Origin of the sequence: Candidimonas nitroreducens (assembly GCF_002209565.1) — a bacterium.
Classification (GTDB): domain Bacteria; phylum Pseudomonadota; class Gammaproteobacteria; order Burkholderiales; family Burkholderiaceae_B; genus Candidimonas; species Candidimonas nitroreducens.
Map to the genome: position 1 here is coordinate 57672 of NZ_NJIH01000003.1, position 57671 is coordinate 115342.

Sequence of the window (57671 nt, forward strand, 5' to 3'; positions counted from 1 at the left end):
GCGGCCACCCCAGCGACATTCTCGGCGCGCTCATCGCGGTGGCCGGCTCACGCCGGCTGCCCGGGCGCACCTTGCTGAGCGGCATCGCGGTCGCCTACGAGGTGTTCCACCGCATCTCGCTGCGGCACAGATCCTACCGCAAAGACCACGGGGCGCTGGTCGACTATCTTTCGATCGACCAGGGTTTCGCCGTCGCGATCGCGACGGCGGCCGGCATTGCGCACACGCTCGGCTACGACCGCAACCAGACCCGCACGGCGGTATCCCTGGCTGCCACCAACGGGCTGCCGCTGCGGGCCAGCCGCGCCGGCGAACTTTCGCACTTCAAGGGCGTGGCGACCGCGGTAAGCACCCGGCAGGCCGTCTTTGCCTGCCAGCTCGCCGAGCACGGCCTGACCGGCCCTTCGGATCCTTTCGAAGGCAGGCATGGATTCATCGAAGTCATGGAGGGCCAGGCCGGCCCGATGAACCTCGAGCCATTCGGCGAGTGGGCCGTGCTGCGCTCGGGCCTGAAGTATTTCCCGGCGACGGCCAACTGCCAGATCGGCATATGGGCCGCCCTGCAGCTAAGAGCAGAGCTCGATCCCGCGCAGATTCGCGAGGTGGTGCTGCACACCTCGCGCTTCCTGCGGCACGAGTCCGGCAGCGAACCGGCCAAATGGGCGCCCACGACCCGCGAGACCGCCGACCACAGCCTTCCCTACGTGGTCGCGGTCGCGCTGCTGAACGGAGAAGTCACGCTGGCCGCGTATACCGACGAGATGCTGTCCAGCCCCGAGGTACGTGCACTGATGCAGAAGATCACGGTCGTGGTCGACGAAAAAATAGAAGCCGAATGGCCGGGCACGATCCAGATCCGCGCGGCAGTGACGCTGGCCGACGGCACCCGCCGGGAGGTGCATGCCCGCGACCCCAAAGGAACCTACCGCAACCCGATGAATCGCGAAGACATCAGGGTCAAGTTCCGGCACCTGGTCGGCCCGGCCCTGGGGCAGGACACGGACAGCGTCTTCGATCTTGCCTGGGCCATCGCCGACAGCAAGGACTGCACCCAGGTATTCGAGAAACTGATAACCGGCTAAGCGATGCCCTACGACCACAACCTACCCATTACACGCGGCTTCGCGGAATACATCGCCGCAGCCGACTTCAAGGCGCTGCCGTCCGAGGCCGTCGAAGCCGCCAAGGTCGCGATACTCGACGGGCTGGGCTGCCTGGCAGCCGGAAGCCGCGAGCCGGCGCCCAGCATCGCCCGCGCCGCACTGGGCGGCGAACCATCCGGATCCTGCACGGTAATCGGCACCGCTGTCCCGGGCAGTCCCGCTACGGCGGCCCTGCTGAACGGGATAGCGCTGCACGCGCTGGACTTCGAAGTCCAGGGCATGCCGCCGGCCCACGGAACCTCGTCGATACTGCCGGGCGTATTGGCTCTCTCCGAACGCTACGCCGTCGCCCCCGAGCGGGCCGTCCTGGCATTCATCATCGGCTGGCAGATCCAGCAGCGCGTGCGCACGGCGGCGCGCGACAGCGCCTTCCGCGGCTTCCACCCGCCGGGCGTCGTCGGCCCCCTCGGCGCAGTGGCCGCATGCTCGGTGATCCTGGGCCTGTCGGCCGAACAGGTGGCGGGCGCGATCGGCCTGGCGGCTTCGCGCACCGGCGGCCTGTTCGCCAACAACGGCAGCATGGCCAAGCCGACCCACCCCGGCAACAGTGCACGCTCGGGGGTCGAGTCGGCCCTGCTGGCCGCCGGCGGCATGTCCGGAAACAAGCAGATCCTCGAAATGCCCGGCGGCCACTTCGAAACCTTCTTCGACGAACGCTTCCGCCCCGCCGAGGTTCTGGGCGGACTGGAAAACTACGCGATCGTCGAGCCAGGGTTCACGATCAAGCGCTACCCGGCCGAGATCTACATGCAGTGGGTCATCGAGGCCTGCCAACAGCTGCGCCTGGCCCCCGAATTCGACCTGGACGCCGTAGCCGAAGTCGTCGTCGAGCCCCCCGTATTCCGGACTACGCTGTCGCGGCCCCGCCCGGTCTCGGGCCTGGACGGCAAGTTCAGCTACGAATACGCCGCGGCGGTCGGCCTCAGCCAGAACGAGGTGATTATTGCGACTTTCGACGACGCGACCGCATTCAGCGCCCCCGTTCAGCGCCTGCTGCCGCGAGTGCGGCTGGTGCACAACCGCGACATCCCGCAGACGCTCGACGCGATGTGGGCGCGGGTGACCGTGAAACTCGCGGACGGCACCGAGCTGGTCGAGCGCTGCGAGCGCTTTCCCGGCTGCCCCGAGCGGCCGATGAATCGCCAGCAGCGCCATCGCAAGGTCGTCGACTGCCTGACGACCGGCGGTCTGGCGGCCGAAGAGGCGCATCGCCTGATTGCTCTGGTGGAGCGTCTCGAGACCCTGCCGTCGTGGGATCCGATTCTGGAGCTGCTCGCCCACCTCGCCCCTCCCGCGCCACGCTCTCCTGTCGCCGGCGCATGAAATGCACCCGCTCAGCGCTGACGCAAATCACCAGCCGCAAGACAGACGGATTTCAACCTCGGAGACACTCATGAAACTATTTTGCTCCCTTATTCTCGCCCTGGGCTGCCTTGCCAGCGGTGGCACCGCCGCCGCACAGGGCTACCCGGACAAGCCGATACGCATGATCATTCCCGCGGCACCTGGCGGCGGGGTGGATTCGGCGGGCCGCATCCTCGCCATGCGCTTGTCCGACACCCTGGGCGTGCCGGTGGTGGCCGAGAACATGGCCGGCGCCGGAACCATGCTGGCATCGGAAGCGCTGGCCCGCTCGCAGCCGGACGGCTACACCATCCTCATGGCAACCAGCAGCCACATCGTCAATGCGGCCGTGCGCAAGATCCGGCGCTACGATGCGATCCGCGATTTCGCCGCCGTGTCCCTGGTCGGCTCCACCCCCGACCTGCTGGTGGTGAACTCGCAGTCCAGCATCAAGTCGGTGGCCGACCTGATTGCCGCCGCCAAGAAGGCGCCCGGCAAGATCACCTTCGGCTCATCGGGCCTGGGCTCGCTCTCCCAGCTGGAACCCGAACTGCTCAAGGACGCGGCCGGCATCGACATGCTGGGCGTGCCCTACCGGGGCGGCGTACCAGCCGTCATGGCATTGATAGGAAATCAGGTAAACACCTTGTTCCTGGGAGTGGTGGCGCTCGCGCCCCAGATCGCGGCCAACAAGCTGCGGCCGATCGCCGTTACCAGCAAGACCCGCCTGGCCCGGTTCCCGAACGTGCCCACCATGGCCGAGTCGGGCTTCCCCGACTGGGACACGGGCACCTGGTATGGCGTGCTGGTGCCGGCCAAGACGCCGCCGGCCATCGTCGCGCTGCTCAACAAGCAGATCAACGACGCGCTCAAGCAGCCCGAAGTCCGCAACAAGCTGTCAGCCGCGGGCATCGAGCCGCAGGCGACGACCGCCGAGCAATTTTCCTCGCTCATGAAGTCGGATCTCGCGCACTGGCAGAAGGTGGTGAAGAAGCTGCCGCAGTTGAAGATCAATTAGATCGATTGGCAATCTCGGCAGGCAGCCCGTCCTGCCCCGGCCGTAGCGGCTCTCACGCGGCCGCTATACGCCGTTCGATATGTTCCAGCGCCTCTTCGACCTGGTCGATCAGCACCAGGCACAGCTCGCCTTCCCGCAGGCGATCCAGCGCCGCGTCTATGGCCAGGAACTCGCCGTGGATCTCGCTGACCTCGGTGGTGCGGCGGGCCTGCTGCAGGCCCTGGCGCAGCAAGGCCAGCACCTCGCCGTCGGCGCGGCCGCGCTGGCACATGTCCTGGTACAGCACCACCTGGTCGAAGGCGTCGCCTAGAATCTCGGTCTGGCGCCGGATGTCGATGTCGCGGCGATCGCCGGCGCCGCTGATCACTACGCTGCGCCGCGTGGCGGGCATGGTCTCCACGGCCTGCACCAATGCGGAGATCGCGTCGGGGTTGTGGCCGTAGTCGGCGACGATGGTGGCGCCGCGATAAGAAAACACATTGAAGCGGCCCGGCGCGGTGGCGGCATCGTTGACGAAGGAAGCCAGGCCAAGACGGATATCGGTTTCAGACAAGCCCACGGCCCAGGCCGCCGCGGCGGCCGCCATGGCATTGTCGACCTGGAAGCCGATGGTGCCGTTGCGCGTCAGCGGAATGCCGGCCAGGGCGAAACGCCATTCGGCCGCGCCTTCGGCCAGCACGACATGGCCGTCGGCAACGTAGGCGACACGCCGGCCCTGGGCGCGGTGCGCGGCCAGTATCGGGTGCTGCCGGTCGCGGGCGAAGAAAGTGATGGCGCCCGGGCAGTTCTCGGCCATGGCCGCCACGATGGAGTCGGCGGCATTGAGCACCGCCATGCCATCGGGCGCGACGTTCTCGACGATGACGCGCTTGACGATGGCCAGGTCTTCGACAGTGCTGATGAAGTTCAGCCCGAGGTGATCGCCGGTGCCGACGTTGGTCACCACCGCGACGTCGCAGCGGTCGAAGCCCAGGCCCTCGCGCAATATGCCGCCGCGCGCCGTCTCCAGCACCGCGGCGTCGACGTCCGGATGCATGAGCACGTTGCGCGCGCTGCGCGGGCCGCTGCAGTCGCCGCTGTCGATGCGCTCGCCGCCTATGTAGACGCCGTCGGAATTGGTCATGCCGACCCGCAGGCCGGTGCCCGCCAGCAGGTGCGCGGCCAGGCGCACGGTGGTGGTCTTGCCGTTGGTGCCGGCCACCGCGACCAGCGGGATGCGGCCATTTTCGCCGGGGCTGTACATGCTGTCGATGATGGCCTCGCCCACGTCGCGGCCCTTGCCGAACGAAGGGCTCAGGTGCATGCGCAGGCCCGGAGCCGCGTTGACCTCGACGATGCAGGCCTGCTGCCGGCTCAGCGGCTCGTAGACGTTCTGCCCCACCAGGTCGATGCCGCAGACGTCCAGGCCGACCATCTGCGCGGCGGCCACGGCGTTGGCCGCCACGTCAGGATGCACGTGGTCGGTGACGTCGGTGGCGGTGCCGCCGGTGCTGAGGTTGGCATTGTTGCGCAACACCACCAGCGCGCCCTTTTCAGGCACCGAGTCGGGGGTATAGCCCTGGGCGGCCAGGGTGTTCAGGGCGATGCCGTCCAGGCGTATGCGCGTCAGCGACGTGCCGTGGCCGTCGCCGCGCAGCGGGTCGGCGTTGACCGCAACGACCAGTTCGCCGATGCGGCGCACACCGTCGCCCACTACCTGGGGCGGGTCGCGGCGCGCCGCCGCAACCAGGCGGTCGCCCACCACCAGCAGGCGGAAATCGCGCCCGGGGCAATAGCGCTCCACGATCACGCCCGAACCGCGCGTCGCGGCCACTTCATAGGCGGCCCTGATCTGCTCGAGGCCCTGGATGTTGACGGCCACGCCCTTGCCTTGGTTGCCGTCGCGCGGCTTGACCACCACCGGGCCGCCCAGTTCGGCCGCGGCCTCGCAGGCGGCCTCGGCATCGTCGACGCAGCGTCCTTGCGGAACCGGCACGCCGGCGGCGGCCAGCAGCGATTTGGTCAGTTCCTTGTCCTGGGCGATGGCCTCGGCGATGGCGCTGCTGTTGTCGGTCTCGGCGGCCTGGATGCGCCGCTGCCGGCTGCCCCAGCCGAACTGCACCAGGCTGCCCTCGGTCAGGCGGCGATAGGGAATGTTGCGCTTGAGCGCCGCCTGCACGATGGAGCCGGTGCTGGGCCCCAGGCGCAGATCCTCATTCAGCTCCGACAGCCGCGCCAGGGCGCCGGCCAGGTCGAAAGGCCGGTCGTGCATCGCGGCCGCGCACAATTCCTGCGCCAGGTCGAAGGCCAGGCGACCGACTTCTTCTTCGCTGTATTCGACCACTACCTGGTAGACGCCGGGCTCGACGGTCGGCGAGCTGCGGCTGAACGCCACGGGGCAGCCGGCATGCGTCTGCAGGCGCAGCGCCGCGTAGGCCAGGGCCTGCGCCATGGAATCGGCGTGAGCCAGGGCGGCGGGTTCCAGCACGTCGACATCGGGCAGGCGCGCCCGCAGCCGCACCGCGAAGGCATCCATCTGGGCCGAGCTCAACTCAGCCCCCGAACAGGACACTATGGCTTCGATGACGGTCTGCCGGCACCACAGATTGGGGCCGCGCAGCGCCCGGACTCGCGATACTTCCATCAGATGGCTCTCATATCAGGTATCAGGCCCGACGGGCCGCCCCCTTGGGAGATAGCGTACGCAGAGCGCACGGGGGCTGTTTCATATCAGGCCCGCGCCTCGGCCAGCGCCGGTGTCGCGGCGATGGGCTCGGCGCCTTGCGCGCCGTAAGTTTCGATCCCCGCGCACATCAATTCCGGCGATACACCCAGCGACCAGGCCGCCCCCGTGGCGGCCAGAATCTCATACAAGCGCGCGGCCGACTCGGCCTCGGGCACCGCGCCTGCCGCCGCCAGAGGCGCCAGCTCGGTCACTTCCGCACCCTGGGCCAGCACGATATGGCCATCGCGCAGCGACACGGCCCGACCGCCGGCAACCAGATGCGCGGCCACGGCCGGCGCCGCCAGGCTCATGCCGAAGAACACCACGGTGCCGTCGCACAACGGCGCCATTTCGCATACCAGCGGGTCGTCGGCATTCAGCACCGCCACGCCGTCGGGCAGCACCACGTCGACCTGGGTGCGCAGCACGTTCGTCAGCTGCTCGGGCGTTTCTATGTAGTATTGCGGCAGCAGCGCGCCGGCATCCAGGTTCGTAACCACGCCAACCGCACAGCGGTCGTAGGCCAGGCCTTCGGTGACGATGGCGCGCAGGCTGTTTTCTATTACCGCGGCCTGCACCGCGCGGTTCAGCAGTATGCGCTGGCCCGACTGCCAGTTGGCGCAATCGCCGGTTTCCACATAGCGGCGGCCCAGCATCAGCCCGGCGCTGCTGGCCGCGCCGACATAGCGGCCCGCCAGCTGCAGCATGTGCGCCACGCGCAGCGCCACCGCGGTCTTGCCGCGGCTGCCGCTGACCCCGACCACGGGAATGCGGCCGCTGTCGCCGGGCGGAAACAGATGATCGACAATGGCCTGGCCGACCGGCTGCGGCGTGCCGCCGGCCGGCTTCAGGTGCATGAGCAGCCCGGGGCCGGCATTGACCTCCACCACGGCGCCGCGCTGTTCGGCGAGCGGCGCCGAGATGTCGCGCGCCACCAGGTCGACCCCGGCGATGTCCAGCCCGACCACCTTGGCCGCCAGCGCCACCGTGCGGGCGATGCTGGGATGCACTGCGGCGGTGACGTCGATCGACACATTGCCGTTGCGCTGGATCAGCACGGTTTTGCCGGCGGGCGGCACCGAGTCCCCTTCCAGACCCTGGCGCGCCAGTTCGAGCCGCGCGGCCGAATCCAGGCGGATGGGGTTCAGCGGCGATTCTTCGTCGCGGCCGCGGCGCGGATCGGAATTGATCTGGCTCTCGACCAGTTCGCGCACCGTGCTCGCGCCGTCTCCCACCACCGCGGCGATGTCGCCGCGGGCGGCGGCGACCATACGCCCGCCCACCACCAGCAGGCGGTGCTCGTCGCCCTCGACGAAGCGCTCGACCATGACGCCGCTGCCCTCGTCCACGGCGATGCCGTAGGCGGTTTCCACTTCCGTTTGCGTGAGCAGGTTGGTGAACACGCCGCGGCCGTGATTGCCGTCGCAGGGCTTGACCACCACCGGCAGGCCGATGGACTGCGCCGCGTCCCAGGCGTCTTCGGCGCTGTCGACCAGACGGCCCTCGGGCACCGGCACGCCGCAGTCTTCCAGCAGGCGCTTGGTCAGATCCTTGTCGCGCGATACGCCTTCGGCGATGGCGCTGGTACGGTTGGTCTCGGCCGTCCAGATGCGGCGCTGGTTGGCGCCATAGCCCAGTTGCACCAGATTGGCGTCGTTCAGGCGTATGGCCGGAATATCACGGTCGTCGGCGGCATCGACGATGCAGGCGGTGCTCGGCCCCAGGCTGAGACGCTCGGCCAGCTCGCGCAGCCGCTCCACGGCGGCCGGCACGTCGTAGGGCTGGTCTTCAATGGCGGCCATGACCAGGTCGCGCGCAGTGTGCAGCGCGGCACGCGTCAGCGGCTCGTGCCAGGCGCGCACGATGACCTTGTACACACCGCGCACCGAGGTTTCGCGGGCGCGGCCCAGGCCGCCGGGCATGCCGGCCAGGCTCTGCAGCTCGAGCGTCACGTGCTCCAGGATGTGGCCGGGCCAGGTGCCTTCGCGCAAACGCAGCAGGAAGCCGCCGCGCTCGCCGACACTGCAGCGATGCTCCACCAGCGTGGGCAGCCACTGGCTGAGCCGCTCGTAGAGCCCCGGAATGGTATTGGAAGGATAGTCTTCGAGTTCGCCTATATCGACCCAGGCTTCGATGACCGGGCGATACGCCCAAACGTTCGGCCCACGCAAATACAGCATGGAGACGAACTCAATGTTTTTCTTTTTCATCTTGGACGATGGAAGGCAGCGGCGGGCGCACGCAATGAAACGGCCGAAATTGTAGTGATTTACAAGCGTAAAAGGAAATCGCCCGCCGGTGTAGCCCGGCAGTTGCGTAGCTTACTAAAAGATATGAAAATTGTGCGCCATAACGCGAAAAAACCACACTCTTGGCCCCACAGGGGCGGCCGGCGGGGGATCGCTCTACTTTCCATGGAGCCCCATATCTGGGGACGGATCATACTTTGAAAACGGAACCCATCCATGCCGGCGTCGGCGGCGTCCCGGAGCCCTGGCGCGCGTCCGTACAGTCGCAACTGGGCGACGGGGAAACGCTGCAGGCATGGATGGAAACCGACCTGGACACGCAACTGCGCTTTGCGCGCGGGCTGCTGGTGCTGACGCAGCGGCGGCTGCTGGCCTGTACGGCGCCGGGCGCGCCTTGGCAGGCCTGGCCCCTGGCGCCCGACATGACGCTGCGCCATTACGACCACGCCGGCGTCGGCAGCCTGGAACTGCAAGATTCCCATGCGCGCCTGGCGCATTGGCGCTACACCATGGCGCAGCAAGGTGCCGCGCTGCGCCTGATCGGCCGCCATGACCAGCTGCGCGAGGGCCGCGGCAATGCGGACGAAGCCGCCGCGCGGCCCGCGCAAACGGGGCCGGCCGGTGCGTCCGAGCCGCACGCGCCGCCCTCCACCTGGGCCCTGCTGCGCCTGTGGCGCTTCGCACTGCCCTACCGCCGCCAGTTGCTGATCGGCTTCACGCTGACCTTGCTGTCGACCGCCGCATCGCTGGTGCCGCCCTACCTGACCATGCCGCTCATGGACAAGGTGCTGATCCCCTTCCAGAACGGCATACCCATCGACTACGAGCTTGTGCGCCTGTACCTGGGGGGCCTGCTGCTGTCCTCGCTGGCCGCGTGGCTGCTGACCTGGGGCCGCACCTACATACTGGCCTGGGTCAGCGAACGCATCGGCGCCGACCTGCGCACCAGCACCTACCAGCACCTGCAGCGGCTCTCGCTGCAATACTTCGGCGGCAAGCGCACCGGCGACCTGATCGCCCGCATAGGCTCGGAATCGGATCGCATCTGCCTGTTCCTGTCGCTGCACCTGCTGGATTTCGCCACCGACATGCTGATGATCGTGATGACCTCGGCGGTGCTGCTGAGCATCGACCCGTGGCTGGCGCTGGCGACCCTGATCCCCCTGCCCTTCATAGGCTGGCTCATCCAGCTGGTGCGCGGCCGGCTGCGCTATGGCTTCGAGAAAGTCGACCGCGTCTGGGCGGAAATCACCAACGTGCTGGCCGACACCATACCCGGCGTGCGCGTGGTCAAGGCCTTCGCCCAGGAACGCCGCGAGGTGCTGCGCTTTCGCGAGGCCAACAACCGCAACCTGGCGGTCAACGACCGGGTCAATGCCGTGTGGTCGCTGTTCTCGCCGACCGTCACCCTGCTCACCGAGGCCGGCCTGCTGGTGGTGTGGGCCTTCGGCATCTGGATGGTGTCGCGCCAGCAGATCACCGTGGGCGTGCTCACCGCATTCCTGGCCTATATCAGCCGCTTCTACACGCGGCTGGACTCCATGAGCCGCATCGTCTCCTTCACCCAGCAGGCGGCGGCCGGCGCCAAGCGCATCTTCGACATCCTGGATCACGTCTCCAGCGTGCCCGAGCCGCGCCAGCCCGTTCACCTGCAGCAGGTGCAGGGCCGCATCGCCCTGCGCCAGGTGGGCTTCCGCTACGGCAACCGCATGGTGCTGCAGGGCATAGACCTGGACATCGCGCCCGGCGAGATGATCGGTCTGGTCGGCCACAGCGGCTCCGGCAAGAGCACGCTGGCCAACCTGATCTGCCGCTTCTACGATGCCTCGCAGGGTTCCATCAGCCTGGACGGGGTGGACATACGCTCGCTGCCGATTGCGGAATACCGCCGCAACATCGGCGTGGTGCTGCAGGAACCCTTCCTGTTCTTCGGCACCATTGCCGACAACATCGCCTACGGCAAGCCCGACGCCAGCCGCGCCGAGATCGTCGCCGCGGCGCGGGCCGCCCATGCCCATGAATTCATCCTGCGCCTGCCGCAAGGCTACGACTCCCTGGTCGGCGAGCGCGGCCAGGCGCTGTCCGGCGGCGAACGCCAGCGCATCTCCATCGCGCGGGCGCTGTTGATCGACCCGCGCATCCTGATCCTGGACGAAGCCACCTCGTCCGTCGACACCGCCACCGAGAACGAGATCCAGAAGGCGCTGGACAACCTGGTGCGCGGCCGCACCACAATTTCCATCGCGCACCGCCTGAGCACCCTGCGCCAGGCCGACCGGCTGGTGGTGCTGGATCGCGGCCGCATCGTCGAAGTCGGGCGCCACGACCAGCTGCTGGCACGCAACGGCGCCTACGCCAGCCTGTACCAGGCGCAGGCGCGCGGCGAACCGCCCGAATCCAGCAACGAAGACTGGGACGAGGAAGACGAAGATGCCGAAATCGCCTGAGCCGCACGCGGATCATCCGCCCACCGGGCGCGCGCTGGCGCTGCGCCGCAACCCCTACGGCCGGCTGGAACTGGAGCTGGACGGGAACCGGTACGACGGCGTGGTGCCGGTGCGCAGCTTTCCCGTCTCGGCGCCCGAAGAAGGCATCGCACTGGTGGGCCCGCGCGGCAAAGAGCTTGCCTGGATAGACCGTCTCGGCGAACTCGAGCCCGCCACCCGCCGCTTGATCCAGGAAGAACTCGCAAGCCGCGACTTCATGCCCGAGATCCGCCGCATCCGCCACGTCTCGGGCTTTGCCACGCCCAGCAGATGGCAGATCGAGACCGACCGCGGCGATGCCGTGCTGCTGCTCAGGGCCGAAGACGACATCCGCAGGCTGTCGGCCAACACGCTGCTGATCGCCGACTACCACGGCGTCCAGTACCTGGTGCGCGACATGGCGGCGCTGGACAAGGCCAGCCGCCGCCTGCTCGATCGATTCCTGTAGGCGCCCCGCGCCGCAAGGCTTGCCCCTGCTGGCTCAGGCCGCTTCCATCGGCATGACGGCACCCGGGAACACCAGCTCCGCGGTGCCGGGGCACAGGCAGCGCACATATTCGCGCGAGGCGTCCACGCAGCCGCCGTCGCGATACACCCCGAAAGGCTCGCGCAGCCGCAACATGCGCTGCAGGATCGCCGCTACTTCCCGCGGATCGCGCAGCGATTGCGCCACCCTGGCATCGACGACGTCCTCATCGACCTTGAGCTTGCCGTCGGCTCCCATATAGGTAGCGTTGCGCCAATGGAAGATTTCCACGCACTTGTCGGTAAAAGTGTAGTGCTGGCGCGGCTTCCAGAAATTCGAGAACAGCCCCTCGCCCAAATAGACCACCCACGACCCCTCGTAGCCTTCGGCGTTCGATGAAGGTTCGTCGGGATTGCGGAACCACAGGCGGTCGCCCGGCACGTAGTACCTGAAAGGCAAAGGCTGCTCGAGCGTGCCGTACTCGCGCAAGAACAAATCCTGGAATTCGATTGCCAATATGGCGCGCGTCTCCCATTGCCGCTGCAGTTCCGCCAGCAGCGGCGGATTGAACTCGGCCAGGCCGCGCGCGATGCCCAGCAGCACTACATATTCGGTGGCGCGGTAGCACGAGAACGAATACAGCTTACCGCCCGAACACTCGGGCTGTGTGGTCTTTTCCAGTGCGGGAATCAAGGCCTGGCCAGGGCGCAGCGTGAAGCCGCGCTGCTCGGTATATTCCTGCCAGCAATCCATGGGCCGCTCGGCCTCTTCGGTATCGAAGGCAAGCAAGGTCTTGCGCGCCGCCTCGACGGTGTGGCGGCGCACCCGCACGCTGCAGCGCAGCTCTGCGCAGCTCGGGTAGGGAAACGCCTGGGGCCCCAGCAGCATCGCCAGCAGGATCTCGCGTTCCAGGTCGGCAGGCTTGCCGTGCGTGTCCAGGCCCAGTGCACCGGCCAGCCCAAAGGTGTCGAAATCCGGAGCCCATAGCCGGGCCTGGTCTTCGCGCAAGCGGAAAGCCACGAACTCGCGGCCGTCCCGCGCTTCGCGCTGCTCCGTCACATGGCGATCCAGGCCCATTTCCGCCAGGTATGCCCGCACGGCACCGCTTTCGGCGTCCAGATCGAGCCCGGCCCCCCCCTGTAAACGTATGCCGCCGGACAGAGCTCCGGCATGACCATGGGCTTCAGACATAGGGGTACCTCTGCGGCACGGGAACGGGGGAACGGATAAGATGCGCAATCTTATTCGATTTCCTTCCCGCCCCAGCGATTTCCCCGCGTTTGCCTGCGCCTTTTTGCGCCGACTGTTTCCATAGCGCCACGGCCGATGCGGCGCTTGCTCGCAGTTTCGCGTAGCATCGTCTTTCATGCAGCATCCACGGTCACACCGAGGCGTACGCCCACCTGCCTGGAGAACGACATGATCGACCTGCCCACACTGGGAACCTTTGTCGCCGTAGTACTGGGCCTGTTCCTGATCCCCGGCCCGGCGGTGCTGCTGGTGCTGACGCGCACGATGCAGGGCGGGCGCAAGGTCGGTGTACTCACGGGGCTCGGCGTCGCGACCGGCGACGCCATCCATACCCTGTGCGCCGCGGTCGGGCTGTCGGCCCTGCTCATGGCGTCGTCGCTGGCCTTTACCGCGGTCAAGCTGTGCGGCGCGGCCTACCTGGTCTACCTGGGGGTGCGTGCGCTGCTGGCCCGCCCCGCCGACCCCGCGCTGCCGCGCATGGCGACGGTCACGCCTGCGCAAGCCTATCTGCAGGCCATACCCGCCGAGGTGCTCAACCCCAAGACCGCGCTGTTCTTCCTGGCATTCCTGCCGCAGTTCGTGCATCCCGGCCACGGCTCGACCCTGGCCCAGTTCGCCGTGCTGGGGCTGGTGTTCGTATCGATGAGCGCGCTCTACACGACCCTGCTCGCAGTCGCGATGCGCCCTCTGGGCCGCATGGCCGGGCGCCTGCACTGGCTCGTGCGCTGGCAGGGCAAGATAGTGGGAACGATATTCCTGTGGCTGGGCCTGAAGGTGGCCGCCCAGCACCAGTGATACGGATCTGCGATCGACTCGGCAAGCGCGTTCGCACAATCGCGCTGTTCCGCTTTGCCGCGCGACTTGTACTGCCCGCAGTCTCGCGCACTGTTTGCCCGTCGATGGCAAACCCGTAAAGCCGGGCCGCGGCCTGTGGCGGCCGCAACCCGATCGGCGGGATCAAGCCTTCTTGGTGTAGGCGCTGCACCAGCCCTTCACAGACACCAGCTTGCCGCCGAAGATCGGACAGGGCCCCCAGTCTTCGCCGGCCTTGCCCTGGAACAACTGGCAATTGCCGCAGTGCTCACCAGCCGTGTACTTGGGCTGCTTGGCCTTGTCGACCAGCGACGCATCGTGCTTGTAGCCCAGCGACACCGCCGTGGGATCGCTTTCCTCGACCTTGGCCGGCTCGGCCAGCACGCGGCCCGACAAGGCCGCGGCGGAAGCCAGCCCTATGCCGGCCGCCAGGAAAGTACGTCGAGAAGATTTCATTGCAGACTCCTTGCATAGCCACCGCGCCGGCTCGCGGCCGGTAGCGTGATGGCCGGCCGCCGGCGCATGCAAGACACACGCCACCCGCCGGTCGGGTTAACTCCCAAGGCGGCATGTCTACATATGATTCCAGGTACTACAGGCCTGCCTGCTTCTTCTCCTTTTTTATAGTAGGAGTCCGGGAAGGTGAATACAAGTCGGGCCGCGGAGGTCGGGCTGCGGGGCGGGGCTGCGGCGGCCGGAAGCAAATAGTCAGGCTGGCTTTTTTATGACTCGCGAAATGTCCGCTTTGCTCGCAGCGTAGCGGCTACATGAGCTGGCCCACACGAGCCATACCTACCAACCCCACCCCACCACACCAGACCGATCTATGCCGCGGCATTGCGCCGCAGGCGCTCTTGCAACAGGGCCTGCACCTCGGGCCACTCCGCGTCGATGATGCTGAAGCGCACGGAGTTGCGCTTGCGGCCATCGGGCATGATGCGCTCGTTGCGCACGATGCCTTCCTGCCTGGCCCCGAGCCGCAGAATGGCCGCGCGCGAGCGCTCATTGAGCTCGTCGGTGGTGAACTGGACGCGCACGCACTGCATGGCATCGAAGGCATGCTCCAGCATCAGGTACTTGGCCTCGACATTGATGCCGGTACGCTGGGCCGAGGCCGACAGCCAGGTCGACCCGATCTCGAGCTTGCGATTGGCCGTATCGACCTTCCAGAAGCGCGTACTGCCCACGATACGGCCAGTGTCCTTGCGCACGGTGACGTAGGGCATGACACTGCCTTCCGACTTGCGCGCCAGCGCCGCCGCGATGTACTGGCGCACCGTCTGCGGCCCCGGCACGACCGTCACCTTCAGGTTCCACAGCTCGCCATCGGCCGCCGCCTCCAGCAGGGCGCCTTCGTGCTCGGGGCCCAAGGGCCTGAGCTCGACCAAGCGGCCGCTCAGGGTAGGTTGGAAAATACCGTTGCTCATAATGCCCTTGCCCGTGGTTTGACGTAAATGGCGTAAGTTTTCAAGGCGCCGAAACGCCGGGCGGCCGCGGTGCACGGGCGCTCGGCGGCGCTGCAGCCGAAGCCGCTGCCGCTGCCGCAAAGCATAGGCCTCTTCAACAAAACGCAACCCAGGAACACTAGGCGCAGCGGAAGCCCATGTCAACACGGCGGTGACAAGCGTAAAATTTGCCTGTATCGTCCCGACCGAGGCCTCAGCCATGAACGCACGCATTCCCCAGCAGGCACTGCTCGAACAGCTGGATCCGCAGGCCCTGCGCGACTTTGTCGACAGCAAGTGGGACGACGAGATCGTGCCGGCGCTGCAAGACTACATCGCCGTGCCCGCCAAGAGCCCGGCCTTCGACGCGCAGTGGGCCGAAAACGCCTATATCGACCGGGTGGTGCGCGACGCCGCCCAGTGGATCGAAAAACAGAAAATCCACGGCCTCGTCCTGGAAGTGCTGCGCCTGCCAGGGCGTACCCCCGTCATCTTTTTCGAGGCCCCGGCCACCCGCAGCGGCCTGGGCGACACTGTGCTGCTTTACGGGCACCTGGACAAGCAGCCCGAATTCACCGGCTGGCGCAGCGGCCTGGGCCCCTGGACGCCGAAATACGACGGCGACAAACTATACGGCCGCGGCGGCGCCGACGACGGCTATGCCGCATACGCCTCCATCACCGCCATCCAGGCGCTCGACCGCCAGGGCGTGCCGCGGCCGCGCTGCGTCGGCCTGATCGAAACCTGCGAAGAGTCCGGCAGCTACGACCTGCTGCCTTATGTAGACGCGCTGCGCGAACGCCTGGGTAATGTGGCGCTGGTGGTGTGCCTGGATTCCGGTGCCGGCAACTACGACCAGCTCTGGATGACGACCTCGCTGCGCGGCCTGGTGGCCGGCACGCTGGAAGTGCAGGTGCTCGACGAAGGCGTGCACTCGGGCGACTCCAGCGGAGTCGTGCCATCCAGCTTCCGCATCCTGCGCCACGTACTAGACCGTCTGGAAGACAGCGCCACCGGCCGCCTGCTGCCCCAGGGCTTTCACTGCGAAATCCCCGCAGACCGCCTCGACCAGGCCCAGGCCACCGCCCGCATCCTGGGCGACGAAGTCTGGCGCCGCTTTCCCTGGGCCTGCGGCGCCGACGGCGGCTTCGTGCTGCCCATGACCGCCGAGCCACAGCAGGCTCTGCTGAACCGCACCTGGCGCCCGACCTTGTCGGTAACAGGCGCCGAGGGGCTGCCGCCGCTTGCCAGCGCCGGCAACGTACTGCTCCCGCGCAGCGCCTTCAAACTGTCGCTGCGCCTGCCGCCGCTGGTCGACGCCGCCACGGCCGTGCAAGAACTGAAAACACTGCTGGAGGCCGACGCGCCCTACAACGCCAAGGTCGTCTTCAAGCCCGACCAGGGCGTCGCCACCGGCTGGAACGCGCCAAGCACCGAGCCCTGGCTGGAGCAGGCGCTGGACGCCGCCTCGCAACAGTATTACGGCGCGCCCTGCGGCTACATAGGCCAGGGCGGCACCATACCCCTGATGAGCCTGCTGCAGACCGGCTTTCCCCAGGCCCAGTTCATGGTCTGCGGCGTACTGGGCCCACAATCCAACGCACACGGCCCCAACGAATTCCTGCACGTGCCCTATGCCAGGAAGCTGACGGCGGCGGTGGCCCAGACCATCGCGGCAATGCCACAGTAGCGCAGCCCGGCTGCGCCGCACCGGCGCCGAAGCCACCACCTATCGCGCCGCGGCGAGCCGTATCGGCGCAGGGCACGGTGGGCGGGGTCGCCGCGGCCCGCCCGCCTCAACGGGACGGTGCCACTCCCTTCAGCAAGCCGTGGCTCTTGGAATATTCCTCCTTCATCACCTTCTTGAACTGCTCGCCGCTAAGGTACGCCGGTGCCGCCTGCAGGCTCTTCAGAGTCGACAAATAATGCGGCGAATTCACGCCCGCGGCGCAGGCCTTGCCGAGTACGGCCTGCGCCTTGGAATCCAGGCCCTTGGGCGCGATCAGCCCGCCCATGATGGACCACGTCACCTTGTAGCCCAGCTCGGTGAAGGTCGGGGTGGAGGGCGCCTCTTTCAAGCGCGAGGCCGAAGCCACCGCGAGCTGCTTCAGATGATGCGCCGCGGCCACCGCGCTGGTGCCAAAATACACGTCCACGTGCTTGCCCAGCAGATCTATCACGGCCTGCCCTTCCCCTTTGTAGGGAATATGGGTCATGGAGATATGCGCCTGCTTCATGAAGTCCAGCGCGGCAAGGTGGGGCAGCGTGCCGGGGCCCACGGTAGCGAAGTTCAGCTGGCCGGGATGGGCCTTGGCGTACTTCACCACGTCGGCCAGGGAATTGAAGGGCGAGTCGGGGCGCACCACCATCAGCACCGGCACCGCATAAATGCGGCAGATGTACTCGAACGAATTCAGGGTGTAAGGCACCTTGTGCAGGTGCGGCAGCGTGGTCAGCGCGGCATCGGCAATCGCGCCAATGGTATAGCCGTCAGGCGCCATGCGCGCGATCGAAGCCGTGCCTATGGTTCCGCCCGCCCCGCCGCGGTTGACGACGACGATGGGCTGGCCCAGGGACTTGGACATTTCGGTCGCCAGCACGCGCGACACGGTATCGGTCATGCCGCCGGCGGGAAACGAAACGATCATGTCCACCGATTTGGCCGGGTAGGACGCGGCCGCGGCTGACGCCGCCATGATTGCAGTCGCCATGCCGGCTGCAGCCGCCGCGTATGCGGATTTGCGCAAGCTCATCTGATGATCTCCTTTGGAATGAATTTTCCGGCATGCCGCTATCATCGACGGCCGCGCCGGCGATTTTGTCAAAGCGCGGCCTGCGCCACGAACTTCGTGACCAGGTAGGCCCCCAGGCCTTCGGTTCCGCCCTCCGATCCGTAGCCGCTTTCCTTGATGCCACCGAACGGGGCCTCGGCCAGGGAAACGGCAAAACTGTTGACCCCCACCATGCCGGCCTCCAGCCCGGCCGACACCGCCATCATCGTCGCGGCCGAAGCGCTGAAGGCATAGGCGGCCAGCCCGTAGGACAAGGCATTGGCACGCTGCAGGGCCTCTTCCAGCGTGTCGAAGCGGGCAATCGGCGCCACAGGCCCGAAGGTCTCTTCGCGCATGGCCTTGGCATCGTCCGGCAATTCCGCCAGCACGGTGGGCTGCCAGAAGAAGCCGGGGCCATCGGCGCGCGCCCCGCCCGCCAGCACGCGCCCGCCACGGCCGGCCGCGTCGTCGACGAAGCCGGCCATGGCTGCCACGCGCCGCTCGTTGGCCAGCGGCCCCATGGTAGTCGAGGCATCGATGCCCGCCCCCAGCCTCAAGTCGGCGGCGGCATGCGTGAAAGCGTCCAGGAAGCGCTCGTAGGCGCCGCGCTGCACATAGAAACGCGAAGGGGCGATGCATACTTGGCCGGCATTGCGGAATTTGAAGGCGGCGCAGGCCTGTGCCGCCTTTTCCACGGCGGCATCGTCGAACACCAGCACCGGCGCATGGCCACCCAGCTCCATGGTGCAGCGCTTCAGGCCGTGCATCGCGGCCAGCGCCGCCAGGTGTTTGCCGACCGCGATCGAGCCGGTGAACGTGATCTTGCGGATCTGCGGCGCGCGTATAAGGAATTCCGATATCTCGGACGGCACGCCGAACACTACGTTCAGGACGCCCGCCGGCAGCCCGGCGTCGACGCAGGCGCGCGCCAGCTCGATCGCCGTGCCGGGGGTTTCCTCGGCCGGCTTGATGATGCAAGAGCATCCGGCCGCCAGCGCCCCGGCGATCTTGCGTGCCGGCGTCAGCGCCGGGAAGTTCCATGGGGTGAATGCGGCCACCGGCCCCACCGGCTGCTGCACCACCAGCTGCTGGGAATTATTGTTGCGCGCCGGAATCACGCGACCGTACAGCCGGCGCGTTTCCTCGGCATACCATTCGAATATTTCCGCAGAACCGGCCACCTCGCCCCGGGCCTCGGCCAGGGGCTTGCCCTGTTCCAGCGTCAGCATGCAGGCAATCGATTCCTGCCGCTCGCGTATCAGCGCGGCGGTCTGCATGAGCACGCGGCGCCGTTCGATGGCCGGGGTGCGCGACCAGAGCGCATAGCCTTCTTCGGCCGCAGCCAGCGCGCACTGCAGGTCCGCCGCGCAGGCGTGCGGCAGCCGGCCCAGCGGCTGGCTGGTGGCGGGATCCAGCACTTCTTCAAACGCGCCTTCGCCGCCGTCGACCCATGTGCCGCCGATCAGCATCTTGAGCCGGGAAAATTGCAGCCTTGCGTATTCCACAGGGGTCATGTTGGTTCCTATTCCGTTTCTATCGATTCGATCAACAAACTCAAATATGCGCCGGCCGCGCGGCGCAAGGGCGGCGTCGGGCGGCAGCCGACCCAGTACATTGTTCAGGCGCTTCGCGCCACGACGAAATGCCGCTACCAAAGCGCTAGGCCCTAGGCCCTGGCCGTAGGCAGGGGGCTGTCGTCGGCATACTCTTCCATCGTCTGCACCAGCAGATGCAGCAGCCGCGCCTTCACATCACTGGACTGCGGGTCGTCCCAAAGGTTGTGCAGCTCCAGTGGATCGTCGCGCAGGTCGTAGAGTTCGCCCCATTGCACGCCGCGGTAGACCGACAGGCGCCAGCCGTCCGTGACCAGGGTGCGCAGCCGCACCGGCCTGTCGAAGCCCATGAACGAGCGCTGATTGTCTTCTTCGACCAGCACCGCCGGCCGGCCTTGCGCCTTGCCCAGCATGACGGGCATCAGATCCTGGCCCTGCATGCCCTGGAAAGGCTGCAGGCCGGCGCGTGCCAGTACCGTGGCGGCTATGTCCACAGTGCCGGCCAGCGCATCCGAAGAGGCACCGCGCGCGTCCAGCTCCGGGTCGCTCCAGATGAACGGCACTCGGATCAGGCCGTCGTAATGAATCGGCCCCTTGAACATCAGCTGGTGGTCTCCCATATAGTCGCCGTGGTCGCTGGTGAAGATCACCACGGTATTGTGGTTCAGGCCCAGCGCCTCGAGGCTGCGCAGCACCTCGCCCACCGCGTCGTCGATCATCGTGATCGACCCGTAGGTCAGCGCGATCGCTTCGCGCACGTCCTGTTCGGACACGGCTTGCAGCATCCACGATTCGCGGTTGGCACGCCCCTCGTCGCGCTCGGCAATCAAGTGCGCGAGCGGCGGCGGCAGGGTTCCCACATTGGGGCGATACGCGGCCGGCAAAGGCATCTGGTCGGGATCGTACATGTCCCAATAGTGGCCCGGCGGCGTGAAAGGATGATGCGGATCGTTGAACGACACCTGCAGGAAGAAGGGCTTGTGCGGCTCCTGCGCCGCGTGGCGCTGCAGAAAGCCGATCGCCTGCTCTTTGATATAGGAGGTGGAATACAGTTCTTCGGGCACGGCCGTGCGCCAGGCCTGCAGCGCCGAGATCCCGCCCTTGGGCAGCGCATTTTCCGGCCCCACCAACTGATCCGAGCCCGGATGGCGTTGCTCGAGCCAGCGGCCGTAGTGTCCGTGCGCGCCATCGGCGTGCATCATCGTCAGGTGCACCTCCTCGAAGCCGTAATAGGGCAGCGTCAAGTCATGCCCGGGGTCGCTGCGCCACTTGACGATGCTTTCCTGGTCGTAGGGGCCGTCGCCGGGCAGCGCGTGCCAGGCGTCGGACAGCTGCTGCGGCGGCGCCTTGCGGGTGCCTGCGGCGCGACCCAGTATCGGCACGTCGCCCGTCATGGGCTGCAGGTGGATCTTGCCGCTGCAGGCCGTCGCATATCCCCCCGCGCGCAGCAGTTCCACGAAAGTCGTGGCCTGCAGCGGCAACGCAATACCATTGGAGCGCACCTTGTGCACCGACGGCATGCGCCCGGTCATCAACGTGGCGCGATTCGGCATGCACACGGGGTTGGACACATAAAAGCGCTGCGATCGCCAGCCGCGGGCGGCGATGCGGTCGATGTTCGGCGTGCGCACGATGGGGTTGCCGTAGCAGCCCAGGTGGTCGGCGCGATGCTGGTCAGTGATGATGAACAGGAAATTCGGCTGCATTGAAAAAATCCGCAATATGACGATATGAAAATGGCTTGGCGCCAATAGGCCCTAGGCAATACGCACAGACCTTCGCGCGTTGTCCAGCGACAGGGGGCAATACATCGACTCCACCGTGGGCGCCGAACCGAAGCGCTGCCGGATCGCCTCGGCGAACTCCGCGCCCAGCACGGCCTTGGCCTGCGCTTCGTTTTCCCACAAGTACACGCCGCCCGCCTGACGCCCGGGCCCGACGAAGTAATGCTTGGCCAGCAGGCCCGGTATCTGTGCGTAGCGTTCCGTGCTCTGCTCGAACATGCTCACCACATCCGCCTCGGTCAAATGGGGCGAGACCTGGAATTTCGTTATCGTCAGATGCATCTATGCTGCTCCTGTGTATCGGGTGGCTTACCGCGCACACCATCGCCATAGCGGGCGAGCGCGCGGGCCGGCTATTCCGGATGGCTCCGGGGCGGGCCGAAAGCCCTGGACAAGGCCATGCCTATGGGAATCATCTTGCTGATCGTGACGTCGGCGAACTGGCGCAGGCGCGCCCCGTACTGGCTGTAGAAGGCGTCGACCAGCGGTGCCATGGCCAGCGGCTGTGCCTGTGCGCAGCGCGCCGCCGCTATGCAGGCGTCCTCCCTGGCACGATCCAGCAGGCCTCGCTCGTTCAAAGGGCCGAGCACCCGCTCCACCTCGCGCAGCACATCGGGCCAGGCCGCCAGATGGCGATACAGGCTCGCCACCATGGCTGGCGTGCCGGGCTCGGCATAGGCGTTGAGCCGATGGATGCGATCAAGCTCGCGCTGCTGCAGCTCCCGGAATTCGGGCAGGCGCGGGATGGCGGGGCGACCAGGCTTTTGCACCGTACTGCGCGTGAGATCTGCGGGCGCGTCGGCCTGCGCGGGATCCGCCTGCGGCGCCGCCTGTACGCCGCGCGGCCCCAGCAGATGCTGCAGCGCGACCCGGTTCAGGCTGTTCGCCTCGTTGTACATGCCCACCAGGCTGGCGGCGGCTGCGCGCGCTTCTCCCGGCACATCCTCCATGCACGCCACCGGCCAGCCTTCAACCTGGGCCGCGATCTCGCGGCGCAGCCGGGCAGCCTGCGCGGCCAGCTCGCCCGAGGCGAAGTGCGGCCTCAGTGCGGCCCATACGCAATCCAGGACGGCCGGTGTGGTGGCCAGGTGGCGATAGATCAGGTTGACGAAAGGCACGCCCAGCACTTGCCGGATGTCGGCGTAAAGTGCGGCGACCCGGCCCTCGGCCTGCGTCTCTGCGACTTCTGCGATCATGGCCACGATCAGTTGCTCCGGGCTTGCAGGCCGTGCTGGCGCAGGCGCCACAGCAGCAGCTCGACGCGATCCTGGCCGAAGAAGGGCTCGCCCCGGAAGACAAAAGTAGGCACGCCCCAGTGCCCCGCCGCTCGCAGCTCGGCCTCGTTGGTTTCGATCAGCCGGTCGCGCGCCTGGGGATCACGGGCAATCGCCGTCTCCATGTCCTGCAGGTCGAGCCCCGCAGCGGCCACCGCACGCGCTAGGTGATCGCCCTGGTTCCAGCCGTCCACGGATCCGTCCCACAGCATCGTGCCGACCGCGTCGACAAGTTCCAGCGCGCGGCCGCGCAGCATCGCCTCGGCGCCCAGCCGCGTCAGGCGGTGGATATGGGGCTGCTCGAGAGAGATCAGCAGCGTGCGGGGATCCTGCACGATGGGATCGGGAACGGGCCGCCTGAACGGCATGCCCAGGGACTCGGCGATGCGCTGCGTATCGATCAGCAGGTACGGGCGCCACATGTGATCCATGCGCTTGAAGAAATCCGGCGTGCGGATCGCCAGTGGATAGACCACCTTCACGTTCCAGCGCAGCGCATAGGCCTTGGCCAGCGCGCGCACGTGATGCAGCGCCAGATAGCTGTACGGACTACGGAAAGACCAGTACAAATCGACGCAGAGTTCCTGTTCCACTTCGTCCCCGTCATAGATCATGTTGATAGCAAGGTCATGATAGGTACCGGCAGGGGAAAAAGAAATTACATAATAATTATGCGAGACATAACTTATACTAATGGCTGGAATCTTGCTCTACCGCCACGCCCGCCCCACCCCGGCAGGCATCTCCGGCCCACTCATTGCAACGCCGCCGCGGCGCACCACACCCCATGGACAATCGGCAGCTACGATATTTCGTGTCAGTGGTCGAGCTGGCCAGCATGACCCATGCGGCCCAGGCCCTGCACGTCTCGCAGCCGGCGCTCAGCACCCACATGCGCCACCTGGAAGAAGAACTGGGCGTGCCGCTGCTGGTGCGCGGGCCGCGCGGCGTGACGCCCACGCCGCACGGCGAACTGCTGCTGGAACACGCCCGCAGCATCCTGTACCAGTTCCAGCAGGCCAGGCAGGAAGTCATGTCGCTGGGCAAAGAGCCGCGCGGCGAAGTCACCCTGGGCATACCGGCCACCGTCAGCCCGGTGCTGATCGCGCCGCTGCTGACCGCCGTGCGGGAACGCTATCCGCACATCGTGCCACGCGTCATAGAGGCCATGACCGGTTTCCTGCTGGAATGGCTGCACGCGGGCCGGCTGGACATCGCCATGCTGTTCGACGTGCAGTCGGCAGTCGGCCTCAAGCGCAGCGTCATCGGCACCGAAGAATTGTTCCTGGTCGGCCACCCCCACGCCTTTGCCGAGGGCACCGAGCTGTCATTTGGCGAGCTGTGCCAGTATCCCCTGATCCTGCCGGGCCGCATGCACGGTCTGAACCTGCTGGTGCGCGGCGCTGCGGCACGCGCCGGCGTGCCCCTGAACATCCAGATCGAAGTCGACGCCGTACCGGAAATGATCGGCCTGGTCGAACAAGGCATGGGCTACAGCCTGCTGGCCCGCCTGGGCTTCCACCGCGAGCTGGAGGCGGGCAAGGTATCGATCGCACGCATCGCCGGCCGGCCCCTGACGCGCACCCTGGTAAGCGCCACCGCGGCCATCCGGCCCGTCTCGCCCGCCACGCGTATCGTGCTAGATCTGTCTTGCGACATTATGAGCGGCTTCATCAATGCCGCGCCCGAACCCGCCGGGGGCTCTTCCGCCCGAGGCATTCCCGCCAGGGGTGGCGTGGCGGATCAATCAGCCGCCGTCTCACGCGTCAAATCGACCGCGAAAGCCAGCGCCTCCGAGGCCGGCCCCTCGCGCCAGGCCATGGCAAGGCCCGCCGCAAGCGGCCGGCCCTGCAGGGGCAGGTAGCGCACCCCCTCGACCTGCAATTGGCTCATGGTCGCCGGTACCACCGACACGCCCATGCCGGCCGCGACAAAAGTCACCACCGAAGTAAGCTGCGGAGCCTCGACATCGACGCTCAACGTAAATCCGGCCCGCTTGCAGGCACCGACCAAGACGTTGTAGAGACCTACGCCAACCTGGCGCGGATAAAAGATGAAGGGCTCCCGCGCCAGCTCGCGCAGGCGGATGGACGAACGCCCCGCCAAGGCATGCGTGGAAGGCACGACCGCGACCATGGGCTCGGAGAGAATCGCCTCAACATGCACGCCCGGCGTGGGCTGGGTAGGGGCGCGGACAAAGGCCAGATCCACGGTGCCATTGTGCACGCGCTCGATCAGCTGCAGCGTGGTCTGCTCCACCAGGCGCACCGCGACGCCGGGATAACGGCTGCGGTAGAGGCGGATCAGGCTCGGCACGAACGGATGCAGATTGGCCGATACCGTGAAGCCCAGCGTCAGCGTACCGACCTCGCCCCTGGCGATGCGACGCGCCGCCTCGGTGGCGCGTTCAGCACCCTCCAGCGCCAATTGAGCTTCCGCCATGAAGGCCTTGCCCGCTTCGGTAAGCGACACGCCGCGCCGATCGCGTACGAACAGCGGCGTGCCCACTTCTTGTTCCAATTGCTGGATCTGCTGGCTCAGCGGCGGCTGGCCAATGCCCAGCAGCTCGGCTGCACGCGTGAAATGCAGCTCTTTGGCCACCGCCATGAAGTATCGCAAATGGCGCAGTTCCATATTTATTAACTATTACAGAGTGGTTTTCATATATTGGACAGATAGTACTTCAAAGCCTACGATAGCGTCGCATCGAAGCACGACAACAACTACGTGAGGAAATACCGTGCCCACACTTGAACGCCCGGCGCTGCCCGACCTGCACTACTCGGTCATAGACTTCACCGACCCGTGGGCGGATGCGCCTTACCTGTTCCTGCAGCATGGCTATGGCCGCCGCGGACAGTTCTGGTATCAATGGGTGCCCACCTTGTCGCGCCGGTTCAAGGTGGTCTGCCCCGACCTGCGCGGCCATGGCGGCTCGGGCCGCGATTTCGACCTGGGCACGGGCTTCACGCTGGAAGCCCTGAGCGACGACGTGATCGCCATCGCCGATCATCTGGGCGCGGCAAGCTTCCACTACTGCGGGGAATCGATAGGCGGGCTGGTCGGCCTGGCAACGGCCGGCCGCTATCCGCAGCGCATTCGCACACTGACCAATGTATCGGGCCCGGTTTTCATCTCCGATAATGCCAAGCATGCCTATGCGTTGGGCGAATCGTCCTGGCCGGAGGCAGTGCGCAGGCTCGGCCCGCGAGCCTGGCTGGAGCGCACTAATGCAAGCACCCGGTTCCCACCCGGCACATCTCCCGAATTCCTGCGGTGGTACACCGATACAGTCGAAAAGACGGGAACCGACGTGCTGGCCGCATTGGCCCAGTTCGCCATAGACGCCGACGCACGTCCTTATCTGCCACAAATACAGGCCCCCGTGCTCAGCCTGTATCCGCGCCAGGGAGCCATCGCCAACAGCGAACAGCAGCAGGCGCTGGCCACGCTGGTGCCCAACATAGATTTGCAATACGTCAGCACCACTTACCACATGATCCAGCATATCGTGCCCGAGGAGTGCATGGCGTTGCTGGAACGGCACGTCGCCGCGCATCGCTGACAGGCGCGGCACCACCCAGGAGACGACTATGAAAATGAAAGAGCTTGCCCACACCCTGCTGCTGTCGGCGGCGTTGGCCTGCATCGTACCGGCCTCGGCAATCGCGGCCGCAAATGACCCCAGCGGCCCGATCAACATGATCGTGCCATTTTCCGCCGGCGGCTCCACCGACCTCCTGGCCCGGATAATCGGCAAGGGCATGGCCGATGATCTCGGCACCAGCGTCATCGTGGAAAACAAGCCGGGCGCCGAAGGCTTCATTGGCGCGCGCGCCTTGAAGCAGGCCAAGCCCGACGGTTCCACGCTGATGCTGGTCACCACCAGCGTCTATGCCATCAATCCGGCGATTTTCTCGAAGATTCCCTACGACTCGCACCGGGATTTCGTAACGATAGGCATGGTTGCTTCGTCCCCCAACGTGTTCCTGGTGAACTCGCAATCCAAATACCATTCCCTGCAGGACGTCATTCGCAAAGCCCGCAGCGCTCCGGGCACCATCAATTACGCGACGGGCGCCACCATGCACTTGCTCAACGCCAAATGGCTGGAAGCCCTGTCGGGCACCAAGATGGTCAGCGTTCCCTACAAGGGCAGCGCCGCGGCCTATCCCGACCTGGTTGCCGGCCGGGTCGACTTCATGGTCGACCAGCCGCTTTCGTCCATGCCGTTCATCAAGCAAGGCAAGCTCAGGGCCATTGCCGTCACTTCGGAAAAACGCTGGCCGCAGATGCCCGACGTTCCCACCGTCGCCGAACAGGGCTACCCCACGTTTTCCACGACTTCGTGGTGGGCCGTGCTGGCGCCCGCTGGCACGCCGCAAAAAGAAGTAGAACGCCTCAACGCTGCCCTGCGCACAAGTCTGGCCAAGCCGGACATCCAGAAAAAAATCCACCAGCTCGGTGCCGACATATCAGAGATGACCCTGGCCCAGTCGCAGCAATTCGCCGCGCAAGAACTCAAGAAATGGCAGAGCATCAACAAAATCGCCGGTGTGAAAATAAACTGAGGCCCGCAGGTACCCCATGCTCAAGCTCTCGGCGAATATTTCGCTGTTGTTCGCCGAACTGCCATTCCTGCAACGGTTCGAGGCCGCGGCGCGCGCTGGCTTCGCAGCGGTCGAGGCCATGTACCCCTACGACCAGGATCCCGCACAAATGGCCGAGCAACTGGAGGCCCACGACCTGGAAATGTCGGTCATCAACTTGCCGCCGGGCGATTATTCGGCGGGCGAGCGCGGCTTGGCCACGCTGCCGGGGCGCAGCGCCGACTTCGATCGGGCGCTGGAAACCGGCCTGGCCTATGCAAGCCAGCTGCGCTGCCGCCGCGTGCACTTGCTGACGGGCAATCTCGGCCGCGGGATGACATTCGAAGAAGTTCACCCGACCCTGCGGCGCAATATCGCGCGGGCCGCCGACTACTACGCCGGCCACGGTATCCTGGTGCTGCTCGAGCCCTTGACCCGGGAAATGCTGCCGCACTATTCGCTTACGCGGGTCGAGCAGGCCCTGGAGCTGATCCACGACATCGGCGCACCCAACCTGCGCCTTCAACTGGATCTCTACCACACCCAGCAAGAACAGGGCAACCTGGCCGCGCTCATCGAGCGCCATTTCGACGATATCGACTACATACAGATCGCCGGCGTGCCCGGCCGCCACGAACCCACCGTAGGCGAAATCAACTACGGGTACCTGCTCGACCTGCTGCAGGCGCGCGGCTTCGCCGGCTGGATAGGCTGCGAATACGTGCCCGCCGCCGGCACGCTGGACGGCCTGGCCTGGGCCAGGGAACGCAAACTGCTGCAGCCGCGCGGCGATCGGGGCAAATATCACATCTGAGGAATCCATACTGCCGGTGCGACACGGTGCTCGGAACCATGACATAGGCTTGGCAAGCTGCTGAACAAGTAGCAGCCCGAGTCTGTTTTTTTATGGCCAATGGTAGATACCGGCGTCACTGCCTGAACTGACAGGCTGCACTGTATGGATTTCAGCTCCCCGCATTGAAGCCGCCGCAGCGAAGTTACCGCAGGCACTGCACATCCAGGCTGACGTCGCCGCGAGCGCAGGACACCCAGGCATTGCGATCCGTAACGTTCACGCTTAGATCCATGCTGCGGTCGGCCAGGGCGGCCAGCGCCTTGGTCGCCTCGGCATCCAGGGCGTATACCTGCAGGTTGCCGGCCCGGGCGACCTTGTCCCGTATGCCCGACCACCACATGCCGACACCTCGTCCGTAGGCCAGCACTACGACATGCTCGGCCCGACCGCAGGCCTTCAGCAGGCGGCGATCATCGGGCAGGCCGATTTCCACCCATTGCTGGATGGCGCCGGTCAGATCCAGGTTCCATAGATCGGGTTCGTCGGTTTCGCTCAGGCCCCGGGTAAAGACCAGGCGCTCGTCGGCCTGCACCCAAAGCGCATAGGCCAGCAATCGCACCATGAGGCGTTCGTCCGTCTCGGACGGGTGCCGCGCCACGGTAACGGCATGACTGCCGTAATAGCCGCGGTCATTGTCGGCAACGTGGATGTCTGCTTTGTAGATGGTGGCGCGCAAGGCCATGTCAAAGTCCCGAAAGCGCACCCCGATCGCGCGGGGTCGAAAGGCGAAAGTCTAGCGCATGCGGCCTGGCAACATGGCACGACGCGTGCCGGCGAGGCATGCGACGTACGCACTGCACCGGCGGCCGCAGCCGGTTTGGAACGAGCCGCCGGACTCATTCGATGGCGCGCTGCCGGATCGAGTAGCTCGATTACGTGTAATAATGAGATTAATTCTTATTATGTTATTGCATTATTCAGACCCTCCCTGTCCCGTCCCCATGCCCGCCCAGGATCCACCTATTGCCGACGATTTGGCCGTGCTGTATGTCGAGCACAGCACATGGCTTCATGGCTGGCTGCGCAAGCGTGTAGGCGACACGTTCGCGGCAGCCGACCTGGCGCAGGACACTTTTCTAAGCCTGCTGGATGGCAAGGCTGCAACTGCCGAGATCCGGAAGCCGCGTCCGTTCCTGGCGACGGTCGCCGGCCGGCTCCTCGCACACCGGCGCCGCCGGCAGTTGCTCGAAACCGCCTACCTCGAAGCCCTCGCCTGCCTGCCGGAGGAAGTGGCTCCCTCGCCGGAAACACGGCTGATGGCCCTCGAAAGCCTGCAGCAGATCGATCGCGCGCTCGATGGCCTGCCGCCCAAAGTGCGAGAAGCTTTTCTGCTGGCTCACCTGGTCGAACTGAGCTACGCCGAGATCGCCGAGCGGCTGGGGACTTCGACCAGTTCGGTAAAGCAGTATCTGACCAAGGCCAATCGCGTATGCATGTTCGCGTTGACTGTCTGACGTCATGGCTCTCAATAAAGATACGCTGACCCTGCCCAGCGGCCGGGTCATCAGCCGGGCCACCGCGGATGCTGCTGCGGACTGGCTCACCCTGCTGATGTCCGGAGAGGCTAGCAATGAGCAACAACGTCAATGGCGCCAATGGCGCCAGGCACATGTCGACCATGAAGCCGCTTGGCAGCACGTCGAGTCCGTCACGGGCCGGATGAAATCACTGGAGAGCGCTCCGGCGTACGCGGCCCTATCGTCCTACGGCGCGAGCGACCGGCCGTCCTCCGCCGCCCGCCGACGGGCCACCCGAATGCTACTGTGGGGCGGCCTGGCCACCGGCGCCGGGCTGCTCGCCTCTCGCACCAACACTTGGCAGGCCAGTATGGCCGACTGCCGCAGCGGCACCGGTGAGCAACGCAACTTCACACTGGAGGACGGCACCCGGCTGACGCTCAACACGGACAGCGCGGTGAATCTGCGCTTCGATGCGAACCAGCGCAGCATCCTGCTGGTGGCGGGCGAGATCATGATCGCCACTCGCCATGGGCCGGGGCGAATCGATCCGCGGCCGCTGCTGGTGGCGACCGCCGAAGGCAGCGTCCGCTCGCTGGGCACGCGGTTCACCGTACGACAGCGCGTCGGACGAACCAGTGTGGCGGTTCTGGAGAGCGCAGTGGAAGTCTGTCCCTTGGCTGGATTCGGCAGTGCGCGTCTGCTGCACGCCGGCGAGCAGACCCAGTTCAGCCGCGACGCGGTCGAGGCGCCGCGCTTGGTCGATGAGAACGCGGGTGCGTGGGCACGGGGTCAGTTGGTGGCTGACGAGCAGCGGCTGGGCGACTTTCTGGCCGAATTGGGCCGTTACCGGCCTGGCCTGCTGCGCGTCGATCCGCGGATCGCGGGGCTGCGCCTTTCAGGTGTCTTCCCCTTGGCCGACACCGACCGCATCCTGGACACGCTGCCCAACGTATTGCCGGTACGCGTGCAGTGGCGCACCCGTTTCTGGGTGACGGTCGTACCAGCAGGTTAAGGCCGCGGCAAAAATTTTTTCGCATCGACTGCCCGATTGGCGTTTTCGCGGCACCTACCTTATGAGGGATCTAAATTTTCGGGGATCCCATCAAGAGGAAGAACATGCCGAACCCGCGCCGTGCCCAAGATTCGGGACACCCACATCCATCTCCTATTGCACTTGCTTCCCTGGCGCTGACCGTCGCCCTCGCGGTCGGCGCACCGGCCCCCGTGCGTGCTCAAGGCGCCGCTGCTGCTACCGGGACCGCTGTGGCCGACTTCAGGATTGCCGCCGGGCCGCTGGCTCCAGCGCTGCGTCAGTTAGCCAGCACGGCTGGCATCATGTTGACCTTCACCGCCGAGCAAACCGAGGGCAAACACACAGCCGGTGTGAACGGTCGACATCCAGCCTCCGGCGCGTTGGCCCTATTGCTCGCCGGCACCGGCCTTCGGGCCGTGCTGCTGGACAATGGCGCGTTCGTGCTGCGTATCGACAACACGCTCTCACCTGCGGCGTCCGACGCCACCACGCTATCCCCGATTACGGTGACCGGCACAGCCAGGCCCGACAGCACTACCGAAGGCACGCACTCGTACACCACCGATAGCATGAGCACGGCCACTCGGCTCAATTTGTCTATGCGCGAGACGCCACAGGCGGTCACTGTCATCACCCGGCAACGCATCCAGGATCAGGGCTTGGCGACGGTCAACGACGTAGTGGAGGCCGCTCCCGGCTTGACCTTCCGGCGCTTCGGGCCAGAGCGCGCCTCCTTCTATTCACGCGGCATGTACGTGGACAACATCATGTACGACGGCCTGCCCGTGAGCCTGGACAGCTCTAACCTGTCACAGGACTTGCTGACCACCGACATGGCTATCTACGACCGCGTAGAGATCGTGCGTGGCGCCACCGGACTGATGCAGGGCGCAGGCAACCCGTCGGCCGCCATCAACCTGGTGCGCAAGCGGCCTACCGATGTGCCGCAAGTGTCCGCCGGCGTGAGCGCCGGCAGTTGGGATCGCTATAGAGCAGAGTTGGACGCCTCTGGCCCATTATCGGAGGACGGCAGTCTGCGCGGTCGCGCGGTGCTCGCCACTCAGGACTACGGAAGCTACAAGCGCGGCGAAAGCAGTAAGGGCCAGACTTTCTACGGAATTCTGGAGAAGGATCTGAATGCCTCCACCACGCTCACGCTCAGCGCGCTGCATCAGGAGAATCGGCTGCACGGCAACGGCTTCACCGGCCTTCCTGTGGCCCGCGATGGCAGCGATCTGGGACTGCCTCGATCCACATCCTACGCCAATGACTGGGAGCATTGGAACAAGACCACCAACTCTGCGTTCATGGGCCTCGACCACCGATTCGACAACGGCTGGCGCATGCACCTCTCGGCCTATTACGCACAGGCAGATGTCGACATGCTGGGCCATTACATCAACTACAACATCACTACCGGCAAATACAGCCAATTGGGTGCACGCAACGCCCACCAGGAAAAACAGAGCAGCGTGGATCTGTACGCCAGCGGCCCCTTCGAGTTGCTGGGCCGCAAGCACGAGCTGGTACTGGGCACCAGCTACCGTAGCATCGATTTCGACGGCCGCAGCCGCCAAGGCGTGGTTCTCAACAGCAACCTCGACCTCTATAACTTCGACCCGAGCGCTGTCGCCAATCCCAACATCCCGCTACGGGACTGGATGGACGCCAGGATCACCCAGCAAAGCGTATACGCCACGACACGCCTGAATTTGGCCGACCGGCTGAAGCTAATACTGGGCGGGCGGCTGGACTGGTTCGACTACAACGACACCGTCAACACCTATCCGAACTTCACCTCCAACACACCATCCGTCAGCGCGCATAACCGCTACAGCGTCAACAGCCAACTGACACGATACGCCGGCCTGATCTACGACCTGAACGACCAACACTCGCTCTATGTCAGCTACACCGACATCTTCAAACCCCAGAACTACCTGGATGCCAGCAACAAGCTGCTGGATCCGGTGGTGGGCCGCAACTACGAAATCGGTATCAAGGGTGAATACTTCGATGGTGCCCTGAATGCCTCAGCAACAGTGTTCCGCATGGATCAGGAAAACCGTGCCTTCCGCAGCACCGACCAGACCCAGTGCGCCGGCTACCCGACCGTCACCTGCTATTCGGCCGCTGGCGAAGTACGCAGCCAGGGGATAGAGTTTGAGGTGCAGGGCGCCATCACGCCCAACTGGCAGCTGAGCGCCGGCTATACGGTGGCCATCGCGCGCTACCGCAAGGATGCGAATGCCAGCAATGTGGGCGCGCTGTTCGACACCGATACGCCAAGACATCTGTTCAAGCTGGCGACCGTGTACCGCCTGCCCGGTGCGCTGCAGGGCTGGCGCATCGGCGGCTCGATCTACTACCAGGACGCCATCTACAACGAGGGCACCACGAGCGGCGTGCCCTTCCGCATCTCCCAAGGCGCCTACACCGTGACCGATCTGATGGTGGGCTGGCAGGCGACACCGAAACTGGACGTACAGCTCAACATCAACAACGTCTTCGACAGGAAGTACTACAACGCGCTGTCCGGCAGCGTGAGCTTCCCGAGCAACGTCTATGGCGAACCGCGCAACGTGATGCTGTCGGCGCGCTATCAGTTCTGATGCGCGGCGGCATGCGTGGCGCACTGGTGGTGCTGCACCGCTGGTGCGGCCTGTTCATCGCCGGCTTCCTGTTCGTTGCCGGCTTGACCGGGGCGGTGATCGCCTGGGATCACGAACTCGACGAGTGGGTCAATCCCCAGCTGTTCCTGGCCGCCTCCGGTACGACGGACAGCCCGCTTCCGCCTCTGGAGCTGGCGCGCCGGGCCGAAGCGGCTGACCCGCGCCTGCGGGTCAGCTTCCTGCCGCTGACGCTGGAGCCTGGTCATACGGCGATGCTGGGTGTCGCCGCACGCATCGACCCCACCACCGGCGCGCCTTACTCCCTCGGCTTCAATCAACTGGCTATGGATCCGGCCACCGGCCAGATCCAGGGGCGGCGGCAGTGGGGCCAGATATCGCTGTCGCGCGAGAACCTGCTGCCCTTCCTCTACAAACTGCACTACACCATGCATATTCCCAAGGGCTGGGGAATCGACTTCGGAGTGTGGCTAATGGGAGCGGTGTCGGCGGTCTGGATTGTCGACTGCTTTCTGGCTCTGTATATCTCGTTTCCCAGCGCGCGCACTTGGCGTAAGTCGCTGAGATTCCGGCTGCGCCATGGCGGCGCCAAGTTCAACTTCGATGTCCACCGCTCCGGCGGCGTGTGGGTGTGGGGCCTGCTGCTGATGCTGGCCGTGACCTCGGTGTCGCTGAACCTGGGAACGCAAGTGATGCGGCCGCTGGTGTCGGTTTTCTCGCCCCTGACGCCCTCGCCATTCCAATCGCGCCACGGCAGTCGCGAGAGGGAACGGGCCGAACCGCTGCTAGACCGAGGGCAGGCCATCGCAGCAGCCGAGGCCGAGGGCCGCCACCGCGGCTGGATCACTCCCGCTGGATCCATCTTCTATGCCCAGCGCTTCGGGATCTATGGCGTGGCGTTCTTCACGCCGGAAGACGACCGGGACGACGACGGCATGGGGAATGAAGTTCTCTACCTGGACGGGGATACGGGTGCGATCGTCGGCGCAAAGGTGCCGGGTCAAGGCACCGCGGGCGACATCTTCATGCAGGCACAGTTGCCGCTGCACTCCGGCCGGCTGCTGGGCACGCCGGGGCGCGTGTTGATGTCACTTATGGGCATTTTTGTTGCGGCGCTGAGCATGACCGGTCTGGTGATCTGGGCACGCAAGCGTCGGGCACGGGCGACGCACAAGCTGCGGTTACAGGCGGCCTCTCGAACTAGCTCCGCTATATCCGACAGCCGCCCTTCATCCAAGCGTGCGTCCAGATTTTAGAACGGAATATCGTCGTCCATGTCGGCCAGATTGGCCGGGGCCGACTGCGGGGCGGCCGGGCGCTGACCTTGGGACTGACCCTGGGACTGCGCCGGGCGCGGGGCGCGCTGTTGCGGGGGCGCGGAATTGCTGTAGCCACCGCCGCCGCCCGAACCCATGCCGTCGCCTTCGCGGCTGCCCAGCATTTGCATCTGGTCGGCGACGATGTCGGTGCTGTAGCGGTCGGCGCCGGTTTCCTTGTCTTGCCACTTGCGGGTCTTGAGGCGGCCTTCGACGTAGACCGAGCGGCCCTTTTTGAGGTATTCGCCGGCGATTTCGGCCAGGCGGTTATAGAACACGACGCGGTGCCACTCGGTTTCTTCGCGGCGTTCGCCGGAGGCCTTGTCTTTCCATTGCGATGTGGTGGCAATGGACACATTGCAGATTGCCGCGCCGTCGGGGCTGTAGCGGACTTCGGGGTCGCGCCCCAGGTTGCCGACGAGGATGACTTTGTTGACCGATGCCATGGCGTATCTACCGTAAATAGTTTCGTATAGGGTCTATTATCGACGAAATCGGGGTGATCCGATAGGCCGGCTTATGCTACAAGTAGTAGTGTGGATGGATGAATGCCGCCGGCCGCGCCGGCTGCGGATCCGCCCGCTCGCGAGGCGCGGGATCCGCGGCATCCGACGGGCCGGCCATTCTAAATATTTCTGGAAAACTGTCCAGTGCAGCCCGGCCAGGGCCTCGGCAGGCAGCTTGAGCAATCGGGGTACCCGGCTCGCCAAGGCCCCCAACAACCCGTCGCCGCGTCGCCCCCGCCTCAGTCGTGCGAGTAATGCGCCTTGAAGCCCCTGGCCACCAAAAACCAGACGAAGCTCAGGGCTGCGCCCACCAGGAACACCTTCGAGGCATCGCCGAAGGATGCCATGATGCCGCCGACCGCGGCGCCGGCGAACACGCCCAGCGCCTGGGCGGTATTGTAGAAGCCCAGGGCCAGGCCCTTGAATTCGGGCGGCGCCACGCGCGACACCAGGGAAGGCTGCAGCGCCTCGAGGATGTTGAAGGCGATGAAAAAGCCGATGAACATCACCACCAGGGTCAGGAACATGTGGCTGGCCAGCGGCATCAGGGCCAATACCACGGCCAGGCCGGCCACCGAGACTTCCAGCGCCAGCTTGTGCGCATGGCGGGTCTCGGCGTAGAACACCGCCGGCACCATCAGCACGAACGACATAAGAATGACCGGCAGATAGACCTCCCAGAGGTGCGCCGAGTCGTAGCCCCCCAGGCGCGCGAGCAGGCCTGGCGCCACCACGAAGATGGACATCAGCACGAAGTGCAGGCAGAACACGCCGAAGTTCAGGCGCAGCAGGTCGCCGTGGCGCAGCACGTCGCGCGGGCGCGCCTGGACGATGGGCGACTTGGCGCGCGGCACCACCGGCACGACGAAGGTGGCGATGATCAGGCAGACGAAGCCCAGCAGGCTGATGGCCCAGAACAGCCCCGAAAGGCCGAATTCGCCCACCAGCAGGGGCGAAAGCACCAAAGAGGCGGCAAAAGAGATGCCGATCGAGCCGCCCACCATGGCCATGGCGCGGGTGCGCACTTCGGGGCGGGTGGCGTCGGCCACCCAGGCGGTGATGGCGGCCGAGATCGCCCCCAGGCCCTGGATGACGCGGCCGGCGATGATCCAGTCGATATTAGGAGCCAGGGCGCACATGACCCCGCCGGCGATGAACAGCAGCAGGCCGGCGGCGATCACCGGGCGGCGGCCGTAGCGGTCGGAGGCCATGCCCAGGGGTACCTGCAGGAAGGCCTGGGTCAGGCCGTAGGCGCCCAGCGCCAGGCCGACGCGGGCGGCATCGTTGCCGCCGGGAATGGTATGGGCCGCCACGGCGAACACCGGGGTCAGCAGGAACAGGCCCAGCATGCGGCAGGCGAACAGCAGGGCCAGCATGACGCTGGCGCGCCGCTCGGTAGGCGTGAGCTTGAGGCGGGCGCGTTCGGATCGGCCGGGATGGGCGGTATGGTGAGCCATAAAGGGGGACTCTTTCTGAAAAACGAGGGGTACGGCGCGGGCCTGCGGTCCGTTACGTACGGGATTGCAATGCAAAGCGGGCCCTGCGCGCGGCCGAAGGCCGCATACGGCACAAGCAGTATGGCAAGGCGAAGCAACGCCTATGTCTGTTCATTGCATACCGATACAGGCGCCTTCGGGATCAGACCTGCCACCCTCGATCGGGTTCCCCGGCCTGGGGCCGGCTCGGGGGTCGGCGGAGCCTGGAGCAAAGATCGGGCCTGCGCGCTATAGTAACAAGTTAGCCTTTGAATTACCTGAAAGATTTAATGGACGCGATACGCATCCGCGGTGCCCGCACGCACAACCTGAAGAATATTTCCGTCGACCTGCCGCGGCGCAAGCTGGTGGTGGTAACGGGCCTGTCCGGCTCGGGCAAGTCGTCGCTGGCCTTCGATACGCTTTATGCCGAGGGGCAGCGGCGCTATGTGGAAAGCCTGTCGGCCTACGCGCGGCAGTTCCTGCAATTGATGGACAAGCCCGATGTCGACCTGATAGAGGGGCTGTCGCCGGCCATCTCCATCGAGCAGAAGTCGGCCGGGCACAATCCGCGCTCGACGGTGGGCACGATCACCGAAATCCACGACTACCTGCGCCTGCTGTACGCGCGCGTGGGCACGCCCTATTGCCCCGAGCACGGCCTGCCGCTGCAGGCCCAGAACGTCAGCCAGATGGTCGACAAGGTGCTGGGCTGGGCCGCCGATACGCGCCTGGCCGTCCTGGCGCCGCTGGCGCGCTCGCGCAAGGGCAGCTTCGAGGATCAATGCGCGGAACTGCAGGCGCAGGGCTACGTGCGCGTGCGGGTCGACGGCGAGATGATGGCCCTGGATCAGCTCGGGCCGCTGAAAAAAACCGAAAAGCACGACATCGACGTGGTCATCGACCGCCTGCGCGTGCGCCCCGACAGCCAGCAGCGTCTGGCGGAAAGCTTCGAAACCGCGCTGGGTCTGGCCGACGGCCGCGCGCTGGCGCTGAACATGGACACGGGCGAAGAACAGGCCTTCTCCAGCCGCTACGCCTGTCCGCTGTGCCACCGCAGCCTCGCCGAGCTGGAGCCGCGCCTGTTCAGCTTCAACAACCCGGTGGGGGCCTGCCCCACCTGCGACGGCCTGGGCCACGTGGAATTCTTCGACCCCAAGCGGGTCGTGGCCTTTCCCGAGCTGAGCCTGGCCAGCGGCGCGATCCACGGCTGGGACAGGCGCAACGCCTTCACCCACACGCTGCTCACCAGCCTGGCGGCGCACTATGGCTTCGACATCGACACCCCCTTCGAGAGCCTGACGCCCGAAGTGCAGCAGCATGTGCTGTACGGCTCGGGCAAGGAAGAAATCCCCTTCCTGTACCTGAACGAGAAAGGGCGCTCTACGGTCAAGAAGCACGTCTTCGAAGGGATCATCCCCAATCTCGAGCGGCGCTGGCGCGAAACCGATTCCAATGCGGTGCGCGAAGAGCTGGGCAAGCTGCGCCACGTCAAGACCTGCCCCGCCTGCGGCGGCTCGCGCCTGCGCCCCGAGGCGCGCCACGTGCTGATCGGCAGCGAGCCCGGCGCCGGCGAGCGGCGCGGCCGCGCCATCTTCGAGGTCGAGGCCATGCCGCTGTCGGCCTGCCTGAACTGGTTCGTCGCCCTGGAACTGATCGGCGCCAAGAAGGAAATCGCCGAGCGCATCGTGCGCGAGATCAAGGCGCGCCTGGAATTCCTGAACAATGTGGGCCTGAGCTACCTGTCGCTGGATCGCAGCGCCGACACGATTTCCGGTGGCGAGGCCCAGCGCATCCGCCTGGCCAGCCAGATCGGCTCGGGGCTGACGGGCGTGATGTACGTGCTGGACGAACCGTCCATCGGGCTGCACCAGCGCGACAACGACCGCCTGATCGACACCTTGCGCCACCTGCGCGACCTGGGCAACAGCGTCATCGTGGTCGAGCACGACGAGGACATGATCCGCTCGGCCGACTTCGTGCTGGACATGGGCCCCGGCGCCGGCGAGCACGGCGGCTGCGTGGTCGCCAGCGGCACGCCGCAGGCGCTGATCCAGAATCCCGACTCGCTTACCGGCCAATACCTCAGCGGCGCGCGCAGCATAGGCGTGCCGGCGCGCCGGCCGGTGAACGACGAGCTGCCCTGGCTGCGCCTGAAGGGCTGTACCGGCAACAACCTGAAATCGGTCGACCTGGCCCTGCCGGCCGGGCGGCTGGTATGCGTCACCGGCGTCTCGGGTTCGGGCAAGTCCACCCTGATCAACGACACGCTGGTGGCAGCGGTGGCGCGCCAGCTGCACCGCGCCCAGGCCGAGCCCGCCCCCTACGAATCGCTGGAAGGCCTGGCGCACTACGACAAGATCATCAACGTCGACCAGAGCCCCATCGGCCGCACGCCGCGCAGCAACCCGGCCACCTACACCGGCATGTTCACGCCCATCCGCGAACTGTTCGCCGGCGTGCCCGAGTCGCGCACCCGCGGCTACGACCCGGGGCGCTTCTCGTTCAATGTAAAGGGCGGGCGCTGCGAGGCCTGCCAGGGCGACGGCGTGGTCAAGGTCGAAATGCACTTCCTGCCCGACATGTACGTGCCCTGCGACGTCTGCGGCGGGCGGCGCTACAACCGCGAGACCCTGGAAATCCGCTACCGCGGGCGCACCATCAGCGAAGTGCTGGACATGACCGTGGAACAGGCGCTGCAGTACTTCGAGGCCGTGCCGGCGGTGGCGCGCAAACTGAACACCCTGATGGACGTGGGCCTGTCCTACGTGCGCCTGGGCCAGAGCGCCACCACGCTGTCGGGCGGCGAGGCGCAGCGCGTCAAACTGTCGCTGGAACTGTCCAAGCGCAGCACCGGGCGCACCCTGTACATCCTGGACGAGCCCACCACCGGGCTGCACTTCCACGACATCGCGCTGCTGCTGGACGTGCTGCGCCGCCTGGTGGACGCCGGCAACACCGTCGTCATCATCGAACACAACCTGGACGTCATCAAGACGGCCGACTGGGTGGTGGACATGGGGCCGGAAGGCGGCGACGGCGGCGGACGCATCGTGGCGCAAGGCACGCCCGAGGACATCGCCGCCAACCCCGCCAGCCACACCGGGCGCTACCTGAAGGCAATACTGGACACGGTGCCCGTGGCCTGATGCCGGCGTGCCGGCGCGGCCGGGTGCGGCAACTCGAATCGCCCGGCCCGCCGCAGACCGCCCATGGCCGCAGGCCCCATCCAAACCACAAGGCCGCGCAACAGCCCTGCCGGCCCGCCCGGCGAGCCCTTGCGCCTGCCTACATGCGAAACAGCTGCTCGTGTTCGCGGATGGCGTAGCGGTCGGTCATGCCCGCGATGTAGTCGGCGATGGCGCGCGCCTGCGGCACCTCGCCGTTGCGCCGGTGATCCGGCGGCAGCAGCCGCGGCTCGTTCAGGAAGGCCACGAACAACTCGCGCACGATGCGCCGCGCCTTGTTGGTCATGCGCATGACGCGGTAATGGCGGTACAGGTTGTCCATCAGGAAGCTCTTGAGCGCGTCGGCCTGGCGCCGCATGGACGCCGAAAACGAGGCCAGCGCCGGGCAGCGGCGCAGCGCGTCGACACTGTCCGGCGCATGCCGGCCGATATTGGCCAGCGTGGTTTCGGTCAGATCCAGCACCAGCGTATTGATCATGGCGCGTATGGTCTCGGACACGGCGCGGCGCCGGTCGACGCGCGGGTACGCGCGCAGCACCGCCGCGTGGTGCGTGGCGAAAATTTCCAGCATCTGCAGCTGCTCGATGCTGATCAGCCCGGAACGCAGGCCATCGTCGATGTCGTGGTTGTTATAGGCGATCTCGTCGGCCAGGTTGGCGATCTGCGCCTCCAGCGAAGGCTGGGTGCCGTCCAGGAAGCGCGCGCCCACGTCCCCCAGCAGGCGCGCATGGCGCACCGAGCAGTGCTTCAGTATGCCCTCGCGGGTCTCGAAACACAGATTCAGGCCGTTGAAGTCGGCGTAGCGTTCTTCGAGCTCGTCGACCACCCGCAGGCTTTGCAGATTGTGCTCGAAGCCGCCCACTTCCGGGGCCAGTTCGCGCAGGCACTTGTTGAGTTCGTCCTGCCCCGCATGGCCAAAGGGCGTATGGCCCAGGTCGTGCGCCAGGGCGATGGCTTCGGTAAGGTCTTCGTTCAGGGCCAGGTTGCGCGCCAGGCTGCGCGCGATCTGCGCCACCTCGATGCTGTGCGTCAGGCGTGTGCGGAACAGGTCGCCCTCGTGGTTGATGAAGACCTGCGTCTTGTATTCCAGCAAACGGAAGGCATTGCAATGCACGATGCGGTCGCGGTCGCGCTGGAACTGGCTGCGGCTGACCGGCGGCGCCTCGGCGTGCCGGCGGCCGCGCGTGCGCGCCGGGTCGCAAGCGTAGACGGCGAGCGTCATGGCCGCGGGCCTCAGGCCGGATGCGTGGCGGCACGCTCCAGAACCGCCCGCAGGGCCGCCTCGGGCGCAGGCTGGAACACCGCCCGCCCGATCTCGGGCAGCAGCACGAAACGCAAGGTGCCGCCTTCGGTCTTTTTGTCGACCTGCATCAGGTCGATCCAGCGCGAGGTGCCTAGGTCGGGCGCCTGCACCGGGCAGCCGATGGCCTGCACCAGGGCGCGCACGCGCTCGACGCTGGCGCCGTCCAGCCCCAGGCAGGCCTGCGACAGTTCGGCGGCCTGCACCATGCCGCAGCCCACCGCCTCGCCGTGCAGCCACTCGCCGTAGCCCAGGCCGGACTCGATGGCGTGGCCGAAGGTGTGGCCGAAATTGAGTATGGCGCGCAGGCCCGACTCGCGCTCGTCCTGCGACACCACCTGCGCCTTGAGTTCGCATGAGCGCCGGATGGCATGCGCCAGCGCGGCCGGCTCGAGGCGCCGCAGCGCGGCCACATTCTGTTCGCACCAGGCGAAGAAGTCGGCGTCGATGATCAGGCCGTACTTGATGACTTCGGCCAGGCCCGCCGAGACCTCGCGCTGCGGCAGCGTGGCCAGCACGTCGATGTCGACCTCGACGCCGATCGGCTGATAGAACGCGCCGATCATGTTCTTGCCCAGCGGATGATTGACCGCGGTCTTGCCGCCCACCGAAGAATCGACCTGCGCCAGCAGGGTAGTGGGCACCTGCAGGAAGCGTATGCCGCGCATGTACGTGGCCGCCGCGAAGCCGCAGATGTCGCCGACCACGCCGCCGCCCAGCGCCACCAGCACCGCACGCCGGTCGAGGCGGTTGCGCAGCAGCGCGTCGTAGATCAGGTTCAGCGTCTGCCAGTCTTTGTACGCCTCGCCGTCGGGCAGCTCGATGCGCATCAGGCGCTTGCCGGTCTGCTCGAGCGCGGCCTGCACGCGCTGCGCATAATGCGCGGCAACAGTGGAATTGGTGACCACGGCGATCGCCGTGGCGTCTTGCGGGATGCTGTGCGCCAGATGATCCAGGCGGCCCGGGCCTATATGGATCGGATAGCTGCCCCCCGGGGTGTCGACCTGTACGGTGGTAATCATGCGGCCTCGTGTTTCTGCAGCAACGGAATCAGCGACTGTACCACCTGGGAAACGGGCATGATCCCGGTTTCGACCGCCAGGCTGGCAACCTCTTCGTACAAGGGTTCGCGCTGGGCCAGCAGTTCGGCGATGCGCGCCCGCGGATCGGCGGTCTGCAGCAGCGGGCGGCCGCGGTCGCGCGCCACGCGGCGGTACAGTTCGTCGCCCCGGGCGCGCAGGTAGATGACCAGGCCAAGCTCGCGCAGGCAGCGGCGGTTGGCTTCGGCCAGCACCGCGCCGCCCCCGGTGGCAATGACGATGTCGGTGCGCTGCGCGCATTCCTGCAGCAGGGCCGATTCGCGGCGGCGGAACCCTTCCTCGCCCTCGATGTCGAAAATCAGCGACACCCGTACACCGCAGCGCGCCTCCAGTTCATGATCCAGATCGAGGAACTCGCGGCCGAGCTGGCGGGCGAGCTGCCGCCCTATGGTGGTCTTGCCGGCACCCATCATGCCGACGAGAAAGATCGGGCGGCTGCCGCACTGCGTGCCCGCGGCCTTCCGCGGCGCCGGCGCGGCGGCCGCTTCCGTGGATTGCGCCGGCATGGCGCCCCCGTATATAGAGTTGTTCATTTGTGTATTATCCCACTTGCAAACCCGAGGCGAACGACCGCAGCGCAGCATTCGGTTACATTAAGCCGAAGCATAAACACGGGTCTCGCCTCCGTTGGACTTAAAATCGCCCGTAATGAGTTCCTCTACTACCCCCAATAAATCCCGATCCGGCCCGTCCTCCTGGATCGGGCGCTTCTTTTTGAAGGCAGCGGTCTTTTGCGCGGGGCTCGGGCTTTGCGGCGTACTGCTGGGCACTCTGGCGCTGGCACTGGCCTGGCCGAACCTGCCCGACCTGCACGCCATGACCGACTATCGGCCGCGCATTCCGCTGCGCATCTATACCGCCGACAAGGTTCTGATCGGCGAATTCGGCGAAGAACGGCGCAATGTGCTGCGCTTCAATGAAATCCCCGACGTCATGAAGTCCGCCATTCTGTCGGCCGAAGACGACCGCTTCTACCAGCACGGCGGCATCGACTGGTCGGGCGTGGCGCGCGCGCTGCTGGCCAACATCACGCACATGTCCAAGGCACAGGGCGCCAGCACCATCACCATGCAGGTGGCGCGCAACTTCTACCTGTCCTCGGAAAAAACCTACACCCGCAAATTCTACGAACTGCTGCTCACGTTCAAGATCGAGTCCACCCTTACCAAGGATCAGATTCTCGACCTGTACATGAACCAGATCTATCTCGGCCACCGGGCCTACGGCTTCGCGGCCGCCTGCCGCACCTACTTCGGCAAGCCGCTGTCCGAGATCACCCCGGCCGAAGCGGCCATGCTGGCCGGCATACCCAAAGCGCCCTCGCGCTTCAACCCCATCGCCAACTTCAAGCGCGCCAAGATCCGCCAGGCCTACGTGCTGGGCCGCATGAAGGCCCTGGGCTACCTGACCGACGACGAATACAAGCAGGCCATGGCGCAGCCCATCCAGCTGAAGTCCTCGGCTGGCACGCAAAACGGCAGCTACGCCGTCCATGGCGACTACGTGGCCGAGCTGGCCCGCCAGCTTATGTACAACATCTATCACGACGACATCTACTCGCGCGGCTTCAACATCTACACCACCGTCAATTCCAAAGACCAGGAAGAGGCCTACAAGGCCGTGCGCGACGGCATACTCGACTACACGCGCCGCTCGCCCTACCCCGGGCCCGAAGAAACCATAGACCTGCCCAGCGGCGTCGAGAAAGACCCCACCAAGCTCGACGCCATCATCGACGACCTGCAGGACAAATACGCCGACAGCGGCAACCTGCAGATGGGCCTGGTGCTGTCGGCCTCGCCCACCAAGATCACGGTGGCGCGCAGCTCGCAGGAAATCATCGACGTCACCGACAAGCGGGCGCTGCGCGTAGTGGCGCGCGCCCTGACCAAGAGCGCCAAAGGCAAGGTGCGCATCCAGCGCGGCTCGGTGGTCTACCTGCACAAGAACGGCGACTACTGGGAAGTCATCAACATGCCGTCCGTGCAGGCTGCCTTCGTGGCCGTGCGGCCCGAGGACGGCGCGATTCTGTCCATGGTGGGCGGCTTCGATTTCGATCAGGGCAAATTCAACCGCGTCACCCAGGCCTGGCGCCAGCCGGGCTCCAGCTTCAAGCCCTTCCTGTACGCCTCGGCGCTGGAGCGCGGCCTGACCCCGGCCACGCAGATCTCCAACGAGCCCTTCTCGCTTACCGCCGCACAGACCGGCTCCAAGCCCTGGACGCCGAAGAACTACGGCAACGAGTACAACCCCATGCTGACCATGCGCCAGGGCCTGTACAAGTCCATGAACATGGTTTCCATACGCATCATGCAGGCGGTGGGGCCCAAGTACGTGCAAAACTACATCACCCGCTTCGGCTTCGACCGCGCGCGCCAGCCGGCGGTGCTGCCGCTGGCTCTGGGCGCGGGCAGCGTCACGCCGCTGCAGATGGCCGGCGCTTACTCGGTCTTCGCCAACGGCGGCTATCGCGTCCCGCCCTACCTCATCGACCACGTCACCGACAGCAGCGGCAAGACCATCATGCAGGCCAAGCCCACCGTGGCCGGCGACAGCGCCGCGCGCGTCATCGACCCGCGCACGGTCTACGTCATGGACGACATGCTGCGCGGCGTCGCCACCTACGGCACCGGCGCGCGCGTGCACCGCGAACTGCATCGCAACGACATAGGCGGCAAGACCGGCACCACCAACGACTCCCACGATGCCTGGTTCGCCGGCTTCACCCCGCACATCGTCGGCATCGCCTGGATGGGCTACGACCAGCCGCGCTCGCTGGGCTCGCGCGAGACCGGCGGCGGCGCGGCCCTGCCCATATGGCTGGACTTCATGCGCTTCGCCCTGAAAGGGCAGCCCGAGACCCCGCCGGGGCCCATACCCTCGGGTCTGAGCAAGATCGACGGCGACTACTACTTCTCGGAATTCCCGCCCGGGCAGGCCATCGCCCGCGTCGGGCTGCCCACCCTGCCGGGCATGGACGACACCAACCCCGCCCCGGCGGGCGGCAGCCCTGCCGCCCCCGGCGCGCCCGGCACCAATCCGTCGGACGGCATCAACAATCTGCTGAACCAGCTGCAGGGCCAGAACGACCAAAGCGACCAAAGCGTGGCGCAGACGCACAAAGTACAATTTTGAAAACTCGGAGTCACGTCATGCAAGCGTCTTCCGTATCGGCGTGTATCCGCCATACGCCCCGTATCGTTGCCGGCCTGTTCCTGCTGGCGCTGGTGGCCGGCTGCGGCTACAAAGGCCCCCTGTACATGCCGCCGCCGCCCGCCCCCAACGCGTCCCTGGCCAAGCCGCCGCAAAGCGTGCAGCTTCCGGCCGAAGACCAGACGGGCAGCAACAGCGCCGCACCGGCCCAGACCAAAGCCGTCAAATAGCCCGGCAGGCACGCGGTTGCCCAGCAAGCCGGCGGCTTCCATTACACTGTGATGCCACCGGCCCCGGAGCCGATCCCGGCTTCAGGCCGGGCGGCACACGGCCGCCGCCCCGGCGGGCCGGCCGGGCTCATGAATCGAAACCACACCCACACTACCACCCCAGCCCCATCATGACCGTTGCACCCCAATTCGCGTACCGCGGCAACGAGCTTTACGCCGAAGACACCCCGCTTGCCCGCCTGGCACAGGAATTCGGTACCCCGCTCTACGTCTACTCGCGCCAGGCCCTGCGCGAAGCCTGGCAGGCCTACCAGCACGCCGCCGAAGGCCGCAACGTCCTCATCTGCTACGGCATGAAAGCCAACTCCAACCTCGGGATCCTGAACGAATTCAAGAACCTCGGCGCCGGCTTCGACATCGTGTCCGGCGGCGAACTCGCCCGCGTCCTGGCCATCGGCGGCGACCCGGGCAAAATCGTGTTTTCCGGCGTGGGCAAGCAGGCCAGCGAAATACAGGCCGCCCTGCAGGCCGGCGTCAAGTGCTTCAACGTCGAATCCGAAGCCGAGCTGCAGCGCCTCTCGCAAGTCGCCCAGGCCGCCGGCCGCGTCGCCGCCGTGTCACTGCGCGTCAACCCCGACGTCGACGCCCAGACCCACCCCTACATCTCCACCGGCCTGAAACAAAACAAATTCGGCATCGCCATCGAAATCGCGCCGCGGGTATACCAGCAAGCCACCGCCCTGCCCGGCATAGAAGTCGTCGGGGTGGACTGCCACATCGGCTCGCAAATCACCGAAACCGGCCCCTACCTCGACGCCCTCGACAAGCTGCTGATCCTGATCGCCACCCTGGCCGACCAGGGCATACACATCAAGCACCTCGACCTGGGCGGCGGCCTGGGCATACGCTACAGCGACGAAACCCCGCTGCCGCCCAAGACCCTCCTGGATCAAGTCTTCCAGCGCCTGAACGCACAAGGCCTGGGCCACCTGCAACTCGTACTCGAGCCCGGCCGCTCGCTGGTGGGCAACGCCGGCGTGCTGCTGACACGGGTGGAATACCTGAAGCACGGCGAAGCCCGCAACTTCGCCATCGTCGACGCGGCCATGAACGACCTGCTGCGCCCCACTCTGTACGACGCCTGGCACGGCGTCGAGCCCGTGCTGCGCCGCGACGGCGACGGCAATACGGCCCAAACCTACGACGTGGTCGGCCCCATCTGCGAAAGCGGCGACTGGCTGGCACGCGACCGCCGCCTCGCCCTGCGCCAGGGCGACCTGCTCGCCATCATGTCCGCCGGCGCCTACGGCTTCGTCATGTCCAGCCAATACAACACCCGCCCCCGCGCCGCCGAAATCATGGTCGACGGCGCCCGCAGCCACGTCCTGCGCCCCCGCGAGACCGTGGCCAGCCTCTACGCCGGAGAATCAATACTGCCCTGGTAAAGCAAGGGGCTCCGCCCCCTCCCGCCCGTCTACAAAACGAGCGAGGGAATAGGGCATCTCCCGCAGGCGAGAGGGTCATTGAACCGGAGGGAGAGCGCCCCATTCCAGGCCGCGCCTGAAGATCCCGGCACCTCAACGAACCGGGGTCTTTGCCCACCAACCGTCTACAAAACAAGCGGAGAGAATGGGGTGCCTCCTGGAGGTGAGTGGGTCATCGAACCGGAAGGAGGTACCCCGTTCTAGGCCGCGCCAACAGAACCAGCCCGGCGACGCATGGCGCCCCATGAATGCAACATGACAGCATAGTGGTGGTGTAGCACCACGCCACTCTCGCACTCACATCGCCCCACCTCGCCAGCCCCACAAACCCCGCGGCCGCCCAGCGTCGCGGGCGGCTGGGGCTCGGCAGGCTCGTCCGAGCCCGCCGCCACCGTAGGGCATTTTGGGGGATGCAAGGTCGGCACTGTCCGAGCGTCAAGCCTGCGCATAGCCCGGGGGGCTATGCGCGACGCGAGTTTGCCGACCGCCCCCAAAATGCCCGGAGGTCAAGGGCAGTGCCGGCGCAGCCGGCACCGGGCGAGCGAGCCTGCCGAGCCCCAGCCGCTTGCGGCGCGTGTAAAGAACAAAAGCCCAAGGGAAAAAACCTGCACCCCAAACAAAAGGGGCCTGGAAAGCCCCTAAAAAAATACATACCCAAACGGCCGCCCCAACACAGGGCGGCCCATCATCCGCGCTACAGCGATCCGTACGAATGCAGCCCCGCCAGGAACATATTCACCCCCAGGAACGCGAAACTGGTGACCAGCAGCCCACCCAGCGCCCAATACGCCGCCATCGTGCCGCGCAGCCCCTTCATCAGCCGCATGTGCAGCCACGCCGCATAATTCAGCCAGACAATCAGCGCCCAGGTTTCCTTCGGATCCCACTGCCAATAAGTACCCCAGGCATCCGCCGCCCACAGCGCGCCCAGTATCGTCGCTACCGTGAAGAACGCAAACCCCACCGCAATCGCCCGGTACATAATGTCGTCCAGGATCTCCAGCGACGGCAGCTTTGCCGCAATCGGCTTGCGCAGCGCCAGAATCACCGCCACCACAATCGCCGCCAGCCCGAAATACAGCATCCAGGTCATCGATACTTCTTTCGTGCCGAACACCATCGGTTCCGCGCACAGCACCGCGCCCAGCACGAACACCGGCACCAGCTTGGCCCGCGACACCGTTTGCCCGTGCTCTTTGATGAGATACGCAAAACCCACCATCGCCGACAGCGAGAACGAACTGTAGCCTATGAAATTCGCCGGCACATGCAGCTTCATCCACCAGCTTTTAAGCGCCGGCACCAGCGGCTGAATCGCGTACGCATCGCGCGTAAACGAATACCACAGCAGGAACACCACCGCTGAACTGATCACCATCAGCACGAAGCCGCCCAGCGCCCGCGTGGCATAACGGCGTTCGTAATACAGATAAAACAGCGCCGTAAACAAACAGAACAGCACGAACACTTCATACAGATTGCTGACCGGCACATGGCCTATGCCCGGCCCCAGCAGATGCCCCTCGCGCCAGCGCACCAGCATGCCCGTCAGGCCCGCATACACCGCCCCCCAGGTCAGCGCCGTGCCCAGCCACGCCGCCGTATCGCTGAAGAACCCGATCCAGTAGCAGATCATCGCCAGCGCGAACAGCGCGCACATCCACAGTATCGCCGACTGCGACGAGAACAGATACTTCAGGAAAAACACATGATCCGCGCGCGTGATGTCGCCCTGCCCCAGGCCGCCGCCGTTGCTGTACAGCCAGATGGCGAACAGCGCGCTCAGCCCGCTGGCTATCATCAGCGTACGCAGGGGCCGCCAAAGCCAGCCCAGCCAGCTGCACACCACCACCGCGCCGCACAGGATCAACTTCTCGTAGTAGTCCATGTCGGCGCTGTAATTCAGCAGCGCATAAGCGGCGCCCCCGGCCAACACCAGGAAAAAGACGATATCGGACCAATTCGGACGGCCGCGATGGCCGCGCGAGTCGCCGCTGGACGTCATGGCATCGTCCCACATGGGGATGCCTGGCTTGATGATAGTGTCGGTCATAAGAACCTCTTTACGTGGACAGGCGCTTGATCGCGTCCTTGAAACGCTCGAACTCGTGCTGGAAATCGAGCGTGCGCCGCTGGGAAGTCATGGCAGCCAGCATCTCGCTGCCCTGGCCTTGCGGCTTGACCCATACCCAGATACGGCGATCACGGATATAGAACATCGAAAATACGCCCAGCACCAGCAGGACGCAACCCAGGTATACCGCGTTCTTGCCCGGACTGCGGGCCACCTGGAACACACTGGCCTGCACGTGGTCGAAACCCTTGAGCGCCAGAAACACCGGCGCCGGATAATCGGGCAGATTCGCCATCGCCAGCAAGGCCAGCTGGATCCAGGTGTTGGCGGCCTGGCCCTCCGGCCCCACGTGCTGGATGGGCGGCAGCCCGGCCTTCTCGTGCTCGATGTCGCGCAGCTCGGTCAGGCTCAATTGGATCATGGGCACCGCAAAACCCAGCACCTTCTCGCGCTGGTCGGCCGGCACCTTCTCCACAATGGCGTCGAAGCCGCCTTTGGAAAACGCCTCCATGGCGCCCTCGGCAGCCTTCTGCAGCAAAGGCTGCTGCAGGCCCGAATTGGCATTGCGCGCGGCAAACCGCCCCGCCGCCTCGGCACGCATCACCGGATCGTACAGCGCGGCACGCAGGCGCATGAAGTCGGCCACCGAATTATCCGCATCCGCGGGAATGCGCAGATAGCGGTAATTCTGGTTCGGATTGTCGCGTACGCCGGCCAGGAACACCGAATGGTCGTCGAGCTTGATCGGCAGCATGTAATTATTGAACTCGTGCGCCTGCCCGTCGCGGCCGATGATGCGGTATTGCACGCTCGGCCCCACATTGTGCAGGTCTTTGTTCTTAGCCGGCGCGGCGCTGCCCGTGACCGACGCCACCTCGGCCAGGATGGGCTTGGGCTGCGGCGCCACGTTGCCCGAAAGATTTTCCACATTGATGGTGCGCAGGCCCGACAGGTCGACCTCGAGCTTGCCGGCCTTGGCGCCGCTGCCCATGGTGATCTCGGTAGACTTGCCCACCGTGCCGTCGACCGTGAACGGCTTGTCGTTCGGCCCGGCCAGCGGGTACCCCACCATCTGCAGCTTGCTGCCGCCATCGTCGAAACTGGACTGATAGACCGTGACGCCGCGGTAGCGCAGCGGCTCGTTGACCTTGATGGTACGGTCGAACTTCTTGCCCGTGGCCAGGTCGGTCACTTCCACGTCGCTCTGGAAATTGCTGGGCATGCCGGTCGAATAGTAGCTGACCGAGAACTTCTTGAGCGTCAGCGCGAAGGGCAGCGGCTGCACCAGCACGCCGTTGTTGACGGTAACGATGCCATTGCTGCTTTCACTGCCCTCGGGCACCAGCATATTGGCGCGGAAGCTGAGATTGGCGGCCGGCAAGCGGCCCGATGCAGGCACCTGGGAGATCAGCATGTTCTGCGTAATGGGCGTCTTGCCCAGCCATACCTGCAGCCGGATCGGCAGTTCGCTGTCGAGCAGGCCGCCGATACAGATGACGACGATTGCGGCATGGGCAAAAATATAGCCATATCGGTTGGCGCTTCCTTTCTTGGCTGCGATCAGCACGCTTTCGCCGTCCTGACGCAGCTTGAACTTGTAGCCCTGCCCGGTAAGCCATTGCTGCACGCGCTTCTGGCTTTCCGCGGGAGCCAGCGTCGAGGCGCTCTCGACCCGATGGTGGAAAGAGCGCAGGCTGTTGCCGCGTATGTATTCCCGGAAAGAGCTGGCATCGCGCACCATTTTGGGCGCGTTGCGTATCAGGCAGATGCTGGTGGACACCACCAGGAACGCCATGATCAGCAGGAACCACCAGCTATTGTAGACGTGGTAGATCGAGAACTTGTCAAAGACCGCGAACCAGAAGGGGCCAAACTGGTCGATGTAGCTGCCGGGCGCCTGGTTCTGCTGCAGCACGGTGCCGATCAGGCTGGCCACGCAGATGAACATCAGCAGGCTTACCGCAAAACGCATCGAACCCAGCAGCTCGAAGAAATCGGCGCCCCAGCGGCGCAAGGAATAGGTCTGGCTCATCTCGATTCACAAAAAAAATGCCCCCATGCTGCGCCTGCGGCTTGCTGTCCACCTCGCGGGCTGGCATGCCGCTCGGATTCGCCAGGCTTGGCTCAGTCCGCAGGAACTGAGCCAAGCCTGGCGAATCCCCCCAAGGGGGCGCTTTTTGCCTTGGGGCGGCCCGGCGGCAAAAATTGCCGCCGTACCGCTACGGAGCGTACCGCCTTGCCGTTCCCACGCGGGAAACATGGCCAGGCGCCGCGCCAAGAAAAAAGGGAGGCCGCCGGCGACAGCTCCCCCCTTTTTTTTATTTCTGAATTCCAGCCAGCAACTCCCGTTCCCGCGGGGCGGCTGGACTAGATCCAGGGCTTAACGCAGCCCCGCGGCGTAGTCCGCCACCGCCGCGATATCGGCGTCGGACATACGGTCGGCGATGTCATGCATGATATCGCTGTTGGCGCGATCGCCGCTACGGAACAGCTTGAGCTGCTCGGCAATGTATTCAGGATGCTGGCCCGACAGGCGGGGGAATTCCCCTGGCATGCCGGCGCCGTTGGCCGAGTGGCAGGCTGCGCAGGCGGGCACGTTGCGGTCGGGCAAGCCGCCGCGCCAGATGTCCTGGCCCAGCGCCACGGTGTCTTTATGGGTGGCCGTGGCGGCCGTCTTGGGGTCGAGCTTCTGCTGCGACAAGTAGTAGGCGATGTTCTGTACGTCGGCCGCGGTCAGCGCGGAGGCGAAATTGGTCATGACCGTGTTGGCGCCCTTGTCGCCGCGGCGCAGCGGCGGGGTCTTGGCATTTTTGGGGCGGAAGTCGCCCAGTTGCTTGGCCAGGTATTCGTGAGGCTGGGCCGCCAGGTTCGGATTGGCGGGAATCGTGCTGTTGCCGGCGGCGCCGTGACAGGTGATACAGGCAATGATGCTGCGAGCCGTATCGCCATGCGTGTAGAGTTGTTCGCCCTTGGCCGCATCGGGCTTGGCAACGCCTTGCGCATGGCTGACAGAAACCAGGGACGCACCCAGCAGCAAGCCGCTGGCAACCAACATACTGGAAAGCACACGCTTCATGAAAAGACCTCGACGATCGCGATTCGATCCGGGCGCTGAACGCCACCAAGACACACGGCAGTATGGACGAATTCCCGGCGCAAACCCTGCCCCCGGTAGAGACACCAACTGTTTCAAACGTGCGATTATACAATAGCGCCTGGATTGAACCCACCCGAGAGCCTCCGTGTCCATTTTGCACCGCGCCCGTTTCACCGTCTCGGCGGCCCGCCTGGACCAGCTTCCGGCGCCGTCAGTGGCCGAAGTCTGCTTCGTCGGGCGTTCCAACGCTGGCAAGTCCTCGGCCATCAACGTGCTCACCAACCAGAAGCGTCTGGCCTACTCCAGCAAGACCCCGGGACGCACGCGGCTGATCAATCTGTTCGGCATTCCCGATCCCATCGAACCCGACCAGTCCCTGGGCTTCCTGGTCGATCTGCCGGGCTACGGCTACGCGTCGGTGGCGCGCAATACCCACGAGGAATGGGCCGACATCCTCGGCGGCTATCTGCGCGAACGCGCTTCGCTGGCGGGCATCGTGCTGCTCATAGACATACGGCGCGGCGTCACCGACCTGGATCGGCGCCTGGCCGACTGGATAGCGCCCACGGGGCGCCCCGTGCTGGCGCTGCTGACCAAGGCCGACAAGTTTCCCTATGGCCAGCGCGTCAAGGCCGTATTCGCCGTCAAAAAAGAACTGGCCGAGATCGGCGCGCTGCTGGCCGTGCCGTTCTCGGCAACACACCGCATTGGGCTGGAAGAAGCATCGGCCCACATCGAAAACTGGATTTCCCCCAAGGTAGTGCCATGACCTCTTTTATTGTTTCCGCCGACTTTCCCGCCGCCCGGCCGCGGCGCAACCGCCGCGACGAATTCTCGCGCCGCCTGGTGCGCGAGAACGTGCTGACCAGCGCCGACCTGATCTACCCCGTCTTCGTCATGGAAGGCCAGGGGGTGCGCCAGCCCGTGCCCTCCATGCCGGGCGTGGTGCGCTACTCGCCCGACACGCTGCTGGCCGCGGCCGAAGAATGCGTCGCCCTGGGCATCCCCGTGATGGCGCTGTTTCCCGTCATCGACCCGGCGCTGAAAACGCCCGACGGCATCGAGGCCACCAACCCCGAGGGCCTGATCCCGCGCGTAGTGGCCGCACTGAAGCAGCATTTTCCCGGACTCGGCGTGCTCACCGATGTCGCGCTCGACCCCTACACCAGCCACGGCCAGGACGGCGTCATCGATGCCGACGGCTACGTGCTGAACGAGCCCACCGTCGAGATCCTGACCCGCCAGGCCCTGGTGCAGGCCGCCGCCGGCGTCGATATCGTGGCGCCCAGCGATATGATGGATGGCCGCATCGGCGCCATCCGCCAGGCGCTGGAATCGAACCAGCACATCTACACGCGCATCATGGCGTACTCGGCCAAATACGCCAGCGCGTTCTACGGCCCTTTCCGCGACGCCGTGGGCTCGGCCACGAATCTGGGCAAGTCGAATAAATTCACTTACCAGATGGATCCGGCCAACCGCAATGAGGCTTTGCGCGAAGTCGCGGCCGACCTGCGCGAGGGAGCCGACATGGTGATGGTCAAGCCGGGCATGCCCTATCTGGACGTGCTGCGCGAGGTCAAGAATGCCTTCGGGGTGCCCACCTATGCCTACCAGGTCAGCGGCGAATATGCCATGCTCAAGGCTGCAGCCGCCAATGGCTGGCTGGATCACGACAAGGTGATGATGGAGTCGCTGCTGGCCTTCAAGCGCGCCGGTGGCGACGGCATATTGACCTATTTCGCCATCGAGGCGGCGAAGATTCTGAAAGAGCAGGCTTAGAGACGGTTGGCGCGAAAGCGCGGATTTGTGTTAAAGCGCCGGCTCTTAAAGCGCCGGCTCGCGTTCTTGGGCACGAACAATCCTGTGCGCCCGAGCCGCGGACACGGCTTTAGTCATGTTCTTTATTCATTCTTTAGCCGCCGGGGCTGCCCTGCGGAGTTCCGATGCTCGGCAGACTCGCCTGCGCTTCGGACTCCTCCGGGGTCCCCGGCTCGCAGCCGGGCATCCTGGACGGTTTTCAAACCAATCAGGACTGGCTTTTGGTTCGGAAATTCAGACGGCCGACAGATCCAGTCCGAGTTGTAGCGGGGTGCGCTGGCTTCGCGCTCCCGCGATCATGGCGTCGAGGCCAGTCTGTACATCGTGTTCCGAGGCCGCCCGGAAAGACGCGGCGGGCCGGCCGGCCCGCCACGGCTCGGGCCTCAGAACCGATACATCACCTTCAACTGGCCCGCGTGGCTGTGCGTCTTGCCGGATACTTCGCCGTCATATTGCAGCCGCACGTCCACGCCCGATTCGGTATTGACCAGCACACCCAGGCCGAACCGGCCCACTACATTGTCTCCCGGCAATGAGGTGTTGATTTCACCGCTGCCCGCCGGGGCTCCGGACAGGCGCGCACTGGCATCCCAGGAGTCTTTGCTCAGGAACGAGGCCCCCGCATAGACATAAGGACGCATGACCGCGCCGTTGGAGAAATCGACACGGCCGCCGAATTCCAGCATGGGCGACAGGCTCATGAGGAACTGGTCGTTGCTGTCGACCTTCAGGCTGAGCGGCCCGCCCGATTCGCTGTAGCCCGGCATGCGCGTGTACAAGGCATCGATGTCGACATAGGGCTTCAGGTAAAGCTTCCGGCTCAGCTCGATATGGCGCGCGACGCGCAAGCGCGCGCCCACGCTGTAGGCGTCGGGATCGCTGTGCACGCTGGGGTCATAGCCTTCAATGGACATGCTGCGATCCATCCGGGTCGAACCGTAGCCGCCACCCAGTGAGCCCGAATAGGTCCAGGGGCCGGCCTGATGCTTCAGGACAATGCCCACATAACCCGCATCGCCCCGCCCGCTCACCCGGCCGCTGTTGCCTTCCAGGCGGTTGTCCTGGTAGGCGAACGATCCGCCCAGGAACCAGTCCGGCTTGAACTCATACTGCCCGCCGAATTGGGATGTGGTGCTGTCGAAGGAGTAGCCGGGCGAGCCGTTGCCGCCGTCGTTGTCGGTATTGCGCCGGGTGATCTGGCCCCAAAGGCAGTTACGCTCGCGCCCCAGGGTGCCGTCGCCTTCCATGACCGGACAAGACATCATGGCGCCCATGAAGTTCGCCATGCCGGCCGCCATCTGGCTGGCCGGCGCCAGCGACGCGCCGGGCGACAAGTCGGTCAGGCGTTCACGATAGGTGCCGGCTCCCCTGCGCGAGGCGGTGTTCAAAACGGCGAACAAAGGCCCCAATGCCACGGTGCCGCCCTGATCCCAGATCTGTTGCAGATGCCGGGCAACGCCCCGTTGGTTGCCTTCCAAATTCTGGCTGGCCGCATTGAAGTCTGCGCCCTTCACGCTCAGGAACTGCGACCTGCCCTCAGGCCGCAACTGGAAATTGAAGATGGGCGAATCAATCACCTGCAGGCTGCCTGTCGTGGCCCCTTTTACGTCGAGCACTTTGAGTTCGCGCCGGGGCAGCAGGCTGATGGACGCCACATCGAAACGGCCATCCAGCCTGGCATCGCCCTGCACTTCGAGGAGGTCACTGCGCATGCCGCCGAAGTCTGTATCGGCGCGAAGAACGCCCGTGGATCGCTGCTGATAATCGCCCGTGACCGTCAGCGTATCGAACTTGCCGGTACGGCCGATCTCGAGCAGGCCGCCGTTGTCGATGTCGGCCTGGTAAAGCGTGGCTTCCTTCATGACCGCCTCTTCGCCCGAAGCAGCATGGCAGGGCGCATCGGCGCCACCGCCTCCCGAACCGCTGGCGTTGCCGCACTCCATATTGCCCTCGAACGTACCGTTCCCGTCCAGGTTGATGTCCAGCACATAGCCTTGTTCGTTCGTACCCTTGCCTGTGTAGCGCACACCCGTGCCGCTGGCCGACAGTTTCACCACTCCATCCTGATGAATGTCGAGCTTGTTGTCACGGCCGTCGGCGATCCAGACGCTGGCCCCATTGCCGCTGCCGCCCTGCACCGAACCGTAGACATCGACCTGAACCGCCTGACCGCCGTCCGGGCCGGTGCTCTGGGCAAACACGCCGGTGGAACCGCCGCCCGTCGCCTGGATGACGCCATGCTGAGTCACGTTGACCGCGCCGCCCTGGCCCGAGCCGCTTTGGTGCCCAGTGCTGCCCGCATACACGCCGTTCCCGCCGCCACCGATCCCGCCGCCGCCGCCGATGGACTGCGCGACGATGCCAAAGGCATTGGCTCCCGAAGCCTGGAGACTGCCCGTCCAATCAATCTTGACGGTACCGCCCTTGCCGCGGCCGCCGGCTTCATCGCCGGTTACCACCCAGCCGTCAGGCTTGAGCCCAAGCTCCAGGGAGCTATCGCCGGCAATCCCGCCGCCGCCACCGATGGATTGCGCCACGATGCCATGAGCGCCTGCGCCCGAGGTATTGATGACGCTGCCCGAATTGAAGACAAGGCTTACGTTTCCGCCATCACCCCCCGCCCCGCCGCGGCCGCCCAGCCCGACGCTGGTGAGGTTGGAGGCTTTGCCCGCCCCGCCCACGCCGCCGCCGCCGCCGATGGACTGGGCCAGAAAGCCGTAGGAACGATCCCCTTTGGTACTGGCGTTGGTGCCCAATTGCAGCGCGACGGTGCCGCCGTTGTTGCCCGAGCCCCCATGGCCGCCTACCGACACCGCAACTTGGCTGCTTTCACTATTCGGTTTGGACTGCGAATCGCTATTTCCGGCGCCTCCCACACCGCCGCCGCCCCCAATGGACTGCGCGGCAAAGGCCGGCGCATCGGCACCCTTGGTACCCACGCTCAACCATGAACCCGTACCCGTGGTTCGGATATCGCCCCCCACCCCGCTGGTACCGCCATTGCCCCCGTCGGAGCCGCCCACAAAAATATCGCCATGCGCCATATCGGAGCCGTCGCCTCCTTGTCCGCCGCCACCGCCGATGGATTGCAGCAAGACGCCGTAAGCGCCATAACCCAGGGTATCAAGAGAGTTGTCGTGACTGCCGTCAAAATAGGCGTTGATGGGCCCGCCATTGCCCGCGGCGCCACCGGAGCCGCCGACGGCGATATTGATCTGAGCCGATTTGGAGCTGCCCGCCGCAGTCGAAGACCCGCCGGCGCCCCCGCCGCCGCCAATGGATTGCGCCACAATGCCGTCCGCCCAATCGCCCGCGGTGGCGATCTTGCCGGCGAAATTCAGGTCGATCTGGCCCCCGGCACCACCTGATCCGCCTTTTCCACCGATGTCGACCTCAAAGCCATAGCCTCTGCTGCCGTCGTCGGTAACGCGGCCGACTGTGTCCTTGGCCTTGCCTATGCGATCGAGAATGGGGTTGGAGGAAGAGTCGGCGCCGATCGAGCCCGCCAGGCCCCCGCCGCCCCCAATGGATTGCAGCGCCACCGCATCGGCGTCGCCACCCTGGGTGCGAATCGCACCGTTGATGTCGGCCGTGATATGGCCCCCTTTGCCTCCCGAGCCACCTGTCTGGCCCACGCCCAGCGTGAGCTTGCCGCCAAATCCCTCCACCGAAGCGCCCATGCTCATGGTGCCGCCCTGCGAGGTACCGCCGCCACCGCCGATGGACTGGGCCAGTATGCCGCGCGAACCCGAACCGACCGTATGGATAATGTTGGAAGACGCCAGCGCGACATCGACGTCGCCGCCGTTGCCTCCTCCGCCTCCGGTTCCGCCCAGGCCGATATTCAAGTCCAGCTCGACCATCCCCCCGGCCGAGTAGGAGTTGCTGCTGCCGACACCGCCGTTGCCGCCCCCGCCGCCCACGGATTGAGCCAGTACGCCATTGGCGAAATCGCCATAGGTAAGAATGGTGGAGTCGGGCGCAAGAACATTCGCCTCGTTGCTTAAATCGATGGGCAGATCGATGCTTGCGGGAAGC

The 57671-nt window shown here is 65.8% G+C and carries 42 protein-coding genes and 1 pseudogene (2 of these 43 cut by a window edge); 21 read left to right on the forward strand and 22 right to left on the reverse strand.

What is annotated here, in order from left to right; all coding sequences use genetic code 11:
- The 3 genes from CEY11_RS04010 to CEY11_RS04020 form a co-directional block, all read left to right on the forward strand.
- Positions 1-1082, forward strand: partial view of an MmgE/PrpD family protein gene (locus CEY11_RS04010; RefSeq protein ID WP_088602088.1) — the 3' portion only. Its footprint begins 286 nt before the window's first position; only the last 1082 of its 1368 coding nucleotides appear in the window; the start codon falls outside the window, past its left edge; its stop codon occupies positions 1080-1082.
- Positions 1083-1085: 3 nt separating this feature from the next.
- The gene (locus tag CEY11_RS04015; RefSeq protein WP_088602089.1) at positions 1086-2486 is read left to right on the forward strand and encodes an MmgE/PrpD family protein; all 1401 of its coding nucleotides are present in this window, start codon (positions 1086-1088) and stop codon (positions 2484-2486) included.
- 70 nt (positions 2487-2556) lie between these two features.
- Positions 2557-3525, forward strand: a complete 969-nt coding sequence (locus CEY11_RS04020; protein ID WP_158215178.1) for a tripartite tricarboxylate transporter substrate binding protein — start codon at positions 2557-2559, stop codon at positions 3523-3525.
- Between the two features lie 52 nt (positions 3526-3577).
- Here the strand turns inward: CEY11_RS04020 and cphA are convergent, their stop codons facing one another.
- Positions 3578-6148: a cyanophycin synthetase gene (gene cphA, locus CEY11_RS04025; RefSeq protein WP_088602091.1), complete on the reverse strand. Its 2571-nt coding sequence runs from the start codon at positions 6146-6148 to the stop codon at positions 3578-3580.
- Between the two features lie 86 nt (positions 6149-6234).
- Positions 6235-8439: a cyanophycin synthetase gene (locus tag CEY11_RS04030; RefSeq protein WP_088602092.1), complete on the reverse strand. Its 2205-nt coding sequence runs from the start codon at positions 8437-8439 to the stop codon at positions 6235-6237.
- Between the two features lie 236 nt (positions 8440-8675).
- Between CEY11_RS04030 and CEY11_RS04035 the strand changes: the two genes are divergently transcribed.
- Both CEY11_RS04035 and CEY11_RS04040 read left to right on the forward strand, forming a co-directional pair.
- Positions 8676-10925, forward strand: coding sequence for a cyanophycin metabolism-associated ABC transporter (locus CEY11_RS04035; RefSeq protein WP_233154713.1), 2250 nt, complete (start codon positions 8676-8678; stop codon positions 10923-10925).
- Positions 10909-11412, forward strand: a complete 504-nt coding sequence (locus tag CEY11_RS04040) for a cyanophycin metabolism-associated DUF1854 family protein (protein WP_088602093.1) — start codon at positions 10909-10911, stop codon at positions 11410-11412. Before CEY11_RS04035 ends, CEY11_RS04040 begins: the two co-directional genes overlap by 17 nt.
- A gap of 33 nt (positions 11413-11445) precedes the next feature.
- On the opposite strand, the gene CEY11_RS04045 is transcribed toward CEY11_RS04040, so the two are convergent.
- Positions 11446-12621 carry a hypothetical protein gene (locus CEY11_RS04045; protein ID WP_088602094.1) on the reverse strand — a complete coding sequence of 392 codons (1176 nt, stop codon included), beginning with the start codon at positions 12619-12621 and terminating at the stop codon, positions 11446-11448.
- A 228-nt stretch (positions 12622-12849) separates the two neighbouring features.
- On the opposite strand from CEY11_RS04045, the gene CEY11_RS04050 reads away from it, so the two are divergent.
- A complete protein-coding gene (locus tag CEY11_RS04050; protein ID WP_088602095.1) occupies positions 12850-13476 on the forward strand; it encodes a LysE family translocator in 627 nt (208 codons plus the stop codon).
- Positions 13477-13638: 162 nt separating this feature from the next.
- Here CEY11_RS04050 and CEY11_RS04055 read toward each other — a convergent pair whose 3' ends face one another.
- Positions 13639-13950 (reverse strand): high-potential iron-sulfur protein, encoded by a 312-nt coding sequence (locus CEY11_RS04055; protein WP_088602096.1) that lies wholly within the window; start codon positions 13948-13950, stop codon positions 13639-13641.
- Positions 13951-14318: 368 nt separating this feature from the next.
- On the reverse strand, positions 14319-14921 hold the full coding sequence (locus CEY11_RS04060) for a GNAT family N-acetyltransferase (protein WP_088602097.1): 603 nt from the start codon (positions 14919-14921) through the stop codon (positions 14319-14321).
- A 238-nt stretch (positions 14922-15159) separates the two neighbouring features.
- On the opposite strand from CEY11_RS04060, the gene CEY11_RS04065 reads away from it, so the two are divergent.
- Entirely contained in the window at positions 15160-16629 is a 1470-nt protein-coding gene (locus CEY11_RS04065; protein ID WP_088602098.1) for a M20 family metallopeptidase, read from the forward strand.
- Between the two features lie 106 nt (positions 16630-16735).
- On the opposite strand, the gene CEY11_RS04070 is transcribed toward CEY11_RS04065, so the two are convergent.
- From CEY11_RS04070 to CEY11_RS04095, 6 genes are all read right to left on the reverse strand, one after another.
- Positions 16736-17692, reverse strand: a complete 957-nt coding sequence (locus tag CEY11_RS04070; protein ID WP_158215179.1) for a tripartite tricarboxylate transporter substrate binding protein — start codon at positions 17690-17692, stop codon at positions 16736-16738.
- A 68-nt stretch (positions 17693-17760) separates the two neighbouring features.
- Entirely contained in the window at positions 17761-19224 is a 1464-nt protein-coding gene (locus tag CEY11_RS04075) for an NAD-dependent succinate-semialdehyde dehydrogenase (RefSeq protein WP_088602100.1), read from the reverse strand.
- Between the two features lie 152 nt (positions 19225-19376).
- Entirely contained in the window at positions 19377-20969 is a 1593-nt protein-coding gene (locus CEY11_RS04080) for a sulfatase family protein (protein ID WP_088602101.1), read from the reverse strand.
- A 51-nt stretch (positions 20970-21020) separates the two neighbouring features.
- Positions 21021-21329: a YdhR family protein gene (locus CEY11_RS04085; protein ID WP_088602102.1), complete on the reverse strand. Its 309-nt coding sequence runs from the start codon at positions 21327-21329 to the stop codon at positions 21021-21023.
- Between the two features lie 71 nt (positions 21330-21400).
- The gene (locus CEY11_RS04090; RefSeq protein WP_233154755.1) at positions 21401-22243 is read right to left on the reverse strand and encodes a halocarboxylic acid dehydrogenase DehI family protein; all 843 of its coding nucleotides are present in this window, start codon (positions 22241-22243) and stop codon (positions 21401-21403) included.
- 8 nt (positions 22244-22251) lie between these two features.
- Positions 22252-22935, reverse strand: a complete 684-nt coding sequence (locus CEY11_RS04095; RefSeq protein WP_088602104.1) for a 2-hydroxychromene-2-carboxylate isomerase — start codon at positions 22933-22935, stop codon at positions 22252-22254.
- A 173-nt stretch (positions 22936-23108) separates the two neighbouring features.
- On the opposite strand from CEY11_RS04095, the pseudogene CEY11_RS04100 reads away from it, so the two are divergent.
- A pseudogene (locus CEY11_RS04100) lies at positions 23109-23957 on the forward strand (LysR family transcriptional regulator); the annotation flags it as partial.
- A gap of 107 nt (positions 23958-24064) precedes the next feature.
- Here the strand turns inward: CEY11_RS04100 and CEY11_RS25640 are convergent.
- A complete protein-coding gene (locus CEY11_RS25640; protein ID WP_088602106.1) occupies positions 24065-24955 on the reverse strand; it encodes a LysR family transcriptional regulator in 891 nt (296 codons plus the stop codon).
- A gap of 106 nt (positions 24956-25061) precedes the next feature.
- On the opposite strand from CEY11_RS25640, the gene CEY11_RS04110 reads away from it, so the two are divergent.
- The 3 genes from CEY11_RS04110 to CEY11_RS04120 are packed head-to-tail and all read left to right on the forward strand — an operon-like array spanning position 25062 to position 27724.
- Positions 25062-25886, forward strand: a complete 825-nt coding sequence (locus tag CEY11_RS04110; protein ID WP_088602107.1) for an alpha/beta fold hydrolase — start codon at positions 25062-25064, stop codon at positions 25884-25886.
- 28 nt (positions 25887-25914) lie between these two features.
- Complete coding sequence (locus CEY11_RS04115) at positions 25915-26892, forward strand: Bug family tripartite tricarboxylate transporter substrate binding protein (protein ID WP_088602108.1); 978 nt, start codon at positions 25915-25917, stop codon at positions 26890-26892.
- A 16-nt stretch (positions 26893-26908) separates the two neighbouring features.
- Positions 26909-27724, forward strand: a complete 816-nt coding sequence (locus CEY11_RS04120) for a hydroxypyruvate isomerase family protein (protein WP_088602109.1) — start codon at positions 26909-26911, stop codon at positions 27722-27724.
- Positions 27725-27908: 184 nt separating this feature from the next.
- Here the strand turns inward: CEY11_RS04120 and CEY11_RS04125 are convergent, their stop codons facing one another.
- On the reverse strand, positions 27909-28448 hold the full coding sequence (locus tag CEY11_RS04125; protein ID WP_088602714.1) for a YaeQ family protein: 540 nt from the start codon (positions 28446-28448) through the stop codon (positions 27909-27911).
- 259 nt (positions 28449-28707) lie between these two features.
- Here CEY11_RS04125 and CEY11_RS04130 point away from each other — a divergent pair, with 259 nt between their 5' ends.
- From CEY11_RS04130 to CEY11_RS04145, 4 genes are all read left to right on the forward strand, one after another.
- Positions 28708-29220, forward strand: coding sequence for a sigma-70 family RNA polymerase sigma factor (locus tag CEY11_RS04130; RefSeq protein WP_198958829.1), 513 nt, complete (start codon positions 28708-28710; stop codon positions 29218-29220).
- 4 nt (positions 29221-29224) lie between these two features.
- On the forward strand, positions 29225-30238 hold the full coding sequence (locus tag CEY11_RS04135; RefSeq protein WP_088602110.1) for a FecR domain-containing protein: 1014 nt from the start codon (positions 29225-29227) through the stop codon (positions 30236-30238).
- A gap of 323 nt (positions 30239-30561) precedes the next feature.
- Entirely contained in the window at positions 30562-32871 is a 2310-nt protein-coding gene (locus CEY11_RS04140; RefSeq protein WP_233154714.1) for a TonB-dependent siderophore receptor, read from the forward strand.
- Between the two features lie 11 nt (positions 32872-32882).
- Complete coding sequence (locus tag CEY11_RS04145; protein WP_088602716.1) at positions 32883-34145, forward strand: PepSY-associated TM helix domain-containing protein; 1263 nt, start codon at positions 32883-32885, stop codon at positions 34143-34145.
- Here the strand turns inward: CEY11_RS04145 and ssb are convergent.
- Together ssb and CEY11_RS04155 are read right to left on the reverse strand one after the other, a co-directional pair.
- On the reverse strand, positions 34142-34651 hold the full coding sequence (gene ssb / locus CEY11_RS04150) for a single-stranded DNA-binding protein (protein ID WP_088602112.1): 510 nt from the start codon (positions 34649-34651) through the stop codon (positions 34142-34144). The two genes, CEY11_RS04145 and ssb, sit on opposite strands and share 4 nt — an antisense overlap.
- A 299-nt stretch (positions 34652-34950) precedes the next feature.
- The gene (locus CEY11_RS04155; protein WP_088602113.1) at positions 34951-36168 is read right to left on the reverse strand and encodes an MFS transporter; all 1218 of its coding nucleotides are present in this window, start codon (positions 36166-36168) and stop codon (positions 34951-34953) included.
- A gap of 308 nt (positions 36169-36476) precedes the next feature.
- Between CEY11_RS04155 and uvrA the strand changes: the two genes are divergently transcribed.
- Positions 36477-39335, forward strand: a complete 2859-nt coding sequence (gene uvrA / locus CEY11_RS04160) for an excinuclease ABC subunit UvrA (RefSeq protein ID WP_088602114.1) — start codon at positions 36477-36479, stop codon at positions 39333-39335.
- Between the two features lie 139 nt (positions 39336-39474).
- Here uvrA and CEY11_RS04165 read toward each other — a convergent pair whose 3' ends face one another.
- Genes CEY11_RS04165 through CEY11_RS04175 form a run of 3 tightly spaced genes read right to left on the reverse strand, consistent with a single transcriptional unit; the run spans position 39475 to position 42307 of the window.
- Positions 39475-40596, reverse strand: coding sequence for a deoxyguanosinetriphosphate triphosphohydrolase (locus CEY11_RS04165; protein WP_088602115.1), 1122 nt, complete (start codon positions 40594-40596; stop codon positions 39475-39477).
- Between the two features lie 11 nt (positions 40597-40607).
- On the reverse strand, positions 40608-41696 hold the full coding sequence (gene aroB / locus CEY11_RS04170) for a 3-dehydroquinate synthase (RefSeq protein WP_408608098.1): 1089 nt from the start codon (positions 41694-41696) through the stop codon (positions 40608-40610).
- Positions 41693-42307, reverse strand: a complete 615-nt coding sequence (locus CEY11_RS04175; RefSeq protein WP_088602116.1) for a shikimate kinase — start codon at positions 42305-42307, stop codon at positions 41693-41695. The genes aroB and CEY11_RS04175 overlap by 4 nt, the downstream gene beginning before the upstream one ends.
- Positions 42308-42422: 115 nt before the next feature.
- Between CEY11_RS04175 and CEY11_RS04180 the strand changes: the two genes are divergently transcribed.
- The 3 genes from CEY11_RS04180 to lysA all read left to right on the forward strand — a co-directional run bounded on the left by CEY11_RS04180 (position 42423) and on the right by lysA (position 46602).
- On the forward strand, positions 42423-44909 hold the full coding sequence (locus CEY11_RS04180) for a penicillin-binding protein 1A (RefSeq protein ID WP_088602117.1): 2487 nt from the start codon (positions 42423-42425) through the stop codon (positions 44907-44909).
- 17 nt (positions 44910-44926) lie between these two features.
- Positions 44927-45157 carry an LPS translocon maturation chaperone LptM gene (gene lptM / locus CEY11_RS04185; protein WP_088602118.1) on the forward strand — a complete coding sequence of 77 codons (231 nt, stop codon included), beginning with the start codon at positions 44927-44929 and terminating at the stop codon, positions 45155-45157.
- Between the two features lie 170 nt (positions 45158-45327).
- On the forward strand, positions 45328-46602 hold the full coding sequence (gene lysA, locus CEY11_RS04190; protein ID WP_088602119.1) for a diaminopimelate decarboxylase: 1275 nt from the start codon (positions 45328-45330) through the stop codon (positions 46600-46602).
- A gap of 733 nt (positions 46603-47335) precedes the next feature.
- Here the strand turns inward: lysA and ccsB are convergent.
- The 3 genes from ccsB to CEY11_RS04205 form a co-directional block, all read right to left on the reverse strand.
- Positions 47336-48694: a c-type cytochrome biogenesis protein CcsB gene (ccsB, locus tag CEY11_RS04195; RefSeq protein WP_198958831.1), complete on the reverse strand. Its 1359-nt coding sequence runs from the start codon at positions 48692-48694 to the stop codon at positions 47336-47338.
- Positions 48695-48704: 10 nt separating this feature from the next.
- The gene (locus CEY11_RS04200; protein ID WP_233154715.1) at positions 48705-50747 is read right to left on the reverse strand and encodes a cytochrome c biogenesis protein ResB; all 2043 of its coding nucleotides are present in this window, start codon (positions 50745-50747) and stop codon (positions 48705-48707) included.
- A gap of 348 nt (positions 50748-51095) precedes the next feature.
- Complete coding sequence (locus CEY11_RS04205) at positions 51096-51791, reverse strand: c-type cytochrome (RefSeq protein ID WP_088602120.1); 696 nt, start codon at positions 51789-51791, stop codon at positions 51096-51098.
- Between the two features lie 166 nt (positions 51792-51957).
- Between CEY11_RS04205 and yihA the strand changes: the two genes are divergently transcribed.
- Together yihA and hemB are read left to right on the forward strand one after the other, a co-directional pair.
- Positions 51958-52581: a ribosome biogenesis GTP-binding protein YihA/YsxC gene (yihA, locus tag CEY11_RS04210; protein WP_088602121.1), complete on the forward strand. Its 624-nt coding sequence runs from the start codon at positions 51958-51960 to the stop codon at positions 52579-52581.
- A complete protein-coding gene (gene hemB, locus CEY11_RS04215) occupies positions 52578-53594 on the forward strand; it encodes a porphobilinogen synthase (RefSeq protein ID WP_088602122.1) in 1017 nt (338 codons plus the stop codon). The genes yihA and hemB overlap by 4 nt, the downstream gene beginning before the upstream one ends.
- A 422-nt stretch (positions 53595-54016) precedes the next feature.
- On the opposite strand, the gene CEY11_RS04220 is transcribed toward hemB, so the two are convergent.
- Positions 54017-57671: the 3' portion of an autotransporter outer membrane beta-barrel domain-containing protein gene (locus CEY11_RS04220; protein WP_233154716.1), read on the reverse strand. The gene runs 2831 nt beyond the window's last position; 3655 of the gene's 6486 nt are visible here — the last part of the coding sequence; its start codon lies off the right edge, out of view — the gene reads right to left on this strand; its stop codon occupies positions 54017-54019.

Coding starts and splice junctions, on each gene's coding strand:
- ccsB (WP_198958831.1), bottom strand. CDS start 48,694: ATGACCGACACTATCATCAAGCCAGGCATCCCCATGTGGGACGATGCC.
- CEY11_RS04060 (WP_088602097.1), bottom strand. CDS start 14,921: ATGAGCAACGGTATTTTCCAACCTACCCTGAGCGGCCGCTTGGTCGAG.
- CEY11_RS04075 (WP_088602100.1), bottom strand. CDS start 19,224: ATGACCCCTGTGGAATACGCAAGGCTGCAATTTTCCCGGCTCAAGATG.
- CEY11_RS04055 (WP_088602096.1), bottom strand. CDS start 13,950: ATGAAATCTTCTCGACGTACTTTCCTGGCGGCCGGCATAGGGCTGGCT.
- CEY11_RS04120 (WP_088602109.1), top strand. CDS start 26,909: ATGCTCAAGCTCTCGGCGAATATTTCGCTGTTGTTCGCCGAACTGCCA.
- cphA (WP_088602091.1), bottom strand. CDS start 6,148: ATGGAAGTATCGCGAGTCCGGGCGCTGCGCGGCCCCAATCTGTGGTGC.
- CEY11_RS04085 (WP_088602102.1), bottom strand. CDS start 21,329: ATGCATCTGACGATAACGAAATTCCAGGTCTCGCCCCATTTGACCGAG.
- CEY11_RS04130 (WP_198958829.1), top strand. CDS start 28,708: ATGCCCGCCCAGGATCCACCTATTGCCGACGATTTGGCCGTGCTGTAT.
- CEY11_RS04115 (WP_088602108.1), top strand. CDS start 25,915: ATGAAAATGAAAGAGCTTGCCCACACCCTGCTGCTGTCGGCGGCGTTG.
- CEY11_RS04015 (WP_088602089.1), top strand. CDS start 1,086: ATGCCCTACGACCACAACCTACCCATTACACGCGGCTTCGCGGAATAC.
- CEY11_RS04070 (WP_158215179.1), bottom strand. CDS start 17,692: ATGAGCTTGCGCAAATCCGCATACGCGGCGGCTGCAGCCGGCATGGCG.
- CEY11_RS04145 (WP_088602716.1), top strand. CDS start 32,883: ATGCGTGGCGCACTGGTGGTGCTGCACCGCTGGTGCGGCCTGTTCATC.
- CEY11_RS04065 (WP_088602098.1), top strand. CDS start 15,160: ATGAACGCACGCATTCCCCAGCAGGCACTGCTCGAACAGCTGGATCCG.
- CEY11_RS25640 (WP_088602106.1), bottom strand. CDS start 24,955: ATGGAACTGCGCCATTTGCGATACTTCATGGCGGTGGCCAAAGAGCTG.
- CEY11_RS04140 (WP_233154714.1), top strand. CDS start 30,562: ATGTTGACCTTCACCGCCGAGCAAACCGAGGGCAAACACACAGCCGGT.
- CEY11_RS04205 (WP_088602120.1), bottom strand. CDS start 51,791: ATGAAGCGTGTGCTTTCCAGTATGTTGGTTGCCAGCGGCTTGCTGCTG.
- uvrA (WP_088602114.1), top strand. CDS start 36,477: ATGGACGCGATACGCATCCGCGGTGCCCGCACGCACAACCTGAAGAAT.
- lysA (WP_088602119.1), top strand. CDS start 45,328: ATGACCGTTGCACCCCAATTCGCGTACCGCGGCAACGAGCTTTACGCC.
- CEY11_RS04040 (WP_088602093.1), top strand. CDS start 10,909: ATGCCGAAATCGCCTGAGCCGCACGCGGATCATCCGCCCACCGGGCGC.
- CEY11_RS04165 (WP_088602115.1), bottom strand. CDS start 40,596: ATGACGCTCGCCGTCTACGCTTGCGACCCGGCGCGCACGCGCGGCCGC.
- CEY11_RS04095 (WP_088602104.1), bottom strand. CDS start 22,935: ATGATCTATGACGGGGACGAAGTGGAACAGGAACTCTGCGTCGATTTG.
- CEY11_RS04180 (WP_088602117.1), top strand. CDS start 42,423: ATGAGTTCCTCTACTACCCCCAATAAATCCCGATCCGGCCCGTCCTCC.
- CEY11_RS04135 (WP_088602110.1), top strand. CDS start 29,225: ATGGCTCTCAATAAAGATACGCTGACCCTGCCCAGCGGCCGGGTCATC.
- hemB (WP_088602122.1), top strand. CDS start 52,578: ATGACCTCTTTTATTGTTTCCGCCGACTTTCCCGCCGCCCGGCCGCGG.
- lptM (WP_088602118.1), top strand. CDS start 44,927: ATGCAAGCGTCTTCCGTATCGGCGTGTATCCGCCATACGCCCCGTATC.
- CEY11_RS04030 (WP_088602092.1), bottom strand. CDS start 8,439: ATGAAAAAGAAAAACATTGAGTTCGTCTCCATGCTGTATTTGCGTGGG.
- CEY11_RS04020 (WP_158215178.1), top strand. CDS start 2,557: ATGAAACTATTTTGCTCCCTTATTCTCGCCCTGGGCTGCCTTGCCAGC.
- CEY11_RS04080 (WP_088602101.1), bottom strand. CDS start 20,969: ATGCAGCCGAATTTCCTGTTCATCATCACTGACCAGCATCGCGCCGAC.
- CEY11_RS04090 (WP_233154755.1), bottom strand. CDS start 22,243: ATGATCGCAGAAGTCGCAGAGACGCAGGCCGAGGGCCGGGTCGCCGCA.
- CEY11_RS04200 (WP_233154715.1), bottom strand. CDS start 50,747: ATGAGCCAGACCTATTCCTTGCGCCGCTGGGGCGCCGATTTCTTCGAG.
- ssb (WP_088602112.1), bottom strand. CDS start 34,651: ATGGCATCGGTCAACAAAGTCATCCTCGTCGGCAACCTGGGGCGCGAC.
- aroB (WP_408608098.1), bottom strand. CDS start 41,696: ATGATTACCACCGTACAGGTCGACACCCCGGGGGGCAGCTATCCGATC.
- CEY11_RS04125 (WP_088602714.1), bottom strand. CDS start 28,448: ATGGCCTTGCGCGCCACCATCTACAAAGCAGACATCCACGTTGCCGAC.
- CEY11_RS04045 (WP_088602094.1), bottom strand. CDS start 12,621: ATGTCTGAAGCCCATGGTCATGCCGGAGCTCTGTCCGGCGGCATACGT.
- CEY11_RS04050 (WP_088602095.1), top strand. CDS start 12,850: ATGATCGACCTGCCCACACTGGGAACCTTTGTCGCCGTAGTACTGGGC.
- CEY11_RS04155 (WP_088602113.1), bottom strand. CDS start 36,168: ATGGCTCACCATACCGCCCATCCCGGCCGATCCGAACGCGCCCGCCTC.
- CEY11_RS04175 (WP_088602116.1), bottom strand. CDS start 42,307: ATGAACAACTCTATATACGGGGGCGCCATGCCGGCGCAATCCACGGAA.